A 55,534-nucleotide genomic window follows, 5' to 3' on the forward strand; every position below is an offset into this window, starting at 1 on the left:
TCCTCTTCCGGGCCGTGTTCGGTATCGGCCAGTTTGTCGGTATCTGTCTCGTCGTTGCGCTTGTGCTGTCGTATACGGTCGTCGGCGGGATGCAGTTCAGCGTCTATTCAGATGTAATACAGGTAATGGTACTCGTCGGGGGATTGGGTCTCGCTACCGGCGCCGGCGTACTCGACATCGGTGGCCCGACCGCACTTACCGACGCGGCTACTGATATCGACCCACAGCTCCTCTCACCGGCCGCCGCACCAACACTGACCCTCGGCCTCGCGCTGTCGTTTGGCTTCGGTATCACTGTCGCACCCTTCGAGCTGTCGCGGGTGTACGCGATGCAGAACCCACAGACGGTTCGGCGTGCGATTCCCATCGCTGTCCTGATACAGGCGGTCATCGCGGTCTGTGTCGCGACCCTCGGCCTTCTGGCGCGGGTCCGGTTCCCGGACCTCGGAACCCCCGATGCAGCTGTGACAGAGCTGGCGCTGGGGCTGTTCGGCCCGGTCGTTGGCGGGCTATTGTTACTCGCAGTCGTCGCCGCTATTCTGAGTACCGTCGATTCCGTGCTGCTTGTGACCTCCGCCTCAGTGTCCTCAGACCTGTATGCGAAGGCGCTGCCAGCGCTGGGTGTTCTCGACGCATCTCCTGATGACAGACAGCTCGCACGTGTCGGACAGGGCGCGACCGTACTGGCTGCAGTCGTCCCACTGGCCTTCGCGCTGTTTTCGGGCTGGCTCGGCGAACTGGTCCAGCGTATCGTGGCACTGTACACCTCTCTGCTCGCCGGGACGCTGTTCGTTCCGGTCGTCGGGGGATTACATTGGTCGGCAGCCACGAAACGCGGCGCTCTCGGTGGGATGGTCGCTGGCTTCTGTAGCGTCGGAGCCTGGCAGGTGCTCAGAGTGTGGGGGATGGCAAACGACGTGACCCAAGCAGTCGACCCAGTCGTGCCCGGCCTGCTCTGTAGCCTCGTCACCTTCGTCTCTCTCTCGTGGCGTGCCGGCGGCTAAGAACACAACGACACAACAGAGAGAACAGAAGAGGATATGTTTAGGCAGTACGAGCGGTCGGCAAATCAGCCGACAGCGAGGTAAAGATGTGTGGCCGAGCTTACATCGCGCCGCCCATGCCACCCATGCCGCCCATACCGCCCATGCCGCCGCCCATGCCACCGGCACCGGGCCCGCCAGCGGGCTCGTCGTCGTCATCGTCGCCCTGGCCACCCTTGAGGTCGCCGGCAGCGATGACATCGTCGATGCGCAGCAGCATCACGGCGGCTTCGGTTGCGGACTCGATTGCCTGAGTCTTGACGCGCAGGGGCTCGACGGCAACGTCGCTCATGTCGTCGACGGAGCCGCTGTCGGCGTCGAGACCGTAGTTGGTGTTGCCGCTGTCGTGCTCGCTGCGGAGCTCGACGAGCGAGTCGATGGGGTCCAGCCCAGCGTTCTCGGCGAGCGTGCGGGGGATGACGTCGATGGCGTCGGCGAAGGCCTCGATAGCGAGCTGCTCGCGGCCACCGACACTGTCGGCGAAGTCACGCAGCTGGAGCGAGAGTTCGGTCTCGGGCGCGCCGGCGCCGGGGACGACCTTGCCGTCCTCGAGCGTCGCGGCGACGACACCCAGCGAGTCCTCGATGGCGCGTTCGACCTCGTCGACGACGTGGTCGGTACCGCCCTGCAGGATGAGCGAGACAGCGCGGGCGTCGTCGACATCTTCGACGAAAATCTTCTCGTCGCCGGCGAGCTCTTTCTCGGTGACAGAGCCGGCGAAGCCGAGGTCGTCCTCGGTGATGTCCTCGATGTTCGAGATGATGCGGGCACCCGTGGAGCGGGCGAGCGCGCTGATGTCGGATTTCTTGGCGCGGCGCACGGCGAGGATGCCTTCCTCGGCGAGGTAGTGCTGTGCCATGTCGTCGATGCCCTTCTGGCAGAAGACGACGTCAGCGCCGGAGTCGACGATGCTGTCGACGAGCTGGCGAAGCTGCTCTTCTTCCTGGTCGAGGAACTCCTGAAGCTGGTCGGGGTCGGAGACGTTGACCTCGGTGTCGAGTTCCGTTTCGGGGACTTCGATAGCCGTATCGATGAGGGCGATGTCGGCGTCCTGCTTGAACTTGGGCATGTTCTCGTGGACGCGGTCTTTGCCCACGATGACGCCCTCGACGAGGCTGGACTCGTCGATGGAGGAGCCGACGACCGTCTCAATCTGGACGTTGTCGGTGTCGATGCCCTCGTCGTCGGCGACCGACTGGACGGCGCGGACGACGAGTTCGCCGAGGTGGTCTTTGGCGCTTTCGGCGCCTTTGCCGGTCATGGCGGTGCGGGCGACGCTTTCGAGAACGTCGGTGTCGTCTTCGTCGACCTCGATTGCGATGTCCTCGACGATGTTTTTCGCTTCCTCGGCAGCCTGGCGGTAACCCTGTGCGAGGATGGTGGCGTGAATGTCCTGGTCGAGGAGGTTCTCGGCCTCGGAGAGGAGTTCACCGGCGATGACGACAGCCGTCGTCGTCCCGTCACCGACTTCGTCTTCCTGTGTCTGGGCGACTTCGACGACCATGTTTGCCGCCGGGTGCTCGATGTCCATCTCGTCGAGGATGGTGACGCCGTCGTTCGTGACGACGACACTCCCCGAGGAGCCGACGAGCATCTTGTCCATGCCTTTCGGACCGAGTGTGGTCCGTACGGATTCGGCGACGGCGGTTCCCGCCGTGATGTTCATCGACTGTGCGTCCTTACCTGACGTTCGCTGGCTCTCTTCCGAGAGAACGATGAGGGGCTGGTTGCCCATCTGCTGAGACATAATCACTCGAAGATTGAATGTGATTCTATATAAAGGTTGTTGTTGCGAGTGTCGAGCGACTCTGTGTCCGGGGATAACACATGGTATTATATGGCATACGTCGACGGTTTAAATATGCTAGAATCGGCCGCACAGACTGCTGTCAGAAGGTGGTGTCGCTGTGAAAACTCGGCCGTGGCATGTAAATAGGAGGTGCGGTAATACTGTTTTTCATGGGGTGGACAGTGTCGGTCGTCTCGGCAGTCGTGTTGACCGCGGGGGTACTCTGTGCCGGCATCGGCATAGTGGCACTCCAAAAGCGGCCGGACCCGGTGGCGACTCCGCTTGCGGCACTGATGTTTTTCGGAACGCTGTGGACGATACCAGAAGCCATCAGTCTCGGCTTCGACACGCTCGACCAGATACTGTTCTGGAATAAGCTCTTGTTCCCGGGTGCGTCGCTGGTCCCGGTCGCGTACTTCGTGTTAGGACTGCGGTACGCAGGCTACGACCGGTGGCGGTCGTGGACGTTCTACGGCGGGCTCTGTGTCATCCCAGTAGTGACCGTTCTGGGCGCGTTGACAAACGACGTACACGGCCTGTTCTGGGAGTCTGTCGCCATCGAGCAGGTGGCTGGCGTCACTACGCTTGCTGGGGCGAATGGGCCGCTGCTGTGGCTCAATCTGGGTTACTCCTATCTGCTCATCGTCGTCGCCTGGGCGATATTCGCGGGGGTTGCCCTCAGGTCTCGGCCGCTGTACAGGAGACAGGCGCTGTTGATGCTAGTCGGCGGTGTAGCTCCGACAGTGCTCAACGTCATGTTTAACCTCGGGGTGGGGCCACTGCCAGCGCTCGATTTGACCTCGTCGTCGCTGGCGCTTTCGGGGACTGCCTTCGCGCTCGCGTTGTTCCGATACGAACTAATCGGACTCACGCCGGCAGCGTATCGGAGTGTCCCGGACCTGTTCGCCGACGGTGTGCTCGTCTTCGACGACGACCGGCGTGTCGTCGAGGCAAACGAACACGCCGAGCGCATTCTCGACACCGATATTACAGCCGGTACGGCAGCCACAGACCTGTTCGATTCGCCGCTGCGTAGCCTCGATGGGACGGTGTTGACCGTCGACAAACCGAACCCGCGCATGTACACTGTCCGGTACTCCGTGCTGTGTGACCAGCGCGACGACCCGGCCGGACACGCGGTCGTGATGCGCGAAGTGACAGAACTGAAAGAACACCAGCAACGGCTGAGTGTCACCAACCGCGTCCTGCGGCACAACCTCAGAAACGAACTCAACATCGTCCTCGGTGTCGCCGACCAGCTCGAAGGGGCTGACCTCGACGAGCGTGCCCGCAAGTCACTCGACCGCCTCCAGGCGGCTGCGGGCCGTCTGAACGACGTGAGCGAGAAAGCACGACACATCCAGGCGTCGCTACGCATCGACCAGGAGGCCCTGCTCGCTATCGACCTCGTCGTGACTGTCGAGACGGTCATCGACCGGTATCGCACGGAGTTCCCCGAGGCCGAGATTCGCTACGAGGGACCTGACCGGTTGCTCGTCCGCGCGGCCGGGCGCGACACGCTCGAAACGGTCGTACGGAACGTCATCGAGAACGCACTGGAGCACAACGACAACGAGCAACCGACGGTCGAGGTTGCCGTCTCCGACCGAGGTGACGAAGCCGTCCTGACGGTGGCCGACGACGGTCCCGGAATCCCGGTCGACGAAGTCGAGATTCTCGACGAAACCGTCGAATCACAGCTCGAACACGGCAGCAGTCTCGGTCTGTGGCTCACACACTGGCTCGTCACTGCGATGGACGGACGCATCGAGTTCGCGTCGAACGAGCCACGCGGGTCGGTCGTGACTGTGCGCCTCCAGACGGCCGACGAAACTGTGAGTGCAAACCGACCGCGACGGCGGGCCGGAGCAGACGACGACTGAGCGGAGTCGCTGTACAGTACGCCCGCCGACTGTCGCTCGCTTACAAGAAAGGGAGGCTGAGCCGTGCCGAAGTCAGACGACGGTCTCGGTGTCGTACGACCCCAGGCGTCGGACCCAGCCGGCGTCTGCGAGGTCTTCGACGACAGCGAGCGCTTCGACGGTCCGGTTCTCGTAGAGCCCGGCCGCAACGTCGATGTGGAAGACGTAATCGCCCAGTCGTTCGCCGCTGGGCCGTGATTCGACCCGCGTGAGATTGATGTCGCGCTCGGCAAACGGGTCGAGCAACTCCAGCAACAGCCCGGGGTAGTCGCGGTTGGGGTAGACGATGAGCGAGGTCTTACTGCCGGCCCGGGACTGCTCGGCACTGGGCGCGACGACCAGAAACCGCGTCGCGTTCGAGTCGCGGGTCTGGATATCCTCGGCGAGTGTCTGGAGTGTCCCACCAGCGTTGTCGGGGTGGCCGATAGCCGCGAGTGTACCGTCTTCGCGCGCCCGTTCGACGCCGCGGGCGGTGCTGGCGACGGCTTCGAGGTCGGCCTCGGGGTAATTCGCCTCCAGATAGGACCGACACTGTGCGAGCGCTTGGGCGTGGCTGGCCACCAGTTCGAACGCCTCGTGCTGTGCGAGTAGCGCGTGGCGTATCGGTGTCACAATCTCTTGAACGACCGCCACGTCGTACTCGGCGAAGGCGTCGAGTGACTCTGTCACTGTCCCCTCGATGCTGTTCTCGACGGGGACGACCCCGCGGGCACTTCTCCCCTGCGCGACTGCCTCGACGATACCGGTCACAGACTCGGTGAACTCGATGTCTCCGTCGTCGGCGACGGCACGCGCCGCCCGGTGAGAGTACGTTCCCGACGGCCCAAGCGTGAGTGTCTCCATATCGCCGTGTTCCGGTGGCGATGACAAAAGGTTCGTGGTGGACACGGTTATACCGGCGGCGCTCCGGAACATCTGTATGGTAGATGCTACTAGCTTACAGCCTGTAGACCGGACAGACAGTCGGTACGCCGAGTCGGTGCTGTCTGAGAGCGGCCTCCCGACAGCAGACCTGTCGGACCCACAGCTGTACGTCTATACTGTCGACGGCGACCCAGTAGGTGTCGGCGGCATCGAGCGGTACGGAACCGTCGGCCTCCTGCGCTCGGTCGCCATCGAGGAGGCCGCCCGCGGTCAGGGGTACGGCACTGCGCTCACCGGCGCGCTTCTCGACCGTGGGCGCGCTGAAGGCATCACGGAGCTGTTCTTGCTCACGACGACGGCCGCCGACTTCTTCGCACGGCTCGGGTTCGAGCGAACCGACCGCGCGGCCGCCCCGGAACAGATTCGAGAGACGACCCAGTTTTCCGAGGTCTGTCCAGACACCGCCACCTGTATGCGACGGGAACTCGACACAGGAGACGACAGCGGCCGACAACGGAGTCCTACCGATGTCTGATGACACACCACGACAGTTCGACACGCAGGCGGTCTCGGCCGATGAAAAGCCCCATCAACAGACGACCGGCGATGTCGTCACACCGATTCACCTGGCCTCGACGTTCACTCAACAGCGGGTGAGTGACTACCCGGAGTTTACCTACGCCCGAGACGGGAACCCGACGCGTGCGGCGCTCGAATCCCAGCTTGCCTCGCTCTCGGGAGGTACACAGGCGCTCGCGCTCTCGTCGGGAATGGGTGCTATCGGGACGACCGCGATGACGCTCCTCGAACCCGGCGACCACGTCGTCGCGTTCCGGTATCTCTACGGCGGCACCCGCAAGCTCTTCGACGACATCTATCAGGAGTCGTTCGGGGTCGACGTCGAGTACGTCGACGCGACCTCGACCGCGGCCGTCGCCGACGCCGTCACCGACGAGACTGCCCTCGTCTGGGTCGAGAGTCCGACCAACCCATTGATGCGACTCTGTAACATCGGGGCAATCGCCGATATCGCCGAAGATGTTAATGCCACCCTCTGTGTCGACAACACGTTCGCCAGCCCGTACTTCCAGCGCCCGCTCGACCGCGGCGCAGATGTTGTCGTCCACAGCACGACCAAGTACATCAACGGCCACTCCGACTCGCTGGGCGGAGCTATCGTCACCCGGGACGCCGAGTTCGCCGAGCGCGCCGAGTTCGTCCAGAAGTACGGCACCGGCTCCGTGCTCTCGCCGTTTGACGCCTACATGGTTCTCCGTGGACTGAAGACCCTGCCAGCTCGGATGGAGCGACACCAGCGAAACGCTCTCGCCGTCGCAGAGTTCCTCGACGCCCACGCGGCGGTCGAGGCTGTCCACTACCCCGGTCTCCCGACTCACCCCCAGCACGACCTCGCACGCGAACAGATGAGCGGCTTCGGCGGCATGCTCTCGTTCGAACTGGAGGGCGGCCACGAGGCGGCGGCGACGGCACTCGGTCACCTCGAGGAGATACAACTCGCCGTCAGCCTCGGCGGTGTCGAGTCCCTCATCGCACACGTCCCGTCGATGACCCACGCCTACCTCAGCGAGGACAAGCGCCGAGAGATGGACATCTCCGAGGGACTCGTCCGGATGTCAGTTGGTATCGAGAGTACCGAAGACATCATCCACGACCTCGAACGCGGCTTCGACCAGCTCTAGTGCGGGCGAGGTGCCAGAGAGTTCGTTTTACTCACCGTCTTCGCGCACAGCAGACAGTGCAATCGCCGGCAGAAATATGACAGCACGTGAGCGTTCGGCGAGAAGTCACGCCGCCGCCAGGACTCGAACCTGGGACAACCACGTTAACAGCGTGGTGCTCTACCATCTGAGCTACGGCGGCCCACTTCCCGGTACAGCCATGAGTAAAATAGGCGTTTCGCTTCGGCCCCGCATCGACACGCTTTCACGTACTTGTCAGCAACGCCCCTGTATGAGCGACGAGGACAGCGCGTTCGATGCGGTTGTCGCAGACGTTGCCGAGCGGGTCGACCCCGACGGAGCCGAGCGTCAGGCGATGGAGGAGGCGGTTCAGCGGCTCAGAGAACGCACCGCAGCGGCGCTCTCGGAACTCCCCGTCGACGCCGAGGTCATGCAGGTAGGTTCGACCGCGCGGGACACCTGGCTCGCCGGCGAGCGCGATATCGACCTCTTCGTCTGCTTTCCAACTGCTATCGACAGCGACGAACTGGAACGGTACGGTCTCGATGTCGGCCACAGCGTCCTCCCCGACGGTCGCGAGGAGTTCGCCGAACACCCCTACGTCGTCGGCGAGGTCGACGGCTTCGACGTCGACCTCGTCCCGTGTTACGCCGTCGATTCGGCGAGTGACATTCGGTCCTCGGTCGACCGGACGCCATTCCACACCCGGTATCTCCGCGAGCGAATGACCCCCGCCCTCGCCAGCGACGTGCGCGTCTGCAAACAGTTCATGCGCGGCATCGGTGTCTACGGCAGCGACCTGAAAACGAAGGGATTCTCGGGGTACCTGACCGAGCTGTTAGTCCTCGAACACGGCGGCTTTCGCGGACTCGTCGAGGCCGCCGCCGACTGGAGTCCGCCCGTCCGGTTCGACCCAGCAGACCACGGGACCGCCTCGTTTGCCGACCCGGTGGTCGTCATCGACCCGACCGACCCCGAGCGCAACGTCGCGGCCGTCCTCTCGCGCGAGAACGTCGCCCGGTTCCAGCATTTCGCCCGAGAGTTACTTGACGAGCCCCGCGACGGGCTCTTCCGCCGGGAGGAGGTCGAGCCGCTCTCGGCATCTGCGGTGCGGGAGAGGTTTACGACCCGCGGCACAACACCACTGGCGCTCCGTCTCGACCGCCCAGACATCGTCGAAGACCAGCTGTGGCCACAGCTCGAACGTTCCAAGGAAGGTATCGGCGACGAACTCGTCCGCCGCGGGTTCGATATCTTCCGGACCGACGCCTTCGCTGACGATGAGACGGTCGTCTTGCTGTTCGAGCTTGCCGTCGCCGAGCGGCCGGCAATCGAGCGCCACACCGGGCCGCCTGTCCACGTTCAGGCCCACGCAGGACGGTTCTACGACGGCTACGCCGAAAGCGACGCATACGGCCCGTTCATCGAGGACGACCGGTACGTCGTCGAGCGCGAGCGAGCGTTTACCAGCGCAGCGTCGTTTCTCGACAGTGACGCGCTGTACGACGTAGCACTCGGCGCACACATCGAGTCAGCTATCGAAGACAGCTACGAGGTACTCGACAGCGACGACGTACCAGCTCTGGCCGACCGGTTCGGCCGGGAGCTAGCCCGGTATCTCTCTCCGTCAGCTCGCGGGTGAGTGCTCACAGGGGTTCTGTCGACTGACGGACGACGAGATACGCGGAGACAGCCATCACGTTCACCGCTGGAATCACCGAGAGCGCGGCCCAGAGCAGCGGCCTGCCCTGCCAGTCGGTCGTCGTCCGGAGGTTCCAGGCGTCGAAGTAGAGAGAGACCGGCAAGACGAGAAACGTCGCGACCAGCCAGACGGCGACAAACGCCCGCGAGAACAGAGCTCCGCCGGCCTGAAATAGGCCACCCAGGAAGATGAGCAGACTCGGGAGCAATCCGACGATGATGCCAGCGTACGCGCGGCCGTCGCCTCGTCGCTCCTCGCTGGGAACGACCGGCACGGCGTAGTCGTTCTCGACTGTCAAGAGGAGTTGGTTGTCTTCCAGGTCGGCAGCCTGGTCGAGCGAGCGCAGGTCCAGGAGTCGCCCCAGGCGGCTGTCGGTGTCGGACCGGGCGAAGTACGTCGTCGCCTCGCCCGCGGTCTGCTCGATATCGATGGTGAGCGCCAGCGCGTCCGCCGTTTGGCTCTCGGAGGGGAACTCAGCCGGTACCGCAGAGCCAGAAACGGAGGCGACATCGACGACCTCGCCGCGGAGTTTGCTCCCCTCGGGCAGCATGTCAAGTGCCTCCTCGATATCCGGCGGGGAGTCCGCCTCGGACTCGGCCTGTGGCTCCTCCGTGAGGTCCGGTCCAGGGCCAGCGTCGTCCTCGTGGGCCGTCTCGGTGTCGTCATCGTGCACAGCCTGGATTCGACAGGAGCGTAACTAAACGTGTCGCTTGGAACAGCCTTCACTCATCGGGAGCGGTGGCGGCTCGTTTCTCGGCGGACAGCCGTCCGACCAGGTCTCCCAGCGTGGGGTCCCAAGAGGAGTAGGGGCCAGTGCCAGCGACAGCGATACCCACAGCCGACACGAAGACAAGGACACTGAACGGGTTCGGTCCAGCCGCGACGATGGCGATTACCATCCCGACCGCGAGGCCACCCGCGCCGAGGCGACCGGCGATACCGAAGGTAATCGAGACGATGGCGACGAGTTCGACAATCCCCGTGAACGGAACGGCCAGTTCCGGGAACGGAAGGCCGTACCCCTCGAACGCGTCCACCCGGGCCGGGTACTCGGTGAACTTCCGGACGGCCGGATACGCGGTGAGGACCACCGCAACAACCCGGAACACCACCGGAAGCCATCGGCTCAGCCCAGTCGGTTCGTTACGCATCGGTGGCCCTCCGGATATCGGTCGCCAGCGCTGTCGTGGTCGAGACGAACGTCGGTATTCTCATGACAATTATACGTCAGACGGCAACTATCCTATAGATTTCACCAATATGTTGGCGTCGGTTGGAATCCACGGCTGAGACAGGTGTGTGCCACATGGAGCGCGAAACGCGGCACTTACAAGCGGCAGCGGCCTACCGCGTATCAATGAGCGGTTCTGGCGAGTTCTGCCCGCGGTGTGGCAACATTATCGAGCGCGAAGACACACTCTCCCGAGAGGGGGTCGACAGCGCGCTCTGTGACGCCTGCTACATCGACGAGTACGACCTCGTCGACGCCCCCGACCGCGTCCAGGTTCGGGTCTGTTCACAGTGTGGGGCCGTCCACCGGGGGAACCGGTGGGTGGATGTCGGAGCAGAGGATTACACCGATATCGCTATCGACGCCGTGACAGAGGCGCTGTCAGTCCACGTCGACGCGACGAGCATCTCCTGGCAAGTCGCCCCCGAGCAGGTCGACGAGACGACCATCCGGATGCACTGCCAGTTCTCGGGCGTGCTCCGAGAGACGCCGGTCGCCGAGGAGGTTGTGGTTCCGGTGAAACTCAGCCGGGAGACCTGTGAGCGCTGTGGCCGTATCGCAGGCGGCTCGTACGCCAGCGTCGTTCAGGTCCGCTCGACAGAGCGGGACCCGAGCGAAGAGGAGACCGACCGCGCCGCCGAGATTGCACACGAACTGGTGGCCGAACTCGAGGACAAAGGCGACCGGGAAGCGTTCGTCACCGAGGTTTCGGACGTAGCTGGCGGGCTCGATATCAAGCTGTCGACTAACCGCCTCGGCGAACAGGTCGCTCGACGCATCGTCCGGGATTTTGGCGGGTCCTACAGCGATTACGAGACGCTGGTCACCGAAGACGCCGACGGCAACGAAGTCTACCGGGTCACCTACGCGGTCCATCTCCCGCCGTACCGGCCGGGCGAGGTCATCTCGCCCGGCGACGAAGACCCGGTACTCGTCGAGAGCGTCCGGGGAAACCTCAAGGGGACGCGCCTGACCACGGGCGAGGACTACGAGGCCAACTACGAGGACGGCGACGCCCCCGACGCCGACCGACTCGGAACGGCCGACGACGGCGAGGAGACGACGCTGGTCGCGGTCACCGACGAACACGCCGTGCAGGTGCTCCATCCACGTACCTACGAGACCGAAAGCGTCGCCCGGCCCGACTACCTCGACCCTGACGCCGAGACCGTCAGCGTCATTGACACGCGCGAGGGGTTGTTCGTGTTGCCAACGTAATCGAAACCGCAGACAGGCCCGGTAACAATCGCTTCGGAGTCACAACTGCCAGAAAGAGAAATCAAAACCCTGCTGTTCGGTCGACGCAGCGATGTCAGGAACTCCGCTCGCGCTGGAGTTCGCGGTCGATACTGTCGATGTCGCCGTCGTCGTCCATCTGGCGTTCGAGTTCGCGTTCGAGTTCTGCCTCAGAAATTTCGCCGTTGGCGTACCGCGTCTGTACGTCGTCGACTCCGCTGTCTGTCCTACTGTACTCGGTGTCGCGGGACAGCGACGTGGTCCGTGAGCCGCCGTAGTCGGCGGTCTCGTCGTCGCCGCTGACCAGCCCGTACAGCCGATATGCGCCGTACAGGAGACCGCCAACGACAGCGAGTGTCACGGCGGTCGTCGCGAGCCACCAGAGGAAGCCGATGGCGGCGAACACCGCCGAAACAACGATGTTGACCGCTGCCAGCGCCACCACAGCCAGCACCAGCCAGAGGATGATTTTTCCCGTGTCCATAACCCACATTAGAGCGGCACGCGCAAAAAACGTGCGCCACCATTTCCGGCACTGTCGTGTCTCGGGAGCGACTGCGCCGAGGGGTGTCGTTCTTGTGTGTCGCCGCCGTTGGTCCGCCCGTGGCGACGGTTAGACTCGCTTTCGAGGAGGGGTCGATTCGTATCGAGAGCGACGCCGATATCGAGGCGGCGCTCGGGTCAGTGCCCGACGTGCAACCGGACCCCCGGACGGAGAGCTACCGCGCACCGGCGTTCCGGTACGCCGCGGTGTGTGAGGCGCTGTCGACACGCGAGTTGGCTGTCGACGACAGGGTCCTCGACCTGCCGTCGCTGTCGCTGGCGTCGAGCTACCGGCTTCGTGACTATCAGCAAGAGGCACTCGATGACTGGCGCGCGGCCGGCGACCGCGGCGTTCTCGAACTGCCGACCGGGAGCGGAAAGACGGTCATCGGCCTCGGCGCAATCGAGGCCCTCGACACACCCACGCTGGTCGTTGTCCCGACAATCGACCTGTTGACACAGTGGGAAGACGAGCTTGCGGCCGAGTTCGACGCCCCGATTGGTCGCCTCGGCAGCGGCGAGCAGCGCGTCGAGAACGTGACCGTTGCCACCTACGACTCGGCGTATCTCCGGGCGGACGAACTCGGCGACCGCTTCGGGCTCGTCGTCTTCGACGAGGTCCATCACCTCGGCGGCGAAGGCTACCGGGATATCGCCCGCCTGCTCGCCGCCCCGGCCCGCCTCGGCCTGACGGCGACCTTCGAGCGCCCGGACGGCGCACACGAGGTGATAGCGGAACTGCTCGGCACGCTGGTCACCCGACGTTCTGTCGAGGAGTTGGCGGGAGACCATCTCGCAGACTACGACATCAAGCGCATCGAAGTCAGTCTGACACCCGACGAGCGCGAGGTTTACGAGCGCCACCAGTCCGTGTTCACCGACTACCTCGCCAGTTCGAACATCACGCTCCGGAGCCCCAGCGACTACCAGGAACTGGTCAAACGCTCCGGGACAGACCCCCGAGCGCGGGAGGCGCTCCTTGCGAAACAGCGCGCCCGCGAAGTGATGATGAACGCCGAGGGGAAAATCACCAGGCTCGCCGAGATTCTCGACCGCCACAGAGACGACCGCGTTCTCGTTTTTACCGCACACACCGAGTTGGTTTATCGCCTCTCCGAGCGGTTCCTGCTGCCCGCGATTACCCACGAGACAGGGGCGGCCGAGCGTCGCGAGATTCTGGACCGCTTTCGCGAAGGCGAGTACTCGCGTGTCGTCACGGCAAACGTCCTCGACGAGGGTGTCGACGTGCCCGACGCAAACGTCGCCGTCCTGCTGTCCGGTTCGGGGAGTGAGCGGGAGTTCACACAGCGACTCGGTCGGATTCTCCGGCCGACCGACGACGGCAGTCGCGCGCTGTTGTACGAACTCGTCACCGAGGAGACCGCAGAGGAACGGGTCGCGCAACGGCGGCGGTGACTGTCGGCCCGTCCCGAGTCAGGTCACTCGAACAGCCCTTCTTGGCGGAATCCGGTCATCAGGTCGTCGATAAGTGCCTCGGCCGTCTCGTAGGGGTAGTCCTGGTAGTCGGCGTACGCCGAGCCAAACTCCATGACACCGACGCTCACGTCGTCTGCGTCGAAGGTCGTACTCGGACCCTCCGGGAGGACAGAAGTCAGTTCCATCGGCTCCTCGACAGGGTACTCTGCCTGTTCGAACACTTCCTCTAGCTCCGCTCTGAGTTTCTCGGCAGTCGTCGCTGTCATATGTGTTTTTTTGCAGGAGAGAACAAAAGGGGCCGGGGTAGGCAGGCGAATGCCTAATTGAGTCGAGACCAATCCTCTGGTGTGGTCGAGCCAGCATCGCTTCGCAGTCGAACGCCCGCGTTTCTCTGTGACCAGGCTATCGTGTTGGTGCTCGGTGTCGTCCCGACAGTCGCCGCCGGTGTACCACTCGCCGACATCGTCGACCCTGGCACGACCCGCCGACAGGTGTTCGTCCTCTTGATGGGCATCGCGTTCGTCTACCACTTCGTCCTGGAATGGCAGACTGGGACGACCGTCGGAAAACGCCTGCTCGGGCTCGGTGTCCGCCGGGACGACGGAACCGCGATCGGTGTCGGCGAGTCGTTCGTCCGGAACGCGCTACGACTCATCGACGGCCTCGGTTACTGGGGGGTGGCGGTCGCTATCATCCTGGTCCGCGGCGACGGGAAACGACTCGGGGACGTGTTCGGCCGAACACTCGTCGTCTCGGTAGCGTAACCCCCGGCCACGCGAGGGAGGCTTCGGCGGTACTGTCTGAACGAGCGTGACGTTGATGTGGTCGGCCGCCGTTGACTCCGGAACATGACCGGTACGAAGGCCCCGACTGGGCCGTACACGACACGATTCGAGGCGGTCGTCGAACAGGTCAGCGACCGAGCGGTCGTTCTCGACGAAACCTACTTCTACGCAGAGGGAGGCGGACAGCCTGCCGACCGCGGGACACTCGCGGGCTACGAGGTGACAGACGTACAGCACGCGGACGACGGTGTCGTACACACGCTGGCCGAGACGCCGGACGTGACGGCTGGCGAGGCCGTCGCCGGCTGTATCGACGAGTCGTTTCGGCGGTACTGCATGCGGGCGCACACAGCCAGTCACGTCGTCTACGGTGCTGGCCGCCGGTTACTCGACGACTTCGGCTACGGCGGGTTCGACATCTCGCCCGAAAAGGTGCGCGTCGATTTCACGACGACGACAGACATCGACGACGGAGTGTTGCTCGAACTGGAGCGACTGGTAAACCAGGCCGTCTGGGAGTCACGGCCGGTTTCCTGGGAGACACGGCCGACTGCAGACGCACTCGAACTGGCCGAAATCGCGTTCAACACCAAGACAGAGGAGGGTATCGACGGCGAGACGGTCCGCGTCGTGACCGTCGGTGGCACCGACGGCAACGGCGACCCCTGGGACGTGGCCGCCTGTGGCGGCACGCACGTCGAGAACACACGAGAGATTGGACCCGTGACGGTTCTGGAGCGGTCGAATCCGGGGGAGGGGATGACACGCGTCGAGTTCGCTGTCGGTCGGCCGGCAATCGAGCGGCGTATCGAGGAGAAAGCAGCCGCGTTCGAGGCGGCCGCCGCTGCCGAGACGAACATCGCTACGCTCCCGGAGCATGTCCAGAGCCTGCACTCTGACATTGCAGCACTCGAATCAGAGCAGGCGAAACTCAGGGAGCAACTCGCAAAACGCCGCATCGACGAGCTTCGAGACGAGGTAGTCGAGCGCGACGGCGGGGCGTGGCTGGCCGGGACAGTCGAGGAGATGGGACCGAACGACCTCAGCGAGACGGCCGCCGAGATGGCCGGTGAGGCCGCCGATGTCGTCGCGCTGGCCGGACGCGACGGCCGAACGTTCGTGGCAGTTGCCGCCGCCGACGGATTTGACGCCGGTGCTATCGTCGAGGACGTAACAGACGAGTTCGGCGGTGGCGGCGGCGGCAGCGCCGATACGGCACAGGGTGGCGGTATCGATGCCGCGCCAGAGAGGGTCGTCGCATCGCTCCGCGAGAGTAGCGACTAGCCATCACAGACACGACTACGACGGCAGGACGAGTCGAGCCACCACACACCGTAGAGTTCGTGTCTCCGCGACGCCAGCGTGAGTCAGCAGGGCCGCGTCGTCACTCCTCGCCGTTCAGCTCGCCTTTCAGCTGGCCGAACTCGGCGACGCGCTCGGCGTGGGCGTTGTGCTGGTGGATGGACTCGTCGTTTGACTGTTTCATCGTCACGACGGCCTCGTCAGGCAGGTCCGGGAACTCCGTGACAACGCCTTCGGCCATCGAACGAACGCAGTCCTCGACGAACTTCGCGTCGCTGTGTGCGTCGTAGGTCATGTGGTCCTCGTCGGGCCGTTTGGCGAGGTTGTAGATGCGCGCGCTCATCGAGTCCCGAGCCACGTCGATGAGGTCGCGCAGGTCGACCTCCGGCGCCCCCGGGCTCTCGATAGTGACCGTCGCGTGGCCGCGCTGTGAGTGGCCCGGCTGGGGCACCTCGTCGAGGAACTGCTCGACCGTCTCGTCATCGACGCCCAGGGCATCGAGCGTCTCGCGGGCGCGGCTGGCAGACATCCCTTGCGAGCAGGGACAGACCGTCATACCGGTGACAGTGACACCGATTTTCTCGGTCGTCCCCTCCTCGGTCGCGGTCGCTGCCGCGGTGACATCCGCAGAGTGCTGTGTCTCTCGGTCTGTCGCCGGCGTCTCCTCGCGGACGATGTACTCGGCTTCCATCTGCACCTCGGTTTTCGTCGTGTACTCGTGTTTGTCGAGCAGTCGCTCGGCAACGTCGCCACAAACATCCTCGATACGGTAGGTCGGTTCACTGACCGCATCTTCGAGCGTCTCGTCGACAACCTCCATGTTCCGGCTCATGTCAGCCCCCTTCCGCCAGGACGGCAAGTCGACGTAGACGTCGAACTCCGCCATGAGAACGATAGGACGCTTCTCGGGCCGCGCGACTTTCACGAGCTTCTCGACACCCGTGACGCCAACCCGATTCAGCCCGACAGTAACGTCGGGACTGTCGGCTTGTACGTCCGGTAATTGTTGACTCATCGGGCCGGCCTAGGGAAAAGGGTAGGTTAGTGCTTTCGGTACCGGGGAAACAGACGAGAGCGGTCGCTTGGGGGCGCTACTCCTCGGGCGGGTCGAGCAGTGATTCGTCGTTCAGGTCACGGAACGCGGCCTCGAAGTCCTCGTCGTCGAAGGTAGAAATCGTCTCGTCGAGGTCGTCCTGAATCGAGTCCATCTTCGCTTCGAGGTCGTCGAACGCCTCGCTTTCGGCCAGTTCGGACTCGGGTTTGTTCGCGACCAGCGTCGCGTGTTTGGCGGTCAGTGCGTAGTAGCGTCGCAGGCGCTCCTCGTACTCGGAACAGGTGAGCAGACGCTCGATAGTCTCGAAGAGGTCGTCGCGCGAGACGGGCTTGATGACGTAGTCGTCGAACGGCATCTCGATGATATCGAAGTCGGGGTCGACTGCGGTCACCATCGCTACCCGAACGTGTAGGTCTCGCTCCCTGATTTTTTCGAGCACTTCGTCTCCCGAGATACCTGGCATCCGACGGTCGAGCAAGACGATATCGACCGCGTCGTCCATCTTATCGAGTGCCTCCTGGCCGCCGTACGCCGTCGAGACGATGTACTCCCCCTGGAGTTGTGCCGCATACGCGTCCGCCACGTCCGGCTCGTCGTCCACGACGAGCACTGTCGCAGGCTCGGAGCTACTCATTCGTTTCCGTCTAGAGACGACTGGATGCAAAAGGTTTCCGGGTGGTTCTCTGACAGGTCGACGCTGTGGCTCTCTGGGCGGCGGCTTTTTCCTGCTGGCGGCCAAACCGCTGTCCATCGGCAAACAGAGATGTACACCAGCGTATGACTGAGGACATCCCGGGCGAGCGACACGACAGAAAAACAACGCGTCATCCCGCGGACCCGCCCAACTGGCACCACGAAACCGCCTACGTCAACGACATCGAAATTCACTACGTGACCGTCGCGCCAGCACCCGGTACGGTCGACCACCCGACAGGGACTGCCCCGCTGGTGGTCCTCCTGCACGGGTTTCCCGAGTGTTGGTACACCTGGCATCGCCAGCTCGACACGCTCGCCGATGCCGGCTATCGCGTCGTCGCACCGGATCTGCGGGGGTACAACCGCTCGTCGACACCGGCTGGTGTCCCCAGCTACCAGATGGACGAACTCGTCGCCGACGTGCGCGGCCTCGTCGAACACCGTAACGCGGCCCAGACAGCAGTTATCGGGCACGACTGGGGTGGCCTCATCGGCTGGGAGTGTGCCATGCGCGAACCCGAGATGGTCAGCCAGCTTGCCGTCCTCAACGCGCCCCATCCCGACCTGTACCGGCGTCGGCTCCTCCAGTCGCCGAGCCAGCTCGTTCGCTCGTCGTACGTCGGCGCCCTCCAGCTTCCGTGGCTCCCCGAGCGGCTGTTCGAAGCCGACGGCTACCGGCTCGTCGAGCTCTCCATCGAGGGTCTGGCGGCCGCAGATGCCTTCTCGACCGAAGACGTCGACCGGTTCCGGGCCGCGCTGGAGCGCAGCGACGCGCCGTCTGGCCCGCTCAACTACTACCGCGCGATTGCACGCGATACGCTCTCCGAGGGACTGTCGTCGCTGCTCCGGGGTGAACGACCGTCACCGCGACAGGTCGACGTGCCGACGCTCGTACTCTGGGGAGAGCAAGACCCTGTACTCGGGAGCGCCCTTACTGATGGGCTCGACGCGGTCGTCGACGACCTTCGTGTCAGTCGGTTTCACGAGAGTAGTCACTGGCCACACGCCGCCCAACCACAGCAGGTGGCCGACGAGCTACGGCGATTTCTCGCCCGCTCGTCCCGGCCCACGCGAGACGGCGACTGACACGATTCCGTCTTCCTTTTGTAGCTCAGGTGATGAAATCGAGCCATGCCAGCCATCGAGACCGTTGTCTTCGACCTCGATACGACGCTCTGTGAGAACACCCAGAGCGACGAGGAGATTCACGAGGCTGTGTTTTCCCGCGCCGGCGTGGAGCCACAGTTCACCGTCGAGGCCGTCCGGAACGTCGACCCGGCAGAGATTCCGACCGTCGAATCGGACCAGGCGTTTTACGAGCAACTCTACCGCGCTGTGTCTGGTGGGCTCACAGACGAGCAGTATCGCAGGCTCGCCGAAACGACGGTGGCTGTCGTCGACGAAACTGACGTAGAGTTCCGAGCAGGGGCACGCGAGGGGCTGGAGTACGCCCGCGAGCAGTACGACAGCCTCGGCATGCTGACCTACGGCGACCCCGAAACGCAGCGGGCGAAACTCGACCGGCTGGGTATCGCCGACCTGTTCGACGCGGTCGTCGTCTGCGGGCCGAAGACGGACATTGCGGGCAAGCCTGACCCCGAAGCGTTTCAGGCAGTGCTTGACAGACTGGAGGCAGTCCCGGAGACGAGCATCTACATCGGCGACTCGCTGCAGGGAGATATCGGTGGGGCGAACAACGTCGGGATGCAGTCGGCCTGGGTCCCCGGCGAAACGCCGCCCGCAGACCCCGACCCCGAACCCACACACGTGCTGGAGTCGCCGGCAGAGGTCCGGGAGATTCTGTGACTACTCGGCGAGTTCCTCGACGAGTGTTTCTGCTGTGTACTGCTGGAGCGGGTAGTGACTGTCTAGTTCGCGGGAAATCACGAATGTCGAGTTGGTTCGGGAAACATCTTCGAGCGCCTCGAAATCAGAGATGAGTCGCTCGACGCTCTCACTGCTCGGAAGACGCGCAAGCGCCATGAAGTCAGTTTCACCCATCGTGAAAAACACCTTCGTCACCCCCTCGATATCGGCGATTTTCGGGCCGCTCTTCCGGTGATTCTGTTCGTTTTTCGTGAACACCTCGACTAAGACCGTGATATCGAGGCCGAGTTCGTCGAGGTCGATGTCCAGACGGTCGTTCGTGATAACGCCAGCCTCTCTGAGGTTGTTGAGACGGTAGTGAACGGTCGATATCGGAATCCCCGTCGCCTCGCTCACCGCGTCGGTGCTCGTCGTCTCAAGTTCTTCGATTGATTTCAGTATCTGGATGTCTTTCTCGTCCATACAGTCGTATATTCCGCATCAGTTGAAATAGATTCGGCATTGACGCTATATATTGGTAGCAAGTCGAACCTGATTTGAAATACGCAGCGTCTCGAAGAAAGACTGCCGTAGTAGTCACGCTATTTCAACACCAGCCCATAATTGAATTACTTTCGAATAAATGTCTGTAACAACGAAGCGGTTTCAACTGCCGGCCGCGCTCGTCCTCGTCGGTGTCGGTCTCCTCTGGGGGGCGGCGTTCCCGGCAATCGACGTGGTCGTCGACGAGGTTCCCCCGCTTGGCGCTGCTGGATTTCGGTACGCCGTCGCGGGCGGTATCGTGCTTGCGTACGCGGCCGTGGTGACAGACCAACTCCTCCCACGTGACCGGGACGAACTTCTCGGTATCGCGGTCGTCGGCGCGTTCATGTTCGGCGGCTATCAGGGCGCGCTGTTCGTCGGTACGCAGTACGTCTCAGGTGCTGTGGCCGCAGTCGTCGTGACGATGTCGCCAATAGTCGCGGCGGTCATTGCGGTCCCGCTGCTGGGTGAGTCTCGCGGGCTACTCGACGCCTGCGGGTTCGTACTCGGTCTCGCCGGGGTCGCTGTCATCGCACAGCCCTCCCCGGGCTCGGGTGTTCTCTCGACGACGGTCGTCGGTGTGGGGCTCGTCTTCGTGGGGACCGCCATGTTCGCTGTCGGGTCGGTGACTATCCAGCTTGCCGAGGGCGGGCTTCCCCTCGAAGCGTTACAGGGGTGGGCGATGGTCGTCGGTGCCGGGCTGTTGTTCTGTGGCTCGGTGTTGAGTGGCGAATCGATGCCTGCCCCGACCGCGCTCTCGCCAGCAGCGGTCGGCTCGCTGCTGTATATCACCCTCGGCGCCGGCGCGGGCGGCTACCTGCTGTATTTCGGGTTGGTCCGCCGTGTCGGGGCGACCGAGACGACGCTCGTGGCCTACCTCGAACCCGTGTTCGCGACGCTCGTCTCGATTCTGTTCCTGGGACACGCGCTCGCTGTCACGACTGTCGTCGGCTTTCTCGCCGTTGCGACGGGGTTCGCACTGGTCAGCCGCGAGATGGTCGCCGACGCGCTCACAGACGGTTTCCCGGGAGGTGACTGGTTGACCGACACACCGTGAGTCGAAAGCCAGGGCAGTAACATCAGAAACTACTTTCGGAGACCGGCCAGAGACGGCAGTATGTCTCCGCCCCCCAAGACACGTGATGTCGGCAGACGACAGTTCCTCCGTATCGCGGCAGCCAGCAGCCTCGGGGCCGTCGTCGCGACGGCCGGTTGCATGGACAGCGACGACGCCTCGGCAGACGACCCCGTCGAAGCCGTCGATTCGTACTTCCAGGCCCTCGCAGACGGCGAGCGCGAGCGGGCGAACCAGTACGCACACGAAGACGGCGACTACAGTATCGGCGAGAACCCCGCGAAACAGTTCGAGGTCGCGCTCGCGGCCGACGAGATTTCCCTCGCTGGCCCCGAGGAGGTCGACCTCGAAACCGCGGTGGCGAACAAGTACGGCGACGCGGACGCCGAGAGCGAGGTCGTCCAGACCGCAATCGAACAAGAACGGGAGGCAATCGACACCCTCCAAAAAGAACACGACTTCGAGGCCCACGCCTACGTCCGCCACGAGGCTACGGCCGAGGGGCTGTCGTTCAATCCGACTGTTCTACTGTTCGAGACCGGAGACGGCTGGCAGCTCTGGTCACAGCCGACGATTCCCCCGATGCAGGTCACAGATTCCTGAGTCGCTCAGGCGAGCGGCGTCCGCTCGACGACCGTCCCGTCGACGGTCGGGTACTGCTCGACGATTTCGCCTTCCTCGATGTCGCCTTCTTCGAGCATCTCTTCGAGGAGCCACCACGCCAACTCGACGTGGCTCGATTTGACAGCGTAGTAGTCGGCCGGGACCCCGAGCTCGTCCAGTCGCTCGGCGCTGACCCAGGCCTTGCCGTAGACGATGGTGCCGTCTTCGGTCACCTCGTCGAAGGGTCGCCGGACGTTCTGGGCCATCCGTTTCATCCGGTTGCGGTGCTGGGCGGCGTCTTTGAACACAGAGGTACAGAAGTAGACCTTCTCGTGGTCGCCCATCACGTCGAGGATTTCGTGGCTTCCCTCGACGGCGCTCATGTGGCCCTCTTTGCGCTCGAAGCCTTCCTCTTGCATCCGCCGGAAGTTCCCCTGACTCATCTCGAACTCGTTGATGTTACAGTAGTCGGCTGCCCCTTCGTCGAGGAACTCGAGGAACTCCTCCTCGGCGCGAATCCCCGGAATCTCGAAGGCAGGGGTGAGACCTTCCTCACGGGCGATGTAGAGGATATCTTCCCACTCGGTGCCGTGGAGGTCGCCCCACTGTTCGAGGGGCGGGTGGAAGCGAATCTCGTCGAGACCGGCCTCTGCTAGGCGGCGCATATTCTCGCGGCCCCCGGTGATGCCGGTGTAGAGGTGGGTGTGGTGGTCCTCGCCGAACTCGTCTTTGAGTAGGCTGAGATAGTGACAGGTGCGGTCGAGCACTTCCTGTGGCTCACCGCCAGTTATCGAGGTGCCGAGCGCGTCCATCCGTTTGGCCTCGGCGATGACGTCCTCGTCGGATTCGACTTTCCGCTCGTTGGCGTAGATATCGGTCACGTTCTTGCGGTTCTCGCCGAGCGGACAGTAAAAACAGTCGCGCTGGTCACAGTAGCCGTAGACAAACATGACCATCTTGCCCCCTTCTGCACACTGTTCACAGCCCTTCGATATCATTCGAACAGTTCTATTCGGTGAAGCATCAAAAGCTGTGCGATACGCACGCTTGGGCAAGGCGAGCCGTGAGTTTCGCTGACAGCCACCACATGAGAACGAAACTTCAGCTATTTATTACTCGGTCGTTGAAGACGGGCGTATGTCACAGGATAGCTCAGAGCGTGAAGAGTGGTCGACGCGTGTCGCATTCATTCTCGCGGCAGTCGGGAGCGCCGTCGGGCTCGGAAACATCTGGCGGTTCCCGTTTATTACCGGCGAAAACGGCGGTGCGGGCTTTCTGCTCGTCTACCTCGTCTTTATCGTCGTCGTCGGTTTCCCGGCGATTCTCGTCGAGTTCGTCATCGGTCGTCACACCGAGCGGAATCCGGTCGGTGCGATGCAGGAAATCGGCCGCGGTGCCTGGCAGTACGTCGGCTGGGTGTTCGTGGTAGCGACCTTCGTCATCATGTCCTACTACAGCGTCATCGCGGGGTGGACTATCCGCTACACGGTGCTCGGTCTGCAAGACGGCTATATGGCCGACATCGACGCGGCCGCCAGCCAGTTCGGCCAGCTCTCCTCTGGCCTCGAAGCGATGGCGTTGCACGGCCTCTTTCTGGTCGGCATCGTCGCTATCGTTGGCCTCGGTATCCGCCAGGGTATCGAGCTCGCTGTGAAGCTGATGGTGCCAGCGATTATCGCCATCGTGCTCGGTCTCGCGGCCTGGGCGTCGACGCTGTCGGGTGCAAGTGAGGGGTACTCCTTCTACCTCGAACCGGATTTCGGCCGCATCGCCGCCCAGTGGACCACGATTTTGCCGGACGCGGCCGGACAGGCCTTCTTTACGCTCTCGCTCGGGTTCGGTATCATGATAACGTATGCCTCCTACATCGACGAAGACCGAAACCTCGCCGAAGACGGCGCGATTATCATCGGCTTCGACACGGCGATTGCCGTCCTCGTCGGTCTCATCGTCTTCCCGATTCTGTTCACCGCCGGCGTCGACCCCGGCGAACCCGGGCCGGGCGCGATTTTCGTCAGCCTGTCGGCGGCGTTCGGTGACCTCTCGCTTGGCTGGCTCGCCGGCACCGTCTTCTTCGGGACGGTCATCATCGCCGCCCTGTCGAGTGCTATCAGCCTCACCGAAGTCGTCGTCTCGTATGCCGTCGACGAGCACGGGATGGACCGCCTCCGTGCGACGGTGTTCGTCTGTGCGGCGCTGTTCGTCCTCGGATTGGCGCCCGCCTACGACATCGTGCTTCTCTCCCTGTACGACGGGCTGATGAACGGCATCCTGCTGTTGCTCGGCGGGTTGCTCATCTCGGTGTACGTCTCCTGGCTCTGGTCGGGGCCGGCCGTCGAAGAACTGGGAGCGGGTATCGGCGACCTCGGACCGCTCGGACCGACCTGGATATGGCTGGTGCGGGTGCCCGTCGTCATCGTCATCGTCGTCTCGCTGTGGCTGGGTATCGTCGACTACGTCGACTTCCTCACCGGCGACTTCGCCGACTGGCTGTCGGACCTGTAGCTCGGGCGAGCGATTCTACTGCTATCGTTCGCCAATCAACAGTTGCGTGAGCCAACAGAACCTTATCGTTTCGAGACTAACAGCGGGTAATGAACCCCGCGACACCTGCAGACGGCCTCGGCCAGACCGCAGGCGGCGACACCGTCGACGCGGCGACGGGGACGACGCCAGCAGCGGCCTTCCAGCAACTCGGCAACGAGACGCGAGTCGATATCGTCCGTCGCCTCCACGTCGAGGGGCCGTGCTCGTTTTCGGCGCTGTTCGAGGGGAGCGAGAGCGACTCCTCTGCCGGATTCGCGTACCACCTCCGGGAACTCGACCAGTTCGTGCGCCAGCGTGACGACGAGCGCTGGGAGTTGACTAGTGCCGGCCGAGCGGCCGCACGCGCTGTCGCGTCCGGGCAGTTCACGACCAGCGTCGAACCCGAGTCCGTCTCGCTCGAAACGGCCTGCCCGCTCTGTCGGGACGGTGCCCTGACGCTGTCGGTGTCTGACGGCGTCGCGGACGTGACCTGCAGCGGGTGCGAGCAGTCGGTCACGCGCCTCTCGTTTCCCACAGGTGCCGAGATTCGAGATGCGACAGACCTACCGGCGGCACTCGACAGCTATCACCGCAACCGTATCCGGTCGTTCGTCGAGGGCGTCTGCCCGGACTGTGGGGGTCCCGTCGAACTGACGCCGGAATCGCCCGACGACGGCTCGGCTATCCAGTTTTCGTGTGACTGCTCGCGGTGCCGGGCGAGTGTCGACTGTCCGGCCACGCTCTCGGTCATCGACCACCCCGCTGTCGTCTCATTCTACGACGACCACGGACAGGACGTGACCGAGCGGCCGCTCTGGAACGTCGGCCCGGAGTGGCGCGAGCGTCTCCTCTCGACGGAGCCCTGGTGTCTCCTCGTGAGTACACGGCTGGACGAGGAGGTCCTCGAGCTGTATCTCCGTCGTGACGGCACCGTCCACGACCACCGCCGCCGTCCCGTCAGCGGTGCCACGCAACGAGAATCCGGCGAGAAGGCGAGCGACCTCGGTGACGACGCAGCGGCCTAACGCCCGTCGACGGCGCAGCCAACAGAGTTATAATCGTCAGTGCTGCTATCTCGGTGCATGTACGAGGAAGCACTGGAACTGATTGTCCCCATCGCCGTGACGGCGGTGTACACCGGGGCAGTCTCGCTGTTTGCCGGGCTCGGATTCCTGTTCGAGTACAAGAGCCTCCTGTTTCTGAGCGGCGGTGAGACGTTCATCGGGCTCTGGGCCGCTATCGTCGGCCTCATCGCGCTCAACGCGTCCTATCACGTCTTACAGGACAAACTGGCCGGTTCGGTCACCGGAATCGGCGGCTGAGTACCGCAAGGACGGTCGGCTACCTCACAGCTCTGTCTCTTCGAGGAGGTCCCTCCGCTGGCCCTCGTCGAAGGTGGTCAAGCCGTCTTCCCGAGCGACCGCAACGTCAAGCGACTCTGTCGATAGCTCCCGCTCGTCGCCGGAAAGCGCCCGGAGCGCGAGCCGGAGCGCCGTATGCTCGTCCAGTTGCTGTTCGTACTCGGCTTCGAGAGCCTCTCTGATAGCGTCGCTCTCGTGGCCGATAGCTGTCGCCCGCCACTCGGTAGGCGTCCCCGAGGGGTCGACATCGTAGAGCCGCGGCCGGTCGACGACGCCGCCGACGAGGAGGGCCGCACCGAACGGCCGCGTCCCGCCGACCTGTGTCGACTCCTGGACGAAGTCGGCGAGGGCTTTCGCCGTGGCTTCGACGCCGGGCTGTTCGTCGTACCGGAGCCGTTCCTGGTGGGCGAACTGACGACCCTGTTCGACGAGGCGACGGCCGTCGGCGACGTGGCCCGCGGTGGCGATACCGAGTTGGCCGTCGATATCTCGAAGCTTCTCGATGCTCTCGGGGACCACGAGCGGCGAGCGCGCCGACCCGTAGGAAGCGAAAACGACGCTCTCGGCGGCGGTGATTCCGACTGTCGGACCTCCGCGGGCGACGGCCTCGCGGGCGTACTCGACCTGATAGAGGCGGCCGTCCGGCGAGAAGATAGTGCTCCCGCGGTCGTAGGCCTGCTGGTTGTTCGGCTCCATCAGTTCTCACCTCCCGGGGCCTCCATCTCGATGCCGTCGGCAGTAATCCGCGCGACGGTCACGCCGTTGCCGCTTGCGGTGTCACGCTCGCTCGCCGCCTCGACCGCGTCGATAGCAACCTCGGTCGCTTCTCCGACCGACAGTCCCTCGCTCATCCGGCCTTCGAGCAGGCCGTAGGCGGTCTGGAGGCCGCTACCACCTGCGGCGTAGCTGTCTTCGATGACGCTCCCGCCGCCGTCGAGTTCGTAGACGTGGCCGCCGTCGTCGTCGACGCCCGCGAGCAACGGCTGGGCGGGCAACCCGCGGACGAGATGACCCGCGGTCTGTGCGAGTGCGCCCATGCTCATGGGCTCGCCCCGCCGTGTCCGGTAGAGACTCGCCTCCGCCCGGAGGGACTGGATGAGTTGCTGTGCCGGGCCGACGCTGCCCGAAATTGCCATCGCTGCGGTCGGGTGGACCTTTGATATCTTGCGGACGTTCTTGCTCGCGGTGAACCGCCCGCCCAGACTCATCCGCCTGTCGGCGGCCATCACCACACCCTCGGCCGCACTCAGGGCGACGATGGTGGTCCCCGTCTCGTATGTCGGCCCCGTCGACTCCGGCGCCTCGACAGGGTCTGGTCGTCCGTCGAGTGTCACCTCGCTGCGCTCGGTGAATGTGTCTGAACCGCTTCTGTCGTACATTACAACCGTGCTAAGGGCGATGGGAGGAAATATATTATCTAAAATATATTTTAGCAGCACCGCTGACGCGAACTCATAGTGATTATTGCGGTGATTTTCGTGACCACGTCCCAGGCATCATCGTGTAAAATCCGTCTGACGTTGTCACAGCGGTACAGACTCGCAATAAGCACTATCAGGGCAGACGGCCAACGACTGCATCGCGAATCTGACCGGTCGAGGCGGTCCCGCCGAGGTCGGGCGTTCGAGGCCCGTCGGCGAGGACACCCTCGACGGCTTCGCGGACCTGATTTGCCTCGGCGTGATGACCGAGATATTCGAGCAACAGCGCGGCCGAGAGCATCGTCGCCGCAGGGTTGGCGACGCCGTCGCCGGCGATATCCGGGGCGGTTCCGTGCACGGGCTCGAACAGGGCGTTCTCGTCGCCGATGTTGGCCGATGGGAGCATCCCGAGTCCACCGACGAGTCCGGCGGCGAGGTCCGAGAGGACATCGCCCGCGAGGTTCGGGCAGACGACGACACCATACGCCTCGGAGTTCATTACGAGTTCCATCGCCAGCGCGTCCATGAGTTCGGCGTCGTAGGCGGCCCCGCGGCGCTGGCTCACCCGCTCGACGGCATCGAGAAAGAGCCCGTCGGTCGCTGTCATGACGTTCGCCTTGTGGGCGACGGTGACCCGGTCGTAGCCGTTGCGCTCGGCGTACGCAAAGCCGAAGTCGGCGATGGCTTCGGAGGCCTCGTCGGTCACGACGCGGGTCAGCGTTCGCACGCCGGCTGTGATTTCGCTCTCGATGCCCGAGTAGACGCCCTCCGTGTTCTCGCGGATGAAGACCAGATCGGTCTCGGGCGCAAGGGCGTCGGTGCCCGGATACGCGCGTACTGGTCGCACGTTCGCGTAGGAGCCGACGACCGACCGCAGCGGGAGAATTACGTCGGCGGCGGTCTCTCCTGCCGCGCCAAACAGCGTCGCGTCCGCGTCGGCGACCGTCTTGCGGGTCTCCTCGGGCAGCGCCTCGCCGCGCTCGGCTTTCGTGGCGTCGCCGGCCTCGGCGTGAACGAACTCGATTGACGCGTCGGCGGCGTCGAGTACGTCGACGGCGGCGGGGACGACCTCTCGGCCGATGCCGTCGCCGGGGACCACGGCGACCTCGTGGGTCACGGCTGCCCTCCGTCGACGTAGGGGAGGTCGGTGGCCGTCGCGTCGATTGCCGCCTGGTTCGAGCGCATGAGCGCGGTCGTATCCCAGATGCCATCGACCAGTGCCGTCCGCTGGCCCTCGCCGACGGTGGCGTCAACGGTATTATCGCTGTATGTCACTGTCTCGGCCTCGATATCGACCGTCACCTCCTCGTCTGGATTTCCGTCGACCCACTCCTGGAGGGCCGTAATCTCCTCGGCGCTCGCGGTCACGGTCGGAATCCCGAGCGAGAGGCAGTTTCCGGCGAATATTTCGGCGAAGCTCTCGCCGACGATGGCGTCGATTCCCCAGCGCATCAGCGCCTGGGGGGCGTGCTCTCGCGAGGAGCCACAGCCGAAGTTGGCGTTGACGACCAGTACGTTCGCGTCCTCGTGGCGGGGGCGGTTCATCGGGTGGTCGGTCGGCTCGTCGGCCTCGTCGTAGCGCTGGTCGAAAAAGGCAAACTGACCGAGCCCCTCGAAGCTGACGACCTTCAGGAACCGGGCCGGGATAATCTGGTCGGTGTCGATGTCGTTTCCGCGAATCGGGACGGCCGTCCCCGAGACGCGAGTCACCGACGGAACGCCGTCGCTCACACCGACACCCCCGGCTGTGAGCCCGGCGTCCCCGTCGGCGGCAGGTCGCGCACGTCGGTCACCTCGCCAGCGACGGCCGCGGCGGCGACCATCGAGGGGTTCATCAGGACGGTTCGGCCCGCCGAGCTACCCTGGCGGCCGACGAAGTTCCGGTTCGACGAGGAAGCACAGACCTCGTCGCCGACCAGCTGGTCGTCGTTCATCGCGAGACACATCGAACAGCCGGGTTCGCGCCACTCGAAGCCGGCCTCGACGAACGTCTCGCGGAGCCCTTCGGCCTCGGCGGCGGTGCTGACGCGCTGGCTGCCGGGCACCACGAGTGCGCGCACGCTGTCGTGGACCGTTCGACCATCGAGGACGCTGGCTGCCCGCCGGAGGTCCGGCAACCGCGCGTTGGTACACGACCCCAGAAAGGCCACGTCGACCGGGTACCCCTCCATCGTCTCGCCGGGTTCGACGCCCATGTGCGCCTGTGCGTCGCGCGCCCGCTGTCGTTTGTCTTCCGGGAGCGATGAGGGCTCGGGTACCGGGTCGGTGATACCGACGCCCTGCTCGGGTGTCGTCCCCCAGGTCACCATCGGTTCCAGAGCGGTCCCGTCGACGGTGACAACGTCGTCGTAGTCGGCGTCGGCATCACTTCGGACCGACTCCCAGTACGGGCGGAGCCGCTCGAACTCCCCGGGGTTGTCCTCGAAGTAGTCGGTCGATTCGAGCCACGCGTAGGTGGTCTCGTCGGGGTTGACATAGCCTGCCCGTGCGCCGCCCTCGATAGACATGTTACAGAGACTCATCCGGCCGGCCATATCCAGCGCCTCGATTGCCTCGCCGCCGTACTCGTAGACGTAGCCGACGCCGCCGTCGGTGCCCAGCCGGCGGATGATTCCGAGGATGACGTCTTTCGCGGTGACGCCCTCGCCGAGTTCGCCGGTCACCTCGATGTGTCGGACAGCCTTCTTTTCCATCGCCACAGTTCCAGTGGCGAGCACGTCCCGAATCTGGGAGGTGCCGATGCCGAACGCGAGCGCGCCGAAGGCACCGTGTGTCGCGGTGTGTGAGTCGCCACAGACGATGGTCTTGCCGGGCTGTGTCAGCCCCTGCTCTGGGCCGACGACGTGGACGATACCCTGGTCGCCGGTCGTCGGGTCGAGCAACTCGATACCTGCCTCCGCGGCGTTTTGCTCCAGGGACTGCATCATCTCCTCGGCCGCGTCGTCGTAGGGACGAGTCCGGTCGTCGGTCGGGACGATGTGGTCGACGGTGCCGAGTGTTAACTCCGGACGAGCGACGTCCATCTCTCGTTCGGCGAGCATCGAGAACGCCTGCGGGCTCGTCACTTCGTGGATGAGGTGGAGGCCGACGAACAGTTGGTCTTGCCCGTTCGGGAGCGTTGTCACGCGATGGGCGTCCCAGACCTTATCGTACAGCGTCCCCTCGCTCATTTGTCTACGTCAGTCTCCGCGCCGCGCTCGAAGGTCCGGTTCGGGCCATCGACCGGCGGCGTGTGGTCTATCTCTTTCATCGTCTGGCTGAACTCGTCGTCAGCGTCTGTCTCTCTATCGCTCGTTTGTTGGCCGCCGTCGGGGCGGGCGGTTTTCCCCTCGTTCGCCCGCTCGAAGACCCGCCGCGTCCCCTCGACCGGTGGGGCGTGGTCCATCTCTTTCATCTTCATCGGCTCGCCGTCGTCTCGGGTTGGTTTGCGCACGGTTTCTCTGTCGTCGGTCGTGTCGTTCGTGTCTGTCATTGGTGTGGTCGTCGTGTGTTCAGTCATCAGCCGGTGCCGGCTCTCGTTGCTGGTCGCTCCAGGCGAAAAGTTCGCGCAACCGGTCGCCGACCTGTTCTATCTCGTGGTTCTGTTCGGCGCGTCGGTGCTGTCTGTAGGCCGGCCTGTTGGCCTGATTCTCCGCAATCCACTCGCGGGCGAACTCGCCGGACTGGACGCCTTCGAGAATGTCGTCCATCGCCTCTCTGTCGATGACATCCTCGCCGCGGGTCAGCCCGCCGTATTCGGCGGTGTCAGAGACGGAGTCCCACATCTCGGTGTGGCCACCCTCGTACAGCAGGTCGACGATGAGCTTGAGTTCGTTCAGGCACTCGAAGTAGGCCATTTCGGGAGAGTAGCCGGCCTCGACCAGCGTCTCGTAGCCCGCCTTGACGAGGTCCGTGACCCCGCCACAGAGGACCGCCTGCTCGCCGAAGAGGTCGGTCTCTGTCTCCTCGCGGAAGGTCGTCTCGATGACGCCCGCCCGGGTGCAGCCGATTGCGCTCGCGTACGCGAGTGCCTCGGCACTGGCTTGGCCGGTTGCGTCCTGATAGACCGCAAACAGGCCGGGGGTCCCCTCGCCGCGCTCGTAGGTCCGTCGGACCAGATGGCCCGGACCCTTCGGTGCGACCATCGTCACGTCCACGCCTTCGGGCGGCTCGATTTGGCCGTAGTGGACGTTGAACCCGTGGGCGAACTGGAGGGTGTCGCCGGCCTCGAGTTCGGGTGCAATCGCCTCATAAACCGCCGGCTGGACCGTATCGGGGACCAGCATGACGACGATATCTGCCTCGGCGGTGGCCTCGCTGGGAGTTGTGACGCGGAGGCCGTCCGCCCTGGCGTGTTCACGCGACCGCGAGTCGGGTCGGAGGCCCACGACGACGTCGACGCCGCTGTCGTCGAGATTCTGTGCGTGGGCGTGGCCCTGACTGCCGTAGCCGAGTACCGCGACCGTCTTGTTCGCAAGCTGTGCGCGCTCTGTGTCGCTGTCTGTGTACACTGTTGTCTCAGTCATCTGCAATCGTCTCCGTTTTGACTTGGGCCTCCGTCGGCGCCTGATTCGGTTCGCTGACCTGTGCTGTGGGTTTCTCGCCACGCGCCAGCGCGGCGTAGCCGGTCCGGGTGAGTTCGCGGATGCCGAACTGGCGGTAGGCGTCGATTGCCGCGTCGATGCGCTGTTCGTCGCCCGTGATTTCGACCGTAATCGAGCGCGGGCCGGCATCGAGCGTCTGGCCGTCGTACATCTCCGTGATGGCGTTGACCTGGTCGGGGCTGTCGCCGTCGACTTTCACGATGACCAGCTCGCGCTGAACGGCCTCCTCTAACTCCCGCACCGAGATGACCGGAATCCGCTTTGCGAGCTGTTTTTTCACTTGGTCGATGTTCGGACGGCTCTCCTCGACGACGATTGTCATTCTGGCGAGGCTGTCGTCGATTGTCTCCCCGACCGTCAGCGATTCGATGTTGTACTGTCGGCGGCTGAACAGACCCGACACCTCCGCGAGGACGCCGGGTTCGTGTTTGACCAGCGCCGACAGCACGGCTCGCCGGGGCTCGTGTGTCTGCCGGTCAACCCCCTCGACAGGAATCCCCTGGTCGGTTCGCTCGCCGTCTGGCGTCCGGCGCTTTTCGGGTGGCGCGCCGGGCAGTTCGCCGCGGCTCATTCCAACCCCTCCAGTTGCTCGTCGTTCAACGCAAAGCGGGCGTTGTCGCCCCCGCTTGGCACCATCGGATAGACGTTCTCCTCGGGGTCGATGTGTGCGTCGACGACCGCCGGACCGTCGTACTCGTGTGCCGCGGTGAGCGTCGCCTCGACATCCTCGGCCTCGTCGATGCGAAACCCGCGGGCACCGAATGCCTCGGCCAGCGTGTCGAACTCGGGGACCCAGCCGTACTCCGAGGCCATGTGTCGGCCCTCGAAGAAGCCGTCCTGCCACTGGCGGACCATCCCGATTGCCTCGTTGTTCAACACGACGACGGTGATATCGAGGTTCTCGCGGACCGCGACCGACAGCGACTGAATCGTCATCAACAGGGAGCCGTCGCCCTCGAAGCAGACGACTTCTGTCTCGGGCGCGGCGACCTTCGCACCGATTGCCGCGGGGAGGCCGTATCCCATCGTCCCCAGCCCGTGACTCGACACCCAGGTCCGGGGTTCGGTGTACTCCCAGAACAGGCAGGCCCACATCTGGTGTTGGCCAACGCCGGTCGTGACAATCGTCTCCTCGGGCGTCACCGCGTCGGCCGTCTCGACGACGTACTCCGGCTTGAGCGGGTCCGAGTCCGGCATCTCGTACTCGAGTGGGTACGTCTCGACCCACCGCTTGCAGGTCTCGTGCCACTCCGTGAGGTCGGGGCCCGTCGCTATCGCGTCGTCGAGCTGGTCGAGGACCCGTCTCGCGTCGCCGACCAGCGGGTAGTCCGCGAAGATGTTCTTGCTCATCTCCGCCGGGTCGATGTCGACGTGTGCGACCTCGGCCTCGGGGGCAAACGTCTCGACACCGCCGGTCAGCCGGTCGTCGAACCGCGTCCCCACGCCCAACAGGAAGTCGCAGTTCGCCAGCGCGAGGTTCGCGTAGCCGGTGCCGTGCATCCCGGCCATCCCCATCGACAGCGGGTCGTCCTCGGGGAACGACCCCAGACCGGGCATCGTCGTCACGACCGGAATCTCGTACTCGCGGGCGAAGCTCCTGAGCCGGTCACAGGCCTCGCCCTTGATGACGCCGCCGCCGGCGAGAATCACCGGCCGCTGTGTGGCTTCGAGCGCCTCCGTGGCTGCCCGGACGACGACCTCGTCTGCCTCGGTCGGCGGGCTGTAGGTGTCCGGCGTCTCGGGGCTGTCGGGTTCGCTCGTCGTCTCGGCGAGGGAGACGTCTTTGGGGAGGTCGACCAGTGTCGGCCCCTGACGGCCGTCGTTTGCCAGCGCCCAGGCCGTTCCGACGGCATCGCCGACGGTGTCGGGGTCCTGGGCGAAGCTGTTGTGTTTCGTAATCGGCTGTGTGACGCCGGTGGTATCTGTCTCCTGGAAGGCGTCACTGCCGACGAAATCGGTCGGGACCTGGCCCGTCAGCGCGAGTACCGGGTCCGAGTCCATGCTCGCGTCGGCGAGGCCGGTGACGAGATTCGTCGCGCCCGGTCCCGAGGTGGCGAGACAGACGCCCGGCTCGCCGGTGACGATGCCGTAGGCGTCGGCCGCATGCGCCGCCCCCTGTTCGTGGGCCATCGTGACGTGGTTCAGTTCGTCGTGGTCGTAGAGGGCGTCGTAGACGGGCATGATTGCCCCGCCTTGCACCCCAAAGAGGTCGTCGACGCCGGCGGCTTCGAGTGCCGCCACGACCGCGTCCGCACCTGTTTCGACACCGTCGGATTCGGACGGTTCCGCTTGCGACGCGGATGTGTCCGATTCCGGAGGGTCGTGCTGTGCTGTCGGTGGTTGCTGCTGTGCTGTTCTGTCCATTGATAGACATCCGTGACTGCTGGTCGATGGCGATGCGGTCGGGGTGACGAGAGGAGAAGTAGTGTAGGGGCTCAGGCCCCTACAATAATGCCGAGGAAAGCGATGCCGCTGGCGGCGACAAACGCCCGGGTGCCAGCGGTCAGTTGCATTACTACAACTCTCCTGTCGCCGTGGTATATAACGCTTTCGGGGAGCCCGTGCCGAGTAGTCGCGTTGCTGGTCGTGGTGAGCGGACACAGCGTTGCGCTCAGACAGCAGCCCCACGGCGCTGTCGCTACTGCTCGGCCGGGACATCGGCCTAGACGCGAACCTCCTCGCGGCGGGCGATGCCGGCATCGCGGGCGAACTGTTCGAGGTCGGTAGCGGTGACGTGACCGGCAGAGACACCGCTTTCTTTGACCTTCTGTGTCACCGTGTGAACCTCCTCATCGGTGGGGTCGAAACCGACCTCTTCGAGCCGTTTGCGTACCGAGTGGGTCCCGGTGTGTTTGCCGAGGACGAACTCACGCTCTGCACCGACCATTTCCGGCGTCATCACGCCGGGCTCGAACGTCTCGCTGTTTTCGATGACGCCAGCGGCGTGGATGCCGCTCTCGTGGGCGAAGGCGTTGTCGCCGACGACTGGCTTGTTACCCGGTACCGGGACCGCCGAGCGCTGTTCGACGGTCCGTGAGATGTCAGCGATGCCTGTGGTGTCGATACCGGTGTCGACGTCGTACAGCGATTCGAGCCCCATGACGACCTCCTCGTATGCCGCGTTGCCCGCGCGCTCGCCGATGCCGTTGACCGAGACCTGGACCTGGTCTGCGCCGCCGCGAACGCCTGCGAGGGCGTTCGGCGTCGCCAGCCCGAAGTCGTCGTGGGTGTGGACATCTACCCGGGCGTCGCCGCTGTGTTCGACGATATCGGCGACGAGCTCGCCGAACCGCTCGGGCGTGGCAACGCCACAGGTGTCCGGGACGTTTATCCAGTCTGTGCCGGCGTCGGCGGCCGCCTCGACCATCTCGAACAGGAACGCCTCGTCGGTTCGAGTGGCGTCCATCGGCGAGAACATACACGTCGCGCCGGCCTCGACGACACGCCTGACGGACTGGACAGCACGTTGTTTCGCTTCTGTTCTGGTCGCGTGCATCGAGTCCTCGAGTTGTACGTCGCTGGTCGAGGCGAACACGTGGACCATGTCGACGCCGCTGTCGAGTGCCGCCTCGATGTCGTCGTCCACCACGCGGGCGAGCCCACAGACCGTACTCGAACTGGCCGCGGCGATGTCACGGACCGCCTCGAACTCGTCGTCGCTGTTGACCGGGAATCCCGCCTCGATGACGTGGGTTCCCATCTCGTCGAGTTGCGCCGCTATCTCGCGTTTGTCGTCGTACGAGAACGACGTCCGTGGCGTCTGCTCGCCGTCGCGCAGCGTGGTGTCGAAAATCCGTACCTGACCGTGGGAACTAGTTGTCCCCTGGAAGAACTCGATCCGCCGGGGTCGCCGACGTATCCTCGTTGTAAACCATTTGCGTTCCTATACCTATCGAGCAGGTATATAGTTCTATCCCCAATGTGGCACTAGTCAGCATATAACATATTATCCGACCCATTAAGTCCCCCGGGGACAACGACGAGCCAATGAGTGAGCAACCGGCAGACCACGGGAAAGACCCCGAGCTACCGAGCAACGAGGTGACCGACGGCCCCGAGCGCGCCCCGCATCGGGCGATGTTCCGGGCGATGGGATACGACGACGACGACCTCTCCTCGCCGATGGTCGGAATCGCGAACCCGGCGGCTGATATCACGCCGTGTAACGTCCATCTCGACGACGTTGCCGAGAGTGCCTACGAGGGTGTCGACGGTGCCAGCGGGATGCCAATCGAGTTCGGAACCATCACCATCTCGGACGCAATTTCGATGGGGACCGAAGGGATGCGGGCGTCGCTTATCTCCCGGGAGCTGATTGCCGACTCCGTCGAGCTGGTCGCCTTCGGCGAGCGCCTGGACGGTCTCGTCACGGTCGCCGGCTGTGACAAGAACCTGCCCGGCATGTTGATGGCGGCGATTCGGACAGACCTCCCCTCGGTCTTTCTCTACGGTGGCTCTATCATACCCGGCGAACACGAGGGGCGCGAGATTACGGTCCAGAACGTCTTCGAGGGCGTCGGCGCGGTGGCACAGGGCGAGATGTCCGAGGCCGAGCTCGACGAGATGGAGCGCAACGCCTGTCCCGGTGCCGGCTCCTGTGGCGGGATGTTCACCGCCAACACGATGGCCTCGATTAGCGAGGCCCTCGGATTCGCGCCTCTCGGGAGCGCCTCGCCGCCCGCCGAGAGCGAGCAACGCTACGAGGTGGCCCAGCGAGCCGGCGAGCTCGCTGTCGAGGTAATCGAACAGCAGCGTCGCCCCAGCGACTTCCTCTCGCGGGAGTCCTTCGAGAACGCGATTGCGCTCCAGGTCGCCGTCGGCGGCTCGACGAACGGCGTTCTCCATCTGCTCGCACTTGCCGCCGAAGCCGGAGTCGACCTGTCGGTCGACGATTTCGACGAGATTAGTCGCCGAACGCCGAAGATTGCCGACCTCCAGCCCGGCGGCGAACACGTGATGAACGACCTCCACGAGGTCGGCGGCGTGCCGGTCGTCCTCCGGCGACTGCTCGAAGCGGACCTGATTCACGGCGACGCATTGACCGTCACGGGCCGGACGATTGCCGAGGAACTGGCCCATCTCGAAGCCGAGGGACGGCTACCGTCAGACGAGAAAATCGACGAGGAGTGGCTGTATACGCCCGCGGAGCCGAAACAGGACGCGGGAGCAATCAAGATACTCTCGGGCAACCTCGCCCCCGACGGCAGCGTGTTGAAGGTGACCGGCGACGACGAGGCCTTCCACCACGAGGGGCCGGCTCGGGTCTTCGAGAGCGAGGAAGAAGCGATGGCCTACGTCCAGGCGGGACACATCGAGAGCGGCGACGTCATCGTCATCCGCAACGAGGGACCGCGCGGCGGACCCGGCATGCGGGAGATGCTCGGCGTCACCGCCGCCGTCGTCGGCCAGGGTCACGAGGACGACGTGGCGCTGCTCACCGACGGGCGGTTCTCTGGTGCGACCCGGGGGCCGATGGTCGGCCACGTCGCCCCCGAAGCCTACGTCGGCGGCCCGATTGCTGCCGTCGAGGACGGCGATACCGTGACCGTGGACATCCCGAACCGTGAGCTGTCGGTCGACCGCAGCGGTGCGGAACTCGACAGACGGTTGGCCGAGCGCGACGACCCACAGCCGGCCTACGAGACCGGCGTTCTGGCGAAGTACGTCCGCGATTTCGGGTCGGCCGCAAACGGTGCCGTCACCAATCCCGGCGTGAGTTGGGACAGGTGAGTCAGGCGTTCTCGATTGCCTGGTCGAGGTCGGCGGTAATGTCCTCGGGGTCCTCGATGCCGACTGAGAGGCGAATCATGTCCGGCTTGACGCCGGCTTCGAGTTGCTCTTGGTCAGTGAGTTGCTGGTGTGTCGTCGAGGCGGGGTGGATGACCAGCGTCTTCGCGTCGCCGACATTCGCCAGAAGCGAGGCGAGTTCGGTGTTGTCCACCGCCGACTTGGCAGTCTCGAACTCACCGAGGCCGAACGTGACCATGCCGCCGTAACCGCCGTCGAGATACTCGCTGGCCTCCTCGTGTGTCTCGTGGTCTGGCAGTCCGGGGTAAGAGACCCACTCTACTTCGGGGTGGTCGTCGAGGAACTGGGCGACCGTGAGTGCGTTCTCGGCGTGGCGCTCGATACGGAGGGGGAACGATTCGAGCTTCTGGAGCGTGACCCAGGCGTCGAACGGTGCCTGTGAGTTTCCCAGGCTGCGGGCTCCCCGGGCGATTGCGGCGTATGTGAGGGCGGCCTCGCCGAACCGTTCGGCGAAGTTGACGCCGTGGTACGCGGGGTTGTCCTGTGCGAGTTCAGGGTATGTATCGGCGTGGTCGGCCCAGGGGAACGAGCCGCCGTCGACGACGACGCCCCCGACGGTCGAGCCTGCGCCGTGAATCCACTTCGTCGTCGACTCCCAGATGATGTCGGCTCCGTGTTCCAGCGGGCGACAGAGCGCGGGCGTGGCGAAGGTGTTGTCGACGAACAGCGGGACGCCGTGGTCGTGTGCGAGGTCGGCGACGCGCTCGATGTCGGGCGTCGTCAGCGCCGGGTTGCCGAGCGTCTCGATGTGGACGTAGGCGGTGTCCTCGTCGATGGCCTCCGCATAAGCCTCGTAATCGAGTGTGTCAACAAAACGCGTCGTGACGCCACGGCGTTCGACGGTGTGATTCAGGTACGTGTAGGTGCCACCGTACAGCGACTTTGCAGAGACGATGTTGTCACCGGCCGAGGCGAGCAGGAAGGTCACGAGGTCGAAGGCGGCCATCCCGGAACTGGTCGGGACGGCACCGACGCCGCCTTCTAAGGCGGCCAGTCGGTCGCCAAGTTGTGCGGTCGTCGGGTTCAGCAGCCGAGAGTAGATGTATCCCTCCTCTTCGAGCGCGAACAAGCGCGCGGCGTGGTCGGGGTCCTCGAAGACGAACGAGGTGCTCTGGTGAATCGGCGGTGCGCGCGCACCCGTGGCCGGGTCGGGGTCGGTCCCAGCGTGGACCGAGCGCGTGTCGAATCGGTACTCGTCTGATTGCTGTGTCATGTCTACTGGTTCGCGGGGTCACCACCTAAACACGGCTGCCGCGTCAGGAACTGCCGCAGTCGGGGACGAGGGACAGAGCAGACGGTTAATCCGGATTAAATGGGCTAAACTGTCCGTCAAATCCGGTAAATCCGGGTCGATTCGGGTACAGCGAGTACCCGGGTTAAGTGGGTCTCGACACGAGCAATGGATGCGATGAACGCAACGAAACTACTCGCGGCAATGCTTGCGGGACTGGTGCTGATTGGCGGCGTCGCCGCCGTCGGCACCGCCACGCAGGCAGGCGCACAGGTCACAGAGAACGATGCAAACCCCGGCCAGGGGAGTGCACCTGACGACCCCGGCAACGGTAACGCACCTGTCGACGCAGGTCCGGACGCTGACGACAGCGACGATGCCGAAAGTGACGATGACGGAGACAGCGCTGAGAGCGCGACCGAAGCCAACGAGAGCGCCGACGACCGCGCCGAGGATACTGCCGACCCAGCCAACAACGCAAGCGAGAACGCGGCGAACGCGAGCGAGGACCGCGAGGTCGGTCCCCCGGGCGGACTGCCCGATCAGGTGCCTGACCACGTCTCGGAGATTCACAGCGCCATCACGGCGTTCCTTAACGACGACATCGACGACCTCGGCGAGACGCTGGCCGAGATACTCGGCGACGACAGCGACGAAGACGAAACCGAGAGCGAAGACGAAACTGAGAGCGAGGAAGAGACTGAAGATGAAGAAGACGACGAGAGCGAAGAGGACGCTGAAGATGAAGAAGACGACGAGAGCGAGGAAGAAACTGAAGATGAAGAAGACGACGAGAGCGAGGAAGAAACTGAAGATGAAGAAGACGACGACGAGAGCGAAGCAGAGACTGAAGACGAAGAAGACGACGACGCTGACGACTAACACGACAGAGCGCGGGCGAGGACAGCACAAGTCGGTTCCGGCGGCCCGCGGCTCGTGACGCGGGCGAAACAGCCAGAGTGGCCTGGGACGGTTCCACGGCGAGACAACAGCCGCCGTGTGGGGGCCGTCAGGCCGTGACTTGTTTTATCTCGTAGAGGAACACCCAGACACCCGTCAGTAGTCCGACCGGAATAACGATGCTGGGACTTCCTCCGAAATCGGGAGATTCATCACATCGACGAGCAACTGGACTGTCAGCTCCGACAGCCGCTCGAACAGTTCGATGTTCTGTCTGATTGTGTCGGTAAGCACTGCCCCCAAGACTACGAGTACCATTGATGCGAGCCCGTGTACCGTCCCCTTGACCAGCGACATACCCGAGCGGTTCACAGAGATGGCTATTCAATCTTTTCAGGCCACAGTCTCCCCGGAAAGCGTCTCGTTAGCTGATAGCAGGCGCTAAGCCCTCTCCCTCAAGCAGCACCGCAGTCCGCGCAAGCGGACAAGGAGCGCAGTAGGGAGGGGATACAGCGCCGTCATCGTCTTCCATACACTGTTCTATTTCCGACCCACAGGCCCACGCAGTCGTAACTTCTTTCTACTAGGCTCTGCGAATATTGACTGAACCCAATGGAGTACGACCTCGACACGGGAGCGCACTCGGTGTATTCACTCCACTACCACCTGATACTCACCACCAAGTATCGGCGTGGTGTGCTCACCGAGGATCGAACCCAATTCATTCGCGGGGTCATCGAGGGGTTCGCGGACAAGTATGGTGTCACACTGACCAATCTCGACGGCGAAGACGACCACGTTCACATTCTGTTCCGGGCTGAGCCGACCACAGACCTCGTGAAGTTCATCAACACCGTCAAGGGTGCAACTGCTCGACGCATCCGCAACGAGTACGAAGATGAACTTAAAACCGACCTGTGGGGCGACTCCTTCTGGAATGACTCGTACTGTCTCATCTCGACAGGACAAGTCTCATTGGATGTGTTGAAAGAGTACGTCGAAGACCAACGAGCATGAACTACAACTACAGGTATCGCCTCGAGCCGACCGAAAGCCAGCGTGAGACGCTGGACTACCACCGCGATACCTGTCGGCAACTCTACAACCACGCCCTGTATCGCTTCAACCAGATTCCCGAAGACGAGGGCACCGTCAAACAGCGTGTCCGCACGATTCGTGACGAGCTTCCCGACCTCAAAGACTGGTGGGACGCACTCACCGACGTGTACTCGAAAGTGCTTCAACCCACTGTCATGCGGATTGCGAAGAATATCACACGCCTCGGCCAACTCAAAGAACGAGGGTACAAGATCGGTGAACTTCGGTGGAAGTCACCACGCGAGTTTCGCAGTTTCACCTACAACCAGTCTGGCTTCGAACTCGACAAGAAGGGTGGTCAGACTGTATTGTCACTGTCGAAACTCGCCGATATTCCTATCGAACTTCACCGACCGCTTCCCGAGGACGCCACAATTAAACAAGTCACGCTCAAAAAGGAGAAAACCGGCGAGTGGTTCGCTATCTTCGGCATCGAGATGGACACAGAACCGCCAGCCAAGCCACCGCTGCCGGATATTGACACTGACGAGATGGTCGGGATTGACGTGGGGATTCTGAAGTACGCCCACGATACAGACGGCACAGCAGTCGAATCACTCGACCTCTCGGAGGAACGCGACAGGCTCGAACGAGAGCAACGGAAACTCTCGGGCAAAGAGCATGGGTCGAACAACTGGGAGAAGCAACGTCAGCGTGTTGCTGAGTGCCATCTCGACATCAAGCGCAAGCGGCGTGATTTCCTGCACAAACTCTCGAACTACTACGCTCGGGAGTACAAACTGGTGGCGGTCGAAGACCTCGACGTGAAAGGGATGCTGGAATCGCCGCGTAACAGCCGCAATACGGCCTCGGCAGCGTGGAACACCTTCACCGATATGCTCGAAACGAAGTGTGAACGGGAAGGGACGCACTTCGTAGAGATTGACCCTGACGGCACCACCAAAGAGTGCGCTCAGTGTGGCGTCGAAACAGACAAACCGCTCTGGGTGCGTGAACACTCTTGTCCGGCCTGTGGATTCGAGGCGGACAGAGACGCAAATGCAGCGTGGAACATTCTTTTTCGCGGACTCACCGAACTAGGAGTGGGTCACTCCGAAGGAACGCCTGTGGAGACTGCGCTCCCTGCGGGAACTGCAGTTGTTCCTGCAAAGCGCGTCGTGGAAGCAGGAAGCCCCACCCTCAGCGAGCGCGTCAGCGCGAGCAGGGTGGGGTAGTTCACCTGTCGGCAACACACTGCGTTCTGTTCTCGACGCCGTTGGCGAGAAACCGAGCCAGCGGCGGGCCGACAGCATCCGTCTCGACCAGAAAGGCGTCGTGGCCGTGGTCAGACTCGACGACCCGGTGTGTGACAGGCGTGTCGCTCTCGCGAAAGGCCGCGGTGAGGCAGTCGGCCTGCTCGACGGTGAAATGCCAGTCGCCGGTAAAAGAGATGACCAGCGCCTCGCCCTCGAAGTCGACGAGTGCTTCGGCGGTCGAACCGCGCCCGTCGGCGAGGTCGTAAGCGTCCATCGCCCGTGTCAGATACAGATACGCGTTCGCGTCGAACCGCTTGACGAACGAGGCAGCCTGATAGTCGAGGTAGGACTCTACGTCACGATAGGCAAAGCGCTCGCGTGCCGGGTCCGCGGGGAAGTCGTGCCCGTCGGTGTCACCGTCGGCTTCGCGTCGTCCGAATTTGCGGTCCATCGACTCCTTCGAGAGATACATGATGTGGCCGAGCTGTCGGGCCAGCGCGAGCCCGTCACGCGGCGGCTGTCTATCGTAGTAGTTACCGCCATTCCAGTTCGAGTCCGACCGGATGGCTCGGCGCGCGACCGCGTCGAGACTCAGACACTGTGTGTCGAGTCGCGGTGCCGTCGCAACCGGCGCGACGAGGTCCACGTCGCTGGGGTAACGAGCGACCCACTCCAGCGCGTTCATTCCGCCGACGCTACCGCCGACGACCGCGTGGAGGCGGTCGACGCCGAGCGCATCCAGCAGCCGACGCTGGGCCCGGGTCCAGTCACCGACGGTCACCGCCGGAAAGGCAGGGCCCCAGCGGCCGTGCTCGCCAGCACCCCGTCCGTCTGGCGCGTGACTGGCCGGCCCCGAGGAGCCATAACACGAGCCAGGAACGTTCGCACAGACCACGTAGTACTCGTTCGTGTCGATGGGTTTTCCCGGGCCGACGATATCGTGCCACCAGGCCGCCGCCTGTCCCGCCTGACCACTCGTGGCGTCGCCGATGTCGGCGACGTTCTGACTCCCGGTGAGCGCGTGACAGACGAGGACGGCGTTCTCGCCGTCGAACTCGCCGTAGGCCTCGTAGGCGATTGCCAGGTCCGGAATCGTCTCGCCACACTCGAAGGTGAACTCGCCCAGCGAGACCGTCTCGGCGGTGACCCGTGTCATCTACCAGTATCTGGTATCCGGAGTCACATTCCGACTTCGCCACCGGCGGATATTACCAGCGTCGGGGACACTCTCCGTCCAGGCGCTGTCTTCGCCCATAGTTGCTGTGGGTGAAATTACGGGCAAGATTCATACTTCCTGGTAAACGTGTTCCTCTGTGACAACCAGCGACAAGACTGCGATATCACGTCCGTGCGTGACTCGTCGGCGGTTTCTTGCGGGGTCGTGTGCGGTAGCGGCCGGTGTCTCGGCAGGCGACGCTGTCACAGCGGGCTCCGGACAGGCAGCCGACGGGCAGTCGACGGTTGGCCTGGACGATATCGAGTCGCGTGTCGCCGAACTACTCACCGACAGTCTCGACGAACACGACATTCCGGGGGCAGCGGTCGCGGTCGTCAAAGACGGCGAGGTGACGATGACAGAAGGGTACGGGGTCGCCGACCGCACGACCGACCGCCCAGCCGAAGCGACGACACCGTTTCGTATCGGCTCAATCTCCAAACCGGTCGTCTGGACCGCGATTGCGCGACTGATTCGGCGCGGAGACCTCGACCCGGCGACGCCCGTGTCGGCATACCTCGATGACGATATCGTCTCGTGGAACGAGCCGGTGACGCTCGGAAACCTTGCGACCCACACCGCGGGGTTCGAGGCGACGAACCGCGGCATGTGGTACGACGACCCCGCCGACGTCGGGTCGCTCTCCCGCCATCTCGACCCGATGCCGGCACAGGTCCGCTCGCCAGGCGAACTCGGGGCGTACTCCAACCACAGCGCTGCACTGGCCGGGCAGGTACTCGCCGCTGTCACGGACCGACCGTTCCACGAGGCGATGTCCTCGCTGTTGTTCGCGCCAGCCGCGATGGGGGCGAGCAGCTTTCGCCAGCCGTTACCCCAGGACCTCTCGGAGGCACACGCGACCGGCCACGACGCCGCCAACGTCGACGGGAAGTTCGCTGGCCTCGGCATCGCGCCCGCCGGTGCACTGTCGACGACGGCGAACGACATGGCCCGGTTCATGCAACTCCACCTGAACGACGGGGTTGTCGACGGCGACCGCGTTCTGGCGTCCGAAACAGTCGACCTCCTCCACCGGCAGTGGTTCACCCACCACGAAGCGCTCGCTGGGATGACGCTGGGTCTTATCGAACAGAACTACGGGGGAGTCCGCGTCCTCCATCACAGCGGCGCGACCCGCACGTTCCACAGCAAGATGGTGTTGATTCCGGAGTGGGGGTTCGGCCTGTTCATCACGTTCAACAGCAACGACGCGGCCGGACCACGCGAGAAAATTCCTGAGAAAGTCCTCGAGGATGTGGTACCCGACACCGAGAGCGACAGCATGCCAGCCGATACGGGCCCCACACGGGGGAGCGAACTGGAGGGGACGTACCGCTCGCTGTCCGTCGGTGAACACGCACACGACAGTTTCCTGACCAACCTCGGGGCTGTAGCCGTTGAGGTCTCCGTCGCCGACGACGGTGCGCTGGTTCTCGATAACGACGGAGACGAGAGCCGCTGGGTCGAACTCGAACCGCTCGTCTTCCGGAACGAAGAGACGGGCGAGCGGCTCGCGTTCGGCGAATCCGACGGCGACATATCCTATCTGTTCCTGGGTGGCACGCCGACGGCACTGGGTCGGCAACCGTGGTACGAGTCCGCATCGTTGCACGGTGTCGCAGCGCTCGTGGCACTGGTCGGCGTCGCCTCCGGGTGGCTTCTGTGGTCACCGTCACGAGAGGACGGGGAATCTTGGCGCGACTGGCTGGCGTCGTGTCGGTCGAACCGCTCCCGGCTGGCTAAGCTGAGTCTCTGGGTCGGTGGCAACGCGTTTGCGGTTTTTGTCCTGTCTACGTTCGTCTACCTGTTCTGGGACGTGTTCGCGTTGCTGTCGGACCCGTCACTGGTGTACCGGCTGGCGTTCGTACTCCCGATGGTCGGCGCAGTCGCCTCGGTCGTGAGCGGCGTGCTCGGCGTCCGACTATGGCTGGAGGGGGACTGGCGGCTCCGGACGCGACTCCACTACAGCTTCGTCGCGGCCTGCCTGCTGTTTATGAGCGCGTTCCTCGGGTACTGGAACCTGTTGCTCCCGCCCTGAACCACGACTCGAAGCACGCGCCAGTGCCACACCGTTTTTCACCGTGCTGTACGGAGTGAGAGTGTGCTGACCAAAGACCTCCTCCGTGTCTCCCGGCGCGGCGGCTATCACCCCCAGTTCGCCGACGAGGACCACGAGCAGGTGGCCGCCCGCGTCATCGGCTGTTATCAGGGCCACGTCGGCGAGCGCCGCGAGACCTTGCAGGAGGCGCTGTCGGATATCGAGCGCGAGAGCGAGGATTTCAAACTCGTCCGCGGGTTCGCCAAACTGCTCGACCGCGAGGCGACCTGGGAGGTGCAGTCGCCGCTGGCTCCAGAAGACGCGCGGGAGGCGGCGTTCGTCGCCGGCGAGGCCGTCGGCGTCGTGACCGAGGGCCAACGGGCCGCCGCGCTCGACCGAGCGGCCGAGCGATTAGACGCCACGCCCGAGGCCGTCGAAGCGTCGCTGTACGCCGACCTCGAATCCAGAGAGGGACTCGCGGCGGTCGACCCGCGGTGGTCCCCGGCCGAGCTCGTCGAACAGTACAATCTCTCGCTCGCTCAGACCGCGCTGTTCGACGCGACCGAGATTCGAATCCGGTCGAGTGACCCGAAAGCCGTCGTCTCGGCGCTCAAACGACTCCGCTTGCTGTACGAGATACGCCGCCTGCCCGAGAGCGAACGCCGGGCTGTCGGGGGCAACGACCGCGAAGTCGTCGTCACCGGTCCAGACGCGCTGTTCGAAAAGACCCGCCGGTACGGCACGCGATTCGCCCGCCTGCTGAGGACCGTCGCCAAAGCCGCCGAGTGGCGACTGGAGGCAACCGTCGACGACCGTGGCACCGAGCGCGAGCTCGTTCTCACAGACGCAGACGTGACCGTGCCAGGCGTCGAGCCGGTGACCGAGGTCACCTACGACAGCGGCGTCGAGGCGGAGTTCGCCCGCCGTTTCGAGTCGCTGGAACTCGACTGGACGCTGGTTCGCGAGCCAGACGCGGTCGCGGCCGGCGAACACGTCGTCATCCCCGACTTCGCCCTCGACTACGAGTTCGGTGACTTCCGGGTCTACTTCGAGATTATGGGTTTTTGGACCCCCGAGTACGTCGAGAAGAAGCTGGCTCGACTTGAGGCGGTCGCGGACGTCGAGTTGCTCGTCGCGGTCGACGAGAGCCTCGGCGTCGGCGAGGAAATCGAGGCCCGGGACCACCGCGCAATCCCCTACTCGGGGAGTGTCCGCATCAAGGACGTGCGGAACGCGCTCCGGCGCTACGAGGAAGAGCTACAGGCCAACGCCGCCGAGACACTACCCGAAGAACGCCACCCCAAGGCCGACGTGGTGACACTGGAAGCGCTCTCGGAGGAGTATGGGGTGAGCAAGCAGACGCTCGACGACGTATCCTTCCCCGACCACGAGCGCGTCGGCGGGACGCTCGTCAGAGCGGCGGTACTCGATGCCGTCGACGAAGCGGTAACGCCCGGTATGTCACTCGCGGCGGTCGAGGACGTGCTCGACGCGTACGACCTCTCGGAGACGAGCGCGGTTCTCAGCCGTCTGGGCTACGCCGTCGAATGGGAGGGACTGAGCGGCGGCACGGTCAGAGAGCGGTAGCTTGACCGTACTCACACGACCTCGTCGGCTCAAAGCTCGCGCTGGCGGCCCTTTGGAACCATCGACGCGAGCTCGCCGTAGGTGTAGAGACCGACCCCGAGTGGCTCCTGCTCGCCGGCAATCTCACGCGTGACGATGAGATACCCCCAGTCGCCGTCCCAGTCGAGTTCCTGGTCTTCGCCGGCCAAAAAGCGCCTCGCCTGGTCCTCGGTGAGTTCGAGGCAGTTCGTCGTGGCGTGTGTGCCAAAGCGCTGGACGGCTTCGAGCGTCGGCTTCCAGTGCTCTCCACGAGTTCGCAGGGCGGTCATGCCGAGCGCCTGGATTTCGACTGGCGACTCGACCTCGCCCCGGAAGGCCCAGATTTTCCCCGAGCCACGCTCCCAGAAGGAGTACGCCTCGAAGACCGGGGGTTCGATACCGAACCGCTCGGCGAACCAGTCGAGCACTTCCTGGCGGGTCGGCCGCTCCTCGACGACGCGCTCGTCCTCGGTCGCCGGGAGTCGGTCGAAGCGCTCGCCGACGTTCTCGTCGGTCATCACTCGGTCACCTCCAGTTTCGCACAGAAGAAGCCGCCGGTGTCGTTGTGGTGCGGGTAGATGCGCTTGGCGCGAGTGAGCGACTCGTCGAACGTCTCGTCCTGCCACTCGGTGATGCCGGGAGCGGCTTCGAGCGGGCAGTCGAAGTCGACGACGCGACAGGGGTACTCCCCGAGCGCGTAGTCGAGTATCGCCTCGTTTTCCTCGGGCGCGAACGTACACGTCGAGTAGACGACGGTGCCGCCGGGGCGGGTCACCTCGATAGCGCGGCCGAGAATCGCCCGCTGGACACCGGCAATACCGTTCACGTGTTCGAGCGTCCACTCGTCCAGCGTGTCCGGGTTTTTGCGTATCGTTCCCTCACAGGAACAGGGCACGTCGACGAGGGCGCGGTCGTAGGGTTCTAACCCGAACGGTTTGAGCGAGTGGTTCCTGGCGTCTTCGCGGGTGACCGCGACGTTCGTCACGCCCAGCCGTTCCGTGTTCGAGCGCAGCGCCGAGAGCCGGCCGAGGTTGTTGTCAGTCGCCACCACCAGCCCGGTATCCTCCATCAGCGCGGCGAGCTGTGTCGTCTTACTCCCCGGGGCCGCACAGGCGTCCCAGACGCGCTCGCCGGGCTGTGGGTCGAGGACGCGTGCTGGAAGTGCCGACACCTCCTCTTGGCCGTGGAGCCAGCCGTGGACGTACGGCCAGTTCGACCCTGGCTGGTCGTTGGGTAGCCGGAACAGACCGGGGTGCCAGGCCGCCTGCTCGTGGGCGAGGTCCACTTCGTCGAGCGCCTGTCGCGTACGCCCGACTGTCGTCTTGATTGTGTTCGCTCGGACGACCGACGGCAGCGGGCGGTCACAGGCCGCTCGAAATGCCTCGACATCGTCGACGAGCGGGTCGTACCGCTCCAGTACGTTCATTGGTTGCCGTTTGCCTGTCCGGTGTTTGTCGGTTTCGGAACGACACTCCCCGTCGGGAACCTTTTATTATCGCCGGCCTGCGAGAGGATGACATGTCCGAACACGACACGGCGACACACGAGGCGGCGGTGTCAACCGACGTACACGACGACCCCGTCGGATTACTTCAGGACCTGATTCGGTTCGAGACGGTCAACCCACCGGGCGACGAGAAGGCCTGTATCGACTGGATTGGCGAGTTGCTCGACGCCTACGGCCTCGAATACGACACCTACGCACAGGACCCAGACCGTCCGAACCTGTTCAGTACCGTCTCTGGGGGCGACGGCCCGCCGCTGTTGCTCTATGGCCACGTCGACGTCGTCCCCGTCACCGGCCAGGACTGGACACACGACCCCTTCGAGGCTGTAATCGAGGACGGTCACGTGTGGGGTCGCGGGGCGCTCGACATGAAATCGGGGGTTGCGATGTTTCTCGCGACGTTCCTTCGACTCGCGGCCGAGGACGAACAGCCACCAGGTGACGTACATCTCTTGGTCGTCTCGGACGAGGAGGGTGGCGGCGACGACGGACTGGGCTATCTCGTCGAGGAACACCCGGAACTGTTTACCGATATCGACCACGCAATCGGCGAGTTCGGCGGCTACGACCTCGAACTGGCCGGCGTCGAAACCTATCCGATTCAGGTCAACGAGAAACAGGTCTGCTGGCTGGAAGCGACCTTCCGGGGCAACAGTGGGCACGCCTCGTTCCCACACGAGGGGACGGCGATGGGCAAGATGTCGTCGTTCGTCGAGACCGTCGATAGCCAACGCCTGCCGGTCCATATCACGCCCGCTGCCGAACAGATGTTCGAAGCACTGGCCGATGCCGTCCCGCCCGAGCAAGCCGAGCAGTTCGAGGCACTGCTCGACCCCGACCAGACCGACGGCGTTCTGGACGCGATGGAGACAGAGACGAAGATGTTCGACGCGTTGCTCCACAACACGGCGAATCCGACAATCGTCGACGGCGGTGACAAAGAGAACGTGGTCCCCGAGGAGGTCACCGTCTTCCTTGACTGTCGGCTCGTCCCCGGACAGAAGCCCGAGGACGTGATGGCTGAACTGCGCGCGGTGACGGGCCAAGACCCCGAGTTTGAGGTCGTCCGGTTCGACTCCGGCCCGCCGTCGGCCGACCTCGACACCTTCGAGGAACTCGGCGCGATACTCGAAGCCGAGACCGGTGGCGTCCCGATTCCGCTGTTGATGGCCGGCGCGACCGACGGCCGCCACCTCGCACAGGTCGACGTACAGAGTTACGGCTTTATTCCGATGCAACTCGACGACCTTCCCTTCCTCGAACTCGTTCACAGCGGCGACGAACGCGTCCCCGTCGACGCCGTCGAGTGGGGAACCGAACGCGTCTACGAGGCCGTCCAGAGCTACGCCCAATAACGCTGCATTCGCCCGCAGTAATTACCACTGTGTATTTTCTCATAGCTCAGATGCTTTCTGATAATGTATTTGTCCAATATCTATCATATTATCCAGGAGGAGCGCTTTCGAAACAGTTTCTGAGAGAACGGGATACATTGGCCAGAGGGGGGCTGAAAGGGCAAATCTCGGCAGAAGTGTGTTAACGGTACTCAGAGTACCATTATAACCCTCCAGTCTATATGGTAAGACGACCATGAAAAAGCAGGAGCTCATTCACCTTCACGGTCTCCTTGCCCAGGTACAGAATCACTACGAAGAAAAAACAGGAGACACGGTCGACCACGACGAGTACATTTCTCTTGGCGTACAACCAACCTCGATTCACAAGTCGAAGACCGAACACAAAGAAGCCGTCTTTGCTCTCGCACGAGACATCACCTCGGAAATGACCACTGAGGAGACCGAGCCGGTTTCTGCTGCCGCCGACTAATTTCTGCCACTCCAAGTGGCGCGTCAACCACTACCCGACAGTGCCGCATCTGCCGAAGGCGGCGGCTCTCGGGAAATCGTAACCGAAGGAAAAGTGACCGGTATCGTTACTCGTCGATGAGTTCCTCGAACTCGGGGAGGACCTCGTCGTCAGTCTCCGGGCTCTGGACCGGTGTCTCCTCGGTGCTCTCCTCGGCGGTGTCGTCGGTGGGCTCCTCAGCAGTGTCCTCGGTCGAGTCCTCGTCGTCGTCTTCCTCGATGACCTCGATTTCGAGTACGTCGAGTGGGATGTTCTGGAGGCGCTGGCCGATTTCCTTTCGAGCGATACGAGCGGCGTGTTCCTCTCGCTCGACGTTGAACACGGTCATCTCCAGCTCCAGTGCAACGAGTGCTTCGTCGGCTGCGATGAACGCCGGCGGCAACTCCTCGCCGGAAGGAGCGGTCCGCTCGCCCATGTTTATCTCGACGTAGTTGAGGTCGGGGTTCAGCATCTCGCCGGTCTTCGAGATGGCGATACGAACCGCTTCGTCGGGCGTTTCCACGTCGTATACGGGAACAGCCGCTTCGACGACAACTCTGCAGTTCATATCCATATTTTGACGGTCGACGAATATGAAGGTTAGCCCGAATGTCTGCTGTCTTTCATGAACCAGGTGGAACTCGAAACGGACAAGACGGTCCCAGCCTACCGTATAGACGATGGAACAGGGAGCTATCGACCTGTCAGCGCTACCGAGTGGATTCGACCTCCAGTCGACACTGGAGAGCGGGCAATCGTATCTCTGGTGGCGCGAAGACGGAGAGGATTTCGGCGACACGACACAGTACGGCGGGGACGCTTGGTATCTGACGACTGCCCGTGTCGACGGTGAGCCTGTGGTCGTCCGGGTCCGCCAGCGCGACGACCGTCTCGACTGGGAGGCGACTGTCGACGCCGAATCTCTGCTGACCCGTCGGCTCCGGCTCGGCGATGACCTCGATGCTATCCGAGCAACCGCTCCCGACGACGAACTCGTCGAGCAGGCCTACGAGGCCTACTGGGGAATGCGGCTGGTCAACGACCCGCCCTTTGGCTCGCTTATCTCGTTTATCTGCTCGGCCCAGATGCGCGTCTCCCGCATCCACGAGATGCAACAGTCTCTCCGCGAGGCCTTTGGCACGCCGGTCGAGTTCGACGACTCGACCTATCACGCCTATCCGACCCCGGAACAGCTAGCCGCCGCCAGCGAGACAGAACTTCGGGACCTCTCGCTTGGCTACCGCGCGCCCTACGTCCAGCGCTCGGCCGAGCTGGTCACCGAGGGAACGCCCATCGACGTTCGTGACCTGCCCTACGAGGAGGCGCGCGAGGCACTCACCGAGTTCGTCGGCGTCGGCGAGAAAGTCGCCGACTGTATCCTGCTGTTCTCGCTCGGTTACGACGAGGCAGTCCCCCTCGACACCTGGATTCGCGGGACAATCGAGGAGTACTACCCCGACTGTGACCGCGGGAACTACACCGAGACCTCGCGGGCAATCCGGGAGGCCCTCGGCGGCGAGTACGCCGGCTACACCCAGACGTACCTCTTTCACTTCCTCCGGAACGGCGGCGGTGACAACCTCGGAGAGTGAGGTATCGTTTTGAGGGCCCCCCTCGAAGTGACGCGCATGAGCGACCGGACGCGAGCACACGTCTACGTCTCGGGCAAGGTACAGGGCGTCTACTTTCGGGCGACGACACGGGACACCGCGCGCGAACGCGGCGTCGACGGCTGGGTTCGGAATCTCGACGACGGCCGCGTCGAGGCGGTCTTCGAGGGGTCACAGGAGCCAGTCGAGGCGATGGTCGAGTTCTGTCACGAGGGGAGTTCGGCGGCCCGCGTCGACGACGTGGAGGTCACCTACGAGGAGCCACAGGGCGATGACGGTTTCGAGGTTCGGTGGTAGTTATCGCTGCTGGAGAGAACGGAGCTACTGTATGCAGAACAGCAAGAAAGCCCGCCAGCGCATTCACCAGTTACATCCATTCCTAGCGGCGACACGCTTTTTCTGCCGGCGCTCGCAGAGTCGGGCATGGTAGAGGACCCTGCGCCGTCGGACGAACCGCGGGCCGACGAGGAGACACAGCCGGCAGCCGACACCGACGGACAGACTGGGGACGGGGGCAGTGACACCGCCGTCTCGGACGTGCCGGCGGACGTACAGAAATACGAGAAGTTCCAGAAAATCGACGGCAGCACCTACGACCGCGCAAACGAGTTCCTGCGCGAGCGGACGTACATCACGGCCCGCGAGTGGGCTATCGCCCGGCTGTGTGCCGACTTCCGGACCGAGACGGGCGTCGAAATGACGAAAATCGGCGAGAATCTTCCCCATCTCGTTCCCTTTATGACAGATACCTACTCTCCACAGGCGGTCAACCAGGCCCGTAGCTCCTTCGAGGAGAAAGTTCGTATGGCCGGCGCGACGTTCCTCTATGGCGCGATGTCGGACTTTTTCACCGCCGAAGAACTCGACGATGTGATGTACGAGGCGACCGAGGTGGCGAAGTTCCTGCTCGAAGTCGAGGGCGTCGACCTCTCGGTCGAAGAAGAGCTAGAGGCTGAAGACCGCATCTCCGAGGTGATGCGCGACGTTCGAGAGCACAGCGTCGAGTTACGCCACGACGAGGTTACCTGTCCGGAGTGTGGCCACGAGTTCGACGCCAGCGACGAGTGACTGGATGGCGATCTCTCAGAACGGCGGGCTGTAGTCTTCGTATTCGCTCATCGTCTCCATCTCGTCGGTCTTCGAGGGCATCACCGCCGCGTCGGGTCGCGTCGACCGGACGACTTCGACGTCCTCAAGCTCGTCGACGCTCTCGGGGAGTCGGCTCTCGATTGCGTTCATCGTCATCGGCGCGATGCCACAGCCAGAGCAGGTGCCGCCGATGGCGACGGTTACGTGACCGCGCTCTGAGTCGACCTCTTTCACCTCGAAGGAGCCGCCGTGTTGCTGAATCTGCGGGACGTTGTTAGTCAGGTAATTCTGGGTCTGCTGTCTGAGGCTTTCGGAACTCATCACAACGACTACTACGACAGCAAGTGTAATAAAAATAATGCTTTTTCGTACCGCCTAAAACCCCTGAAATTGTGGAAAAGCCGCGAAAAACAGATTTGTTCTAATATTATGCGGTATATCTGAGGTTTTCGCATCGCCTAAAACCGCGTTCGAGCCAGGTGTCCGGAATCGAATCGATGAAAGGAGCACCACAAGCTATTTTATCTTTTAGGTACACCTAAATTATAGGAGTCACGTGATGCACAGAGGAGGTCGCCATCGAGGTTATCCCGTCAGACGGAGGGAGCGATGACTAGCAAGCTAGAGTATCTTCTCGCGGTTTACATCGAGGAGAGTCGTGGGTCTCGGCCGGTTCCGTTCGACAAAATCGCCGACAAACTCGACCGGTCGCCGGCGACCGTCACCGAAACGTGTCAGCGTCTCGATGAGGAGGGGCTGGTCAGACACGAACCCTACCAGGGTGTCACACTCACGAGCGACGGGCGAGAGGTAGCCGAATCACACCACGACCGGTACGTCGTTCTCTCGTGGTTTTTCAGGAGTATTCTCGACCTAGAGGAGTACGAGCGGGAAGCAATGGAGATGGCCGGCGTAATCAGCCCCGAAGTCGCCGACCGACTCGCGGCGACGCTGCCGTACACAGACGAGTCACAGACGCCGACCAGTGCTGCGGGTGAGCCACAGAACGCCACCGAGTAACACCGGCGTCCTACTCGCCGCGCATCCGGATACGGAGGACATACAGCACCTGTTTTTGGGTATCGACACGACAGCCGAGCCGGAAGGGTCCGATGAGCAGTTTGTCGTGTGGCGCGTCCGCGAGCGATTCGAGGTCTTCGGTTGGATTACGCCACTCGCCGCTGACGAGGTCGTTGAGCGTCGTCACGATGCGCTCCTGTGCGTAGTCGTCGCGTCGGTCGAGGTCGACCGCGGCCGTCTCGGTGAGCAGCCAGTCCCACGCGTTGTCACCAGACGGCTCGTCGACGCCGATGTCGGCGGTGACCTCTGCGCTGGTCGAAAGTCTCTCAGCCTGGATGTCGACCTCGCTGGTCAACATCGCACGCAGGTCGCCGCGGTCGAACTCCGGGTGCCTGACAGCGTCGGCGGCCGCCTGTTCGAAGAAGGCTTCGATGCTGCCGTATCCCAGGTCCTCGTACCGACCCTCAATCTCTGCCAGCAGTTCCGTGTCGAGTGCGACCGAGACCGTCTCCGAGTCAGCTGAATCCGTCATACTACTGTCGTCTCGTGGAAGGTCGATAAATATTACCCCGCGAATCCTCGTCACAGGTCAGATCTGCCACGCTCTATCGGCCGTCGACAGTCAACGCGTCGGGTCGCAGTCAGTCGTCGCTGTGTGCTGAGGCAGTCTGAGAGCGTTCGTCACCAACCTCGAAGTTTTCGAGTCGGGCCTGCAGACTTTCGGCCTGCTCGGCCAGTGACTGGACGTTTGCCGTCACCTCGGTCATCGAAGACGCCTGTTCCTCGGCGTTTGCCGACACAGTCTCTGATTCGGCGGCCGTCGACTGACTGATGTCGGCGACCTCGTCGGCCATCGCGACGACTTCTTCGGAGCTTGCAGCCTGGTCGTCCATCGCCTCACTGATTTCCTGCACGCCGTCGTTCGTCGTTTCGATGTTCGAGGCGACGTTGGCAAACGCCTCGGCCGTCTCCGCGACGGCATCGCTGGTCTCGCGGACCTGCTGTTCGGCGGCCTGTATCTCGGCGACGGTGGCGCTGGTCTGTTCCTGGACTTCTGCGACGAGCTGTGCGACATCGTCGGCAGAAGCCTGCGTCTCGCCGGCGAGCTGTTTGACCTCGTCTGCGACGACGGCGAACCCTTCGCCGCTGCCGGAGCCGTCACCGGCGCGGGCGGCCTCGATGTTCGCGTTGAGTGCGAGCATGTTCGTCTGCTCGGCAATGTCGGCGATCAGGTCGACAATCTCGTCGATTTCGGTCATCAACTCGTCGAGCGCCTCGACGTTGTCGACCGTGTCGACCATCTTCTGCTGGACGTCGTCCATCTGTCCGATGGCCTCCTGTGCGGTGTGTTCGCCGCTCGTTGCCAGCTCCTCGGCCTCCTGTGAGGTGGTGGCGACATTCTGTGCCGTCGACGCGACCTCCTCGATGGTCGCCGAGAGGTTGTTCATCTCGCTCGAGATCTGTTCGAGTTGCTCGCGCTGGTCGTCGGTGCCACTCGCTATCTCCTGGACGCTCTCGCTGATATCTTCGCTGGCGCGTTTGGCCTCCTGAGCGCTCGCGCTCGCCTGTTCGCTTGCGGCCGCAACCTCGTGGGAGAAGCCCTGAATCTCCTGTATCGTCGACTCGATGTCGGCTAACATCCCGTTGACGCCGGTGGCAATCTCGTACATCGCGTCGTTGTCGATGTCGGTGTCCAGCCGCGCGGTGAGGTCGCCATCGGCGGCCCGTTCGACGACGGCCCCGAACTCCGTGGCCTGCGTTTCGAGGGTGTCGACCAGCCGCTCTGCCTCCTCGCGGGACCGCTCTGCCTCCTCGCGTGCGTTCTCGACATCTGCGATGAACTGCTGGACATCGTCGTGCATATCGTCGAGCGAGTCACCGAGTCGGCCCGGAACCTCCTCGTCGAGCACATCGGCATCGAAGCGCTGTTCGGCGAGCGCATCAGCCTGGTCGGCGACGGTGCCGAGGTAGGCGGTGATGTCTCGGAATCCATCTCTGGCCTGCCCGAGTTCGTCGATACGACCCTCGTCGGTGACGGTGTTGTCGATATCGCCGTTTGCCACGGCAGTCGCCTGATTGGACAGTTCCGTGAGCGAGCGAACCGGACCGCGACTAATCATCACGCCCAACACGAGCAGCCCCAGAAGCG

Annotated in this window: 57 protein-coding genes and 1 tRNA gene (2 of these 58 cut by a window edge); 28 read left to right on the forward strand and 30 right to left on the reverse strand. The window is 63.8% G+C overall.

The annotated features are described in order from the left end of the window. A protein-coding gene (locus BLR34_RS06345; protein ID WP_092700807.1) for a sodium:solute symporter family protein crosses the window boundary here: on the forward strand, positions 1-1,004 show its 3' portion. 391 nt of this gene lie to the left of the window's left edge; only the last 1,004 of its 1,395 coding nucleotides appear in the window; the start codon falls outside the window, past its left edge; the stop codon is at positions 1,002-1,004. A gap of 100 nt (positions 1,005-1,104) precedes the next feature. Here the strand turns inward: BLR34_RS06345 and thsA are convergent, their stop codons facing one another. Then, positions 1,105-2,778: a thermosome subunit alpha gene (thsA, locus tag BLR34_RS06350; RefSeq protein WP_092700810.1), complete on the reverse strand. Its 1,674-nt coding sequence runs from the start codon at positions 2,776-2,778 to the stop codon at positions 1,105-1,107. Positions 2,779-3,002: 224 nt separating this feature from the next. Between thsA and BLR34_RS06355 the strand changes: the two genes are divergently transcribed. Further along, positions 3,003-4,715 carry a sensor histidine kinase gene (locus tag BLR34_RS06355; RefSeq protein ID WP_092700813.1) on the forward strand — a complete coding sequence of 571 codons (1,713 nt, stop codon included), beginning with the start codon at positions 3,003-3,005 and terminating at the stop codon, positions 4,713-4,715. Positions 4,716-4,787: 72 nt separating this feature from the next. On the opposite strand, the gene pheA is transcribed toward BLR34_RS06355, so the two are convergent. After that, complete coding sequence (gene pheA / locus BLR34_RS06360; protein WP_092700816.1) at positions 4,788-5,597, reverse strand: prephenate dehydratase; 810 nt, start codon at positions 5,595-5,597, stop codon at positions 4,788-4,790. Between the two features lie 76 nt (positions 5,598-5,673). On the opposite strand from pheA, the gene arsN2 reads away from it, so the two are divergent. Together arsN2 and BLR34_RS06370 are read left to right on the forward strand one after the other, a co-directional pair. Then, positions 5,674-6,153 (forward strand): arsenic resistance N-acetyltransferase ArsN2, encoded by a 480-nt coding sequence (gene arsN2, locus BLR34_RS06365; RefSeq protein ID WP_092700819.1) that lies wholly within the window; start codon positions 5,674-5,676, stop codon positions 6,151-6,153. Next, positions 6,146-7,318, forward strand: a complete 1,173-nt coding sequence (locus BLR34_RS06370) for a trans-sulfuration enzyme family protein (protein WP_092700823.1) — start codon at positions 6,146-6,148, stop codon at positions 7,316-7,318. Before arsN2 ends, BLR34_RS06370 begins: the two co-directional genes overlap by 8 nt. A 108-nt stretch (positions 7,319-7,426) precedes the next feature. Here BLR34_RS06370 and BLR34_RS06375 read toward each other — a convergent pair. Further along, positions 7,427-7,499: transfer RNA gene (locus BLR34_RS06375), tRNA-Asn, on the reverse strand. Between the two features lie 90 nt (positions 7,500-7,589). Here BLR34_RS06375 and cca point away from each other — a divergent pair. After that, positions 7,590-8,960 (forward strand): CCA tRNA nucleotidyltransferase, encoded by a 1,371-nt coding sequence (gene cca / locus BLR34_RS06380; protein ID WP_092700826.1) that lies wholly within the window; start codon positions 7,590-7,592, stop codon positions 8,958-8,960. 4 nt (positions 8,961-8,964) lie between these two features. On the opposite strand, the gene BLR34_RS06385 is transcribed toward cca, so the two are convergent. Both BLR34_RS06385 and BLR34_RS06390 read right to left on the reverse strand, forming a co-directional pair. Next, the gene (locus BLR34_RS06385) at positions 8,965-9,693 is read right to left on the reverse strand and encodes a hypothetical protein (RefSeq protein WP_092700829.1); all 729 of its coding nucleotides are present in this window, start codon (positions 9,691-9,693) and stop codon (positions 8,965-8,967) included. Positions 9,694-9,742: 49 nt separating this feature from the next. After that, positions 9,743-10,171, reverse strand: a complete 429-nt coding sequence (locus tag BLR34_RS06390; protein WP_092700832.1) for a DoxX family protein — start codon at positions 10,169-10,171, stop codon at positions 9,743-9,745. 206 nt (positions 10,172-10,377) lie between these two features. Here BLR34_RS06390 and BLR34_RS06395 point away from each other — a divergent pair, with 206 nt between their 5' ends. Continuing rightward, positions 10,378-11,469, forward strand: a complete 1,092-nt coding sequence (locus BLR34_RS06395; RefSeq protein ID WP_092700835.1) for a 60S ribosomal export protein NMD3 — start codon at positions 10,378-10,380, stop codon at positions 11,467-11,469. Positions 11,470-11,563: 94 nt separating this feature from the next. On the opposite strand, the gene BLR34_RS06400 is transcribed toward BLR34_RS06395, so the two are convergent. Further along, entirely contained in the window at positions 11,564-11,971 is a 408-nt protein-coding gene (locus BLR34_RS06400; RefSeq protein WP_092700838.1) for a hypothetical protein, read from the reverse strand. A gap of 119 nt (positions 11,972-12,090) precedes the next feature. On the opposite strand from BLR34_RS06400, the gene BLR34_RS06405 reads away from it, so the two are divergent. Further along, positions 12,091-13,446 carry a DEAD/DEAH box helicase family protein gene (locus BLR34_RS06405; RefSeq protein WP_394327682.1) on the forward strand — a complete coding sequence of 452 codons (1,356 nt, stop codon included), beginning with the start codon at positions 12,091-12,093 and terminating at the stop codon, positions 13,444-13,446. Positions 13,447-13,469: 23 nt separating this feature from the next. On the opposite strand, the gene BLR34_RS06410 is transcribed toward BLR34_RS06405, so the two are convergent. Then, a complete protein-coding gene (locus BLR34_RS06410) occupies positions 13,470-13,733 on the reverse strand; it encodes an MTH865 family protein (RefSeq protein WP_092700842.1) in 264 nt (87 codons plus the stop codon). Between the two features lie 81 nt (positions 13,734-13,814). Between BLR34_RS06410 and BLR34_RS06415 the strand changes: the two genes are divergently transcribed. Continuing rightward, on the forward strand, positions 13,815-14,231 hold the full coding sequence (locus BLR34_RS06415) for an RDD family protein (RefSeq protein WP_176765257.1): 417 nt from the start codon (positions 13,815-13,817) through the stop codon (positions 14,229-14,231). 84 nt (positions 14,232-14,315) lie between these two features. Further along, on the forward strand, positions 14,316-15,536 hold the full coding sequence (locus BLR34_RS06420; RefSeq protein ID WP_092700849.1) for an alanine--tRNA ligase-related protein: 1,221 nt from the start codon (positions 14,316-14,318) through the stop codon (positions 15,534-15,536). A 100-nt stretch (positions 15,537-15,636) separates the two neighbouring features. On the opposite strand, the gene mptA is transcribed toward BLR34_RS06420, so the two are convergent. Together mptA and BLR34_RS06430 are read right to left on the reverse strand one after the other, a co-directional pair. After that, positions 15,637-16,569 carry a GTP cyclohydrolase MptA gene (mptA, locus tag BLR34_RS06425; protein WP_092700852.1) on the reverse strand — a complete coding sequence of 311 codons (933 nt, stop codon included), beginning with the start codon at positions 16,567-16,569 and terminating at the stop codon, positions 15,637-15,639. 76 nt (positions 16,570-16,645) lie between these two features. Further along, on the reverse strand, positions 16,646-17,242 hold the full coding sequence (locus BLR34_RS06430; protein ID WP_092700855.1) for a HalX domain-containing protein: 597 nt from the start codon (positions 17,240-17,242) through the stop codon (positions 16,646-16,648). A gap of 143 nt (positions 17,243-17,385) precedes the next feature. On the opposite strand from BLR34_RS06430, the gene BLR34_RS06435 reads away from it, so the two are divergent. Next, positions 17,386-18,390 carry an alpha/beta fold hydrolase gene (locus tag BLR34_RS06435; protein WP_092700858.1) on the forward strand — a complete coding sequence of 335 codons (1,005 nt, stop codon included), beginning with the start codon at positions 17,386-17,388 and terminating at the stop codon, positions 18,388-18,390. Positions 18,391-18,435: 45 nt separating this feature from the next. After that, complete coding sequence (locus BLR34_RS06440) at positions 18,436-19,110, forward strand: HAD family hydrolase (RefSeq protein WP_092700861.1); 675 nt, start codon at positions 18,436-18,438, stop codon at positions 19,108-19,110. On the opposite strand, the gene BLR34_RS06445 is transcribed toward BLR34_RS06440, so the two are convergent. Next, a complete protein-coding gene (locus BLR34_RS06445; protein WP_092700864.1) occupies positions 19,111-19,593 on the reverse strand; it encodes an Lrp/AsnC family transcriptional regulator in 483 nt (160 codons plus the stop codon). It lies immediately after the preceding gene. 160 nt (positions 19,594-19,753) lie between these two features. Here BLR34_RS06445 and BLR34_RS06450 point away from each other — a divergent pair, with 160 nt between their 5' ends. Then, positions 19,754-20,710: a DMT family transporter gene (locus BLR34_RS06450; protein ID WP_092700867.1), complete on the forward strand. Its 957-nt coding sequence runs from the start codon at positions 19,754-19,756 to the stop codon at positions 20,708-20,710. Between the two features lie 60 nt (positions 20,711-20,770). Further along, positions 20,771-21,331 carry a hypothetical protein gene (locus BLR34_RS06455; protein ID WP_092700870.1) on the forward strand — a complete coding sequence of 187 codons (561 nt, stop codon included), beginning with the start codon at positions 20,771-20,773 and terminating at the stop codon, positions 21,329-21,331. A 5-nt stretch (positions 21,332-21,336) separates the two neighbouring features. Here the strand turns inward: BLR34_RS06455 and BLR34_RS06460 are convergent, their stop codons facing one another. Next, positions 21,337-22,329: a radical SAM protein gene (locus BLR34_RS06460; RefSeq protein WP_092700873.1), complete on the reverse strand. Its 993-nt coding sequence runs from the start codon at positions 22,327-22,329 to the stop codon at positions 21,337-21,339. Between the two features lie 139 nt (positions 22,330-22,468). Here BLR34_RS06460 and BLR34_RS06465 point away from each other — a divergent pair, with 139 nt between their 5' ends. From BLR34_RS06465 to BLR34_RS06475, 3 genes are all read left to right on the forward strand, one after another. Further along, positions 22,469-23,836, forward strand: a complete 1,368-nt coding sequence (locus tag BLR34_RS06465; RefSeq protein WP_092700876.1) for a sodium-dependent transporter — start codon at positions 22,469-22,471, stop codon at positions 23,834-23,836. Between the two features lie 89 nt (positions 23,837-23,925). Then, positions 23,926-24,882: a winged helix-turn-helix domain-containing protein gene (locus BLR34_RS06470; RefSeq protein ID WP_092700879.1), complete on the forward strand. Its 957-nt coding sequence runs from the start codon at positions 23,926-23,928 to the stop codon at positions 24,880-24,882. Between the two features lie 57 nt (positions 24,883-24,939). Then, entirely contained in the window at positions 24,940-25,179 is a 240-nt protein-coding gene (locus tag BLR34_RS06475; protein ID WP_092700882.1) for a DUF8151 family protein, read from the forward strand. Positions 25,180-25,203: 24 nt separating this feature from the next. Here the strand turns inward: BLR34_RS06475 and BLR34_RS06480 are convergent, their stop codons facing one another. The 10 genes from BLR34_RS06480 to BLR34_RS06525 all read right to left on the reverse strand — a co-directional run bounded on the left by BLR34_RS06480 (position 25,204) and on the right by BLR34_RS06525 (position 35,081). Then, on the reverse strand, positions 25,204-25,914 hold the full coding sequence (locus BLR34_RS06480; RefSeq protein WP_092700885.1) for an archaeal proteasome endopeptidase complex subunit alpha: 711 nt from the start codon (positions 25,912-25,914) through the stop codon (positions 25,204-25,206). Continuing rightward, complete coding sequence (locus BLR34_RS06485; RefSeq protein WP_092700888.1) at positions 25,914-26,597, reverse strand: Ntn hydrolase family protein; 684 nt, start codon at positions 26,595-26,597, stop codon at positions 25,914-25,916. The genes BLR34_RS06480 and BLR34_RS06485 overlap by 1 nt, the downstream gene beginning before the upstream one ends. A 175-nt stretch (positions 26,598-26,772) precedes the next feature. Further along, entirely contained in the window at positions 26,773-27,756 is a 984-nt protein-coding gene (locus BLR34_RS06490; protein ID WP_092700891.1) for an isocitrate/isopropylmalate dehydrogenase family protein, read from the reverse strand. Then, on the reverse strand, positions 27,753-28,370 hold the full coding sequence (leuD, locus tag BLR34_RS06495; protein ID WP_092700894.1) for a 3-isopropylmalate dehydratase small subunit: 618 nt from the start codon (positions 28,368-28,370) through the stop codon (positions 27,753-27,755). Before leuD ends, BLR34_RS06490 begins: the two co-directional genes overlap by 4 nt. Further along, the gene (gene leuC, locus BLR34_RS06500) at positions 28,367-29,809 is read right to left on the reverse strand and encodes a 3-isopropylmalate dehydratase large subunit (protein WP_092700897.1); all 1,443 of its coding nucleotides are present in this window, start codon (positions 29,807-29,809) and stop codon (positions 28,367-28,369) included. Before leuC ends, leuD begins: the two co-directional genes overlap by 4 nt. Next, complete coding sequence (locus tag BLR34_RS06505) at positions 29,806-30,111, reverse strand: DUF7989 family protein (protein WP_092700900.1); 306 nt, start codon at positions 30,109-30,111, stop codon at positions 29,806-29,808. The genes leuC and BLR34_RS06505 overlap by 4 nt, the downstream gene beginning before the upstream one ends. A gap of 19 nt (positions 30,112-30,130) precedes the next feature. Continuing rightward, positions 30,131-31,144 carry a ketol-acid reductoisomerase gene (gene ilvC / locus BLR34_RS06510; protein ID WP_092700903.1) on the reverse strand — a complete coding sequence of 338 codons (1,014 nt, stop codon included), beginning with the start codon at positions 31,142-31,144 and terminating at the stop codon, positions 30,131-30,133. Then, a complete protein-coding gene (gene ilvN / locus BLR34_RS06515) occupies positions 31,137-31,793 on the reverse strand; it encodes an acetolactate synthase small subunit (RefSeq protein ID WP_092700906.1) in 657 nt (218 codons plus the stop codon). The genes ilvC and ilvN overlap by 8 nt, the downstream gene beginning before the upstream one ends. Continuing rightward, a complete protein-coding gene (gene ilvB / locus BLR34_RS06520; protein WP_092700909.1) occupies positions 31,790-33,586 on the reverse strand; it encodes a biosynthetic-type acetolactate synthase large subunit in 1,797 nt (598 codons plus the stop codon). Before ilvB ends, ilvN begins: the two co-directional genes overlap by 4 nt. A gap of 298 nt (positions 33,587-33,884) precedes the next feature. Then, complete coding sequence (locus BLR34_RS06525) at positions 33,885-35,081, reverse strand: LeuA family protein (RefSeq protein ID WP_092700912.1); 1,197 nt, start codon at positions 35,079-35,081, stop codon at positions 33,885-33,887. 128 nt (positions 35,082-35,209) lie between these two features. On the opposite strand from BLR34_RS06525, the gene ilvD reads away from it, so the two are divergent. Next, positions 35,210-36,952, forward strand: a complete 1,743-nt coding sequence (gene ilvD, locus BLR34_RS06530) for a dihydroxy-acid dehydratase (RefSeq protein WP_092700915.1) — start codon at positions 35,210-35,212, stop codon at positions 36,950-36,952. 1 nt (position 36,953) lies between these two features. Here the strand turns inward: ilvD and BLR34_RS06535 are convergent, their stop codons facing one another. Further along, positions 36,954-38,243 (reverse strand): O-acetylhomoserine aminocarboxypropyltransferase/cysteine synthase family protein, encoded by a 1,290-nt coding sequence (locus tag BLR34_RS06535; protein ID WP_092700918.1) that lies wholly within the window; start codon positions 38,241-38,243, stop codon positions 36,954-36,956. A 195-nt stretch (positions 38,244-38,438) separates the two neighbouring features. Here BLR34_RS06535 and BLR34_RS16905 point away from each other — a divergent pair, with 195 nt between their 5' ends. After that, entirely contained in the window at positions 38,439-39,143 is a 705-nt protein-coding gene (locus BLR34_RS16905) for a hypothetical protein (RefSeq protein WP_176765258.1), read from the forward strand. A 174-nt stretch (positions 39,144-39,317) separates the two neighbouring features. Here the strand turns inward: BLR34_RS16905 and BLR34_RS06545 are convergent, their stop codons facing one another. Beyond that, positions 39,318-39,518 carry a hypothetical protein gene (locus BLR34_RS06545; RefSeq protein ID WP_092700921.1) on the reverse strand — a complete coding sequence of 67 codons (201 nt, stop codon included), beginning with the start codon at positions 39,516-39,518 and terminating at the stop codon, positions 39,318-39,320. A gap of 255 nt (positions 39,519-39,773) precedes the next feature. On the opposite strand from BLR34_RS06545, the gene tnpA reads away from it, so the two are divergent. Then, entirely contained in the window at positions 39,774-40,178 is a 405-nt protein-coding gene (gene tnpA / locus BLR34_RS06550; RefSeq protein WP_092700924.1) for an IS200/IS605 family transposase, read from the forward strand. Next, entirely contained in the window at positions 40,175-41,434 is a 1,260-nt protein-coding gene (locus tag BLR34_RS06555) for an RNA-guided endonuclease InsQ/TnpB family protein (protein ID WP_092700927.1), read from the forward strand. Before tnpA ends, BLR34_RS06555 begins: the two co-directional genes overlap by 4 nt. Before the next feature lies 1 nt (position 41,435). Here BLR34_RS06555 and metX read toward each other — a convergent pair whose 3' ends face one another. Next, positions 41,436-42,611 (reverse strand): homoserine O-acetyltransferase MetX, encoded by a 1,176-nt coding sequence (gene metX / locus BLR34_RS06560; RefSeq protein ID WP_092700931.1) that lies wholly within the window; start codon positions 42,609-42,611, stop codon positions 41,436-41,438. Positions 42,612-42,768: 157 nt separating this feature from the next. Between metX and BLR34_RS06565 the strand changes: the two genes are divergently transcribed. Continuing rightward, complete coding sequence (locus BLR34_RS06565) at positions 42,769-44,709, forward strand: serine hydrolase domain-containing protein (protein WP_092700934.1); 1,941 nt, start codon at positions 42,769-42,771, stop codon at positions 44,707-44,709. 63 nt (positions 44,710-44,772) lie between these two features. Beyond that, the gene (locus tag BLR34_RS06570; RefSeq protein ID WP_092700937.1) at positions 44,773-46,296 is read left to right on the forward strand and encodes a DUF790 family protein; all 1,524 of its coding nucleotides are present in this window, start codon (positions 44,773-44,775) and stop codon (positions 46,294-46,296) included. Positions 46,297-46,325: 29 nt separating this feature from the next. Here BLR34_RS06570 and BLR34_RS06575 read toward each other — a convergent pair whose 3' ends face one another. Further along, positions 46,326-46,832: a DUF7122 family protein gene (locus tag BLR34_RS06575; RefSeq protein ID WP_092700941.1), complete on the reverse strand. Its 507-nt coding sequence runs from the start codon at positions 46,830-46,832 to the stop codon at positions 46,326-46,328. Next, entirely contained in the window at positions 46,832-47,740 is a 909-nt protein-coding gene (locus tag BLR34_RS06580; RefSeq protein WP_092701253.1) for an RsmB/NOP family class I SAM-dependent RNA methyltransferase, read from the reverse strand. The genes BLR34_RS06575 and BLR34_RS06580 overlap by 1 nt, the downstream gene beginning before the upstream one ends. Positions 47,741-47,832: 92 nt before the next feature. On the opposite strand from BLR34_RS06580, the gene BLR34_RS06585 reads away from it, so the two are divergent. After that, on the forward strand, positions 47,833-49,176 hold the full coding sequence (locus BLR34_RS06585; RefSeq protein ID WP_176765259.1) for a M20/M25/M40 family metallo-hydrolase: 1,344 nt from the start codon (positions 47,833-47,835) through the stop codon (positions 49,174-49,176). Between the two features lie 235 nt (positions 49,177-49,411). After that, complete coding sequence (locus BLR34_RS06590; protein ID WP_092700947.1) at positions 49,412-49,648, forward strand: UPF0058 family protein; 237 nt, start codon at positions 49,412-49,414, stop codon at positions 49,646-49,648. 106 nt (positions 49,649-49,754) lie between these two features. On the opposite strand, the gene BLR34_RS06595 is transcribed toward BLR34_RS06590, so the two are convergent. Continuing rightward, on the reverse strand, positions 49,755-50,234 hold the full coding sequence (locus tag BLR34_RS06595; RefSeq protein WP_092700950.1) for a DUF555 domain-containing protein: 480 nt from the start codon (positions 50,232-50,234) through the stop codon (positions 49,755-49,757). 112 nt (positions 50,235-50,346) lie between these two features. Between BLR34_RS06595 and BLR34_RS06600 the strand changes: the two genes are divergently transcribed. The 3 genes from BLR34_RS06600 (at position 50,347) to BLR34_RS06610 (ending at position 52,344) form a co-directional block, all read left to right on the forward strand. Next, positions 50,347-51,258, forward strand: coding sequence for a DNA-3-methyladenine glycosylase family protein (locus BLR34_RS06600; protein ID WP_092700953.1), 912 nt, complete (start codon positions 50,347-50,349; stop codon positions 51,256-51,258). Between the two features lie 36 nt (positions 51,259-51,294). Beyond that, entirely contained in the window at positions 51,295-51,573 is a 279-nt protein-coding gene (locus BLR34_RS06605) for an acylphosphatase (protein WP_092700956.1), read from the forward strand. A 126-nt stretch (positions 51,574-51,699) separates the two neighbouring features. Next, positions 51,700-52,344, forward strand: a complete 645-nt coding sequence (locus BLR34_RS06610) for a DUF5806 family protein (protein ID WP_092700960.1) — start codon at positions 51,700-51,702, stop codon at positions 52,342-52,344. A 15-nt stretch (positions 52,345-52,359) separates the two neighbouring features. Here BLR34_RS06610 and BLR34_RS06615 read toward each other — a convergent pair whose 3' ends face one another. Continuing rightward, positions 52,360-52,686: a NifU family protein gene (locus tag BLR34_RS06615; RefSeq protein WP_092700963.1), complete on the reverse strand. Its 327-nt coding sequence runs from the start codon at positions 52,684-52,686 to the stop codon at positions 52,360-52,362. Positions 52,687-52,974: 288 nt separating this feature from the next. On the opposite strand from BLR34_RS06615, the gene BLR34_RS06620 reads away from it, so the two are divergent. After that, on the forward strand, positions 52,975-53,385 hold the full coding sequence (locus BLR34_RS06620; RefSeq protein WP_092700966.1) for a metal-dependent transcriptional regulator: 411 nt from the start codon (positions 52,975-52,977) through the stop codon (positions 53,383-53,385). Positions 53,386-53,395: 10 nt separating this feature from the next. Here BLR34_RS06620 and BLR34_RS17360 read toward each other — a convergent pair whose 3' ends face one another. Then, positions 53,396-53,917 (reverse strand): type II toxin-antitoxin system RelE family toxin, encoded by a 522-nt coding sequence (locus tag BLR34_RS17360; RefSeq protein WP_245683186.1) that lies wholly within the window; start codon positions 53,915-53,917, stop codon positions 53,396-53,398. Between the two features lie 109 nt (positions 53,918-54,026). Beyond that, on the reverse strand, positions 54,027-55,534 hold the 3' portion of the coding sequence (locus tag BLR34_RS06630; protein WP_092700969.1) for a methyl-accepting chemotaxis protein. It continues 889 nt past the right edge of the window; the window shows 1,508 of its 2,397 coding nt (coding positions 890-2,397); its start codon lies off the right edge, out of view — the gene reads right to left on this strand; it ends in the stop codon at positions 54,027-54,029.

Source organism: Halovenus aranensis (assembly GCF_900100385.1).
Taxonomy (GTDB): domain Archaea; phylum Halobacteriota; class Halobacteria; order Halobacteriales; family Haloarculaceae; genus Halovenus; species Halovenus aranensis.

Excerpts from the sequence above, each read along its gene's own strand:
- thsA (WP_092700810.1), bottom strand. The coding sequence starts at position 2,778 with ATGGGCAACCAGCCCCTCATCGTTCTCTCGGAAGAGAGCCAGCGAACG.
- BLR34_RS06355 (WP_092700813.1), top strand. The coding sequence starts at position 3,003 with ATGGGGTGGACAGTGTCGGTCGTCTCGGCAGTCGTGTTGACCGCGGGG.
- pheA (WP_092700816.1), bottom strand. The coding sequence starts at position 5,597 with ATGGAGACACTCACGCTTGGGCCGTCGGGAACGTACTCTCACCGGGCG.
- arsN2 (WP_092700819.1), top strand. The coding sequence starts at position 5,674 with ATGGTAGATGCTACTAGCTTACAGCCTGTAGACCGGACAGACAGTCGG.
- BLR34_RS06370 (WP_092700823.1), top strand. The coding sequence starts at position 6,146 with ATGTCTGATGACACACCACGACAGTTCGACACGCAGGCGGTCTCGGCC.
- cca (WP_092700826.1), top strand. The coding sequence starts at position 7,590 with ATGAGCGACGAGGACAGCGCGTTCGATGCGGTTGTCGCAGACGTTGCC.
- BLR34_RS06390 (WP_092700832.1), bottom strand. The coding sequence starts at position 10,171 with ATGCGTAACGAACCGACTGGGCTGAGCCGATGGCTTCCGGTGGTGTTC.
- BLR34_RS06395 (WP_092700835.1), top strand. The coding sequence starts at position 10,378 with ATGAGCGGTTCTGGCGAGTTCTGCCCGCGGTGTGGCAACATTATCGAG.
- BLR34_RS06400 (WP_092700838.1), bottom strand. The coding sequence starts at position 11,971 with ATGGACACGGGAAAAATCATCCTCTGGCTGGTGCTGGCTGTGGTGGCG.
- BLR34_RS06410 (WP_092700842.1), bottom strand. The coding sequence starts at position 13,733 with ATGACAGCGACGACTGCCGAGAAACTCAGAGCGGAGCTAGAGGAAGTG.
- BLR34_RS06420 (WP_092700849.1), top strand. The coding sequence starts at position 14,316 with ATGACCGGTACGAAGGCCCCGACTGGGCCGTACACGACACGATTCGAG.
- mptA (WP_092700852.1), bottom strand. The coding sequence starts at position 16,569 with ATGAGTCAACAATTACCGGACGTACAAGCCGACAGTCCCGACGTTACT.
- BLR34_RS06430 (WP_092700855.1), bottom strand. The coding sequence starts at position 17,242 with ATGAGTAGCTCCGAGCCTGCGACAGTGCTCGTCGTGGACGACGAGCCG.
- BLR34_RS06435 (WP_092700858.1), top strand. The coding sequence starts at position 17,386 with ATGACTGAGGACATCCCGGGCGAGCGACACGACAGAAAAACAACGCGT.
- BLR34_RS06440 (WP_092700861.1), top strand. The coding sequence starts at position 18,436 with ATGCCAGCCATCGAGACCGTTGTCTTCGACCTCGATACGACGCTCTGT.
- BLR34_RS06445 (WP_092700864.1), bottom strand. The coding sequence starts at position 19,593 with ATGGACGAGAAAGACATCCAGATACTGAAATCAATCGAAGAACTTGAG.
- BLR34_RS06450 (WP_092700867.1), top strand. The coding sequence starts at position 19,754 with ATGTCTGTAACAACGAAGCGGTTTCAACTGCCGGCCGCGCTCGTCCTC.
- BLR34_RS06455 (WP_092700870.1), top strand. The coding sequence starts at position 20,771 with ATGTCTCCGCCCCCCAAGACACGTGATGTCGGCAGACGACAGTTCCTC.
- BLR34_RS06460 (WP_092700873.1), bottom strand. The coding sequence starts at position 22,329 with ATGATATCGAAGGGCTGTGAACAGTGTGCAGAAGGGGGCAAGATGGTC.
- BLR34_RS06465 (WP_092700876.1), top strand. The coding sequence starts at position 22,469 with ATGTCACAGGATAGCTCAGAGCGTGAAGAGTGGTCGACGCGTGTCGCA.
- BLR34_RS06470 (WP_092700879.1), top strand. The coding sequence starts at position 23,926 with ATGAACCCCGCGACACCTGCAGACGGCCTCGGCCAGACCGCAGGCGGC.
- BLR34_RS06475 (WP_092700882.1), top strand. The coding sequence starts at position 24,940 with ATGTACGAGGAAGCACTGGAACTGATTGTCCCCATCGCCGTGACGGCG.
- BLR34_RS06480 (WP_092700885.1), bottom strand. The coding sequence starts at position 25,914 with ATGGAGCCGAACAACCAGCAGGCCTACGACCGCGGGAGCACTATCTTC.
- BLR34_RS06485 (WP_092700888.1), bottom strand. The coding sequence starts at position 26,597 with ATGTACGACAGAAGCGGTTCAGACACATTCACCGAGCGCAGCGAGGTG.
- leuC (WP_092700897.1), bottom strand. The coding sequence starts at position 29,809 with ATGAGCGAGGGGACGCTGTACGATAAGGTCTGGGACGCCCATCGCGTG.
- BLR34_RS06505 (WP_092700900.1), bottom strand. The coding sequence starts at position 30,111 with ATGACAGACACGAACGACACGACCGACGACAGAGAAACCGTGCGCAAA.
- ilvC (WP_092700903.1), bottom strand. The coding sequence starts at position 31,144 with ATGACTGAGACAACAGTGTACACAGACAGCGACACAGAGCGCGCACAG.
- ilvN (WP_092700906.1), bottom strand. The coding sequence starts at position 31,793 with ATGAGCCGCGGCGAACTGCCCGGCGCGCCACCCGAAAAGCGCCGGACG.
- ilvB (WP_092700909.1), bottom strand. The coding sequence starts at position 33,586 with ATGGACAGAACAGCACAGCAGCAACCACCGACAGCACAGCACGACCCT.
- ilvD (WP_092700915.1), top strand. The coding sequence starts at position 35,210 with ATGAGTGAGCAACCGGCAGACCACGGGAAAGACCCCGAGCTACCGAGC.
- BLR34_RS06535 (WP_092700918.1), bottom strand. The coding sequence starts at position 38,243 with ATGACACAGCAATCAGACGAGTACCGATTCGACACGCGCTCGGTCCAC.
- BLR34_RS16905 (WP_176765258.1), top strand. The coding sequence starts at position 38,439 with ATGAACGCAACGAAACTACTCGCGGCAATGCTTGCGGGACTGGTGCTG.
- BLR34_RS06545 (WP_092700921.1), bottom strand. The coding sequence starts at position 39,518 with ATGTCGCTGGTCAAGGGGACGGTACACGGGCTCGCATCAATGGTACTC.
- tnpA (WP_092700924.1), top strand. The coding sequence starts at position 39,774 with ATGGAGTACGACCTCGACACGGGAGCGCACTCGGTGTATTCACTCCAC.
- BLR34_RS06555 (WP_092700927.1), top strand. The coding sequence starts at position 40,175 with ATGAACTACAACTACAGGTATCGCCTCGAGCCGACCGAAAGCCAGCGT.
- metX (WP_092700931.1), bottom strand. The coding sequence starts at position 42,611 with ATGACACGGGTCACCGCCGAGACGGTCTCGCTGGGCGAGTTCACCTTC.
- BLR34_RS06575 (WP_092700941.1), bottom strand. The coding sequence starts at position 46,832 with ATGACCGACGAGAACGTCGGCGAGCGCTTCGACCGACTCCCGGCGACC.
- BLR34_RS06580 (WP_092701253.1), bottom strand. The coding sequence starts at position 47,740 with ATGAACGTACTGGAGCGGTACGACCCGCTCGTCGACGATGTCGAGGCA.
- BLR34_RS06585 (WP_176765259.1), top strand. The coding sequence starts at position 47,833 with ATGTCCGAACACGACACGGCGACACACGAGGCGGCGGTGTCAACCGAC.
- BLR34_RS06590 (WP_092700947.1), top strand. The coding sequence starts at position 49,412 with ATGAAAAAGCAGGAGCTCATTCACCTTCACGGTCTCCTTGCCCAGGTA.
- BLR34_RS06595 (WP_092700950.1), bottom strand. The coding sequence starts at position 50,234 with ATGAACTGCAGAGTTGTCGTCGAAGCGGCTGTTCCCGTATACGACGTG.
- BLR34_RS06600 (WP_092700953.1), top strand. The coding sequence starts at position 50,347 with ATGGAACAGGGAGCTATCGACCTGTCAGCGCTACCGAGTGGATTCGAC.
- BLR34_RS06605 (WP_092700956.1), top strand. The coding sequence starts at position 51,295 with ATGAGCGACCGGACGCGAGCACACGTCTACGTCTCGGGCAAGGTACAG.
- BLR34_RS06610 (WP_092700960.1), top strand. The coding sequence starts at position 51,700 with ATGGTAGAGGACCCTGCGCCGTCGGACGAACCGCGGGCCGACGAGGAG.
- BLR34_RS06615 (WP_092700963.1), bottom strand. The coding sequence starts at position 52,686 with ATGAGTTCCGAAAGCCTCAGACAGCAGACCCAGAATTACCTGACTAAC.
- BLR34_RS06620 (WP_092700966.1), top strand. The coding sequence starts at position 52,975 with ATGACTAGCAAGCTAGAGTATCTTCTCGCGGTTTACATCGAGGAGAGT.
- BLR34_RS17360 (WP_245683186.1), bottom strand. The coding sequence starts at position 53,917 with ATGACGGATTCAGCTGACTCGGAGACGGTCTCGGTCGCACTCGACACG.